Origin of the sequence: Syntrophus sp. (in: bacteria), from assembly GCF_040768185.1 — a bacterium.
Taxonomy (GTDB): Bacteria; Desulfobacterota; Syntrophia; order Syntrophales; family Syntrophaceae; genus Syntrophus; species Syntrophus buswellii.
In genome coordinates, this window is record NZ_JAXGNC010000002.1 from 171301 (window position 1) to 228971 (window position 57671).

Annotated in this window: 52 protein-coding genes and 1 tRNA gene (2 of these 53 only partly in view); 38 read left to right on the top strand and 15 right to left on the bottom strand. The window is 54.9% G+C overall.

Features of this window, described 5'->3' with window-relative positions:
• The 5 genes from miaA to AB3175_RS03765 all read left to right on the top strand — a co-directional run.
• Positions 1–32: the end of a tRNA (adenosine(37)-N6)-dimethylallyltransferase MiaA gene (gene miaA, locus AB3175_RS03745; RefSeq protein WP_367359606.1), read on the top strand. Its footprint begins 958 nt before the window's first position; the window shows 32 of its 990 coding nt (coding positions 959–990); the start codon falls outside the window, past its left edge; the stop codon is at positions 30–32.
• Positions 33–188: 156 nt separating this feature from the next.
• A complete protein-coding gene (locus tag AB3175_RS03750; protein ID WP_367359607.1) occupies positions 189–2852 on the top strand; it encodes a valine--tRNA ligase in 2664 nt (887 codons plus the stop codon).
• A gap of 9 nt (positions 2853–2861) precedes the next feature.
• Positions 2862–3713 (top strand): carboxylating nicotinate-nucleotide diphosphorylase, encoded by an 852-nt coding sequence (gene nadC / locus AB3175_RS03755; RefSeq protein ID WP_367359608.1) that lies wholly within the window; start codon positions 2862–2864, stop codon positions 3711–3713.
• Positions 3714–3716: 3 nt separating this feature from the next.
• Positions 3717–4541, top strand: coding sequence for a biotin--[acetyl-CoA-carboxylase] ligase (locus AB3175_RS03760; protein ID WP_367359609.1), 825 nt, complete (start codon positions 3717–3719; stop codon positions 4539–4541).
• 12 nt (positions 4542–4553) lie between these two features.
• On the top strand, positions 4554–5318 hold the full coding sequence (locus tag AB3175_RS03765) for a type III pantothenate kinase (RefSeq protein ID WP_367359610.1): 765 nt from the start codon (positions 4554–4556) through the stop codon (positions 5316–5318).
• Positions 5319–5568: 250 nt separating this feature from the next.
• Here the strand turns inward: AB3175_RS03765 and AB3175_RS03770 are convergent, their stop codons facing one another.
• Entirely contained in the window at positions 5569–5964 is a 396-nt protein-coding gene (locus tag AB3175_RS03770) for a lectin-like protein (protein WP_367359611.1), read from the bottom strand.
• A 507-nt stretch (positions 5965–6471) separates the two neighbouring features.
• On the opposite strand from AB3175_RS03770, the gene AB3175_RS03775 reads away from it, so the two are divergent.
• The 13 genes from AB3175_RS03775 to AB3175_RS03835 all read left to right on the top strand — a co-directional run bounded on the left by AB3175_RS03775 (position 6472) and on the right by AB3175_RS03835 (position 21600).
• On the top strand, positions 6472–6996 hold the full coding sequence (locus AB3175_RS03775; protein WP_367359612.1) for a Slp family lipoprotein: 525 nt from the start codon (positions 6472–6474) through the stop codon (positions 6994–6996).
• On the top strand, positions 6993–7508 hold the full coding sequence (locus AB3175_RS03780; RefSeq protein WP_367359613.1) for a Slp family lipoprotein: 516 nt from the start codon (positions 6993–6995) through the stop codon (positions 7506–7508). The genes AB3175_RS03775 and AB3175_RS03780 overlap by 4 nt, the downstream gene beginning before the upstream one ends.
• 394 nt (positions 7509–7902) lie before the next feature.
• Positions 7903–8127 carry a hypothetical protein gene (locus AB3175_RS03785; RefSeq protein WP_367359614.1) on the top strand — a complete coding sequence of 75 codons (225 nt, stop codon included), beginning with the start codon at positions 7903–7905 and terminating at the stop codon, positions 8125–8127.
• Positions 8128–8614: 487 nt separating this feature from the next.
• Complete coding sequence (locus AB3175_RS03790) at positions 8615–9304, top strand: flavodoxin family protein (protein WP_367359615.1); 690 nt, start codon at positions 8615–8617, stop codon at positions 9302–9304.
• A gap of 26 nt (positions 9305–9330) precedes the next feature.
• Positions 9331–10089 (top strand): SagB/ThcOx family dehydrogenase, encoded by a 759-nt coding sequence (locus AB3175_RS03795; RefSeq protein WP_367359616.1) that lies wholly within the window; start codon positions 9331–9333, stop codon positions 10087–10089.
• Between the two features lie 58 nt (positions 10090–10147).
• Positions 10148–11542, top strand: coding sequence for an aspartate ammonia-lyase (locus AB3175_RS03800; RefSeq protein ID WP_367359617.1), 1395 nt, complete (start codon positions 10148–10150; stop codon positions 11540–11542).
• 341 nt (positions 11543–11883) lie between these two features.
• Positions 11884–12135, top strand: a complete 252-nt coding sequence (locus AB3175_RS03805) for a TM1266 family iron-only hydrogenase system putative regulator (protein ID WP_367359618.1) — start codon at positions 11884–11886, stop codon at positions 12133–12135.
• A 19-nt stretch (positions 12136–12154) separates the two neighbouring features.
• Positions 12155–13549, top strand: coding sequence for a [FeFe] hydrogenase H-cluster radical SAM maturase HydG (gene hydG / locus AB3175_RS03810; protein WP_367359619.1), 1395 nt, complete (start codon positions 12155–12157; stop codon positions 13547–13549).
• Between the two features lie 40 nt (positions 13550–13589).
• On the top strand, positions 13590–14618 hold the full coding sequence (gene hydE / locus AB3175_RS03815) for a [FeFe] hydrogenase H-cluster radical SAM maturase HydE (RefSeq protein ID WP_367359620.1): 1029 nt from the start codon (positions 13590–13592) through the stop codon (positions 14616–14618).
• An 87-nt stretch (positions 14619–14705) separates the two neighbouring features.
• A complete protein-coding gene (locus tag AB3175_RS03820; protein WP_367359621.1) occupies positions 14706–15563 on the top strand; it encodes an IS630 family transposase in 858 nt (285 codons plus the stop codon).
• Positions 15564–15684: 121 nt separating this feature from the next.
• A complete protein-coding gene (locus AB3175_RS03825; protein WP_367359622.1) occupies positions 15685–17292 on the top strand; it encodes an IS1634 family transposase in 1608 nt (535 codons plus the stop codon).
• A gap of 169 nt (positions 17293–17461) precedes the next feature.
• Entirely contained in the window at positions 17462–20149 is a 2688-nt protein-coding gene (gene fdhF, locus AB3175_RS03830; protein WP_367359623.1) for a formate dehydrogenase subunit alpha, read from the top strand.
• A 215-nt stretch (positions 20150–20364) separates the two neighbouring features.
• Positions 20365–21600, top strand: coding sequence for an OFA family MFS transporter (locus AB3175_RS03835; RefSeq protein WP_367359624.1), 1236 nt, complete (start codon positions 20365–20367; stop codon positions 21598–21600).
• Positions 21601–21732: 132 nt separating this feature from the next.
• Here the strand turns inward: AB3175_RS03835 and AB3175_RS03840 are convergent, their stop codons facing one another.
• Positions 21733–22125, bottom strand: a complete 393-nt coding sequence (locus tag AB3175_RS03840; protein WP_367359625.1) for a pyridoxamine 5'-phosphate oxidase family protein — start codon at positions 22123–22125, stop codon at positions 21733–21735.
• Positions 22126–22444: 319 nt separating this feature from the next.
• Between AB3175_RS03840 and AB3175_RS03845 the strand changes: the two genes are divergently transcribed.
• Positions 22445–22960 (top strand): hypothetical protein, encoded by a 516-nt coding sequence (locus AB3175_RS03845; protein WP_367359626.1) that lies wholly within the window; start codon positions 22445–22447, stop codon positions 22958–22960.
• Here the strand turns inward: AB3175_RS03845 and AB3175_RS03850 are convergent.
• The 3 genes from AB3175_RS03850 to AB3175_RS03860 form a co-directional block, all read right to left on the bottom strand.
• Entirely contained in the window at positions 22957–23604 is a 648-nt protein-coding gene (locus tag AB3175_RS03850) for an MBL fold metallo-hydrolase (protein WP_367359627.1), read from the bottom strand. The two genes, AB3175_RS03845 and AB3175_RS03850, sit on opposite strands and share 4 nt — an antisense overlap.
• An 18-nt stretch (positions 23605–23622) precedes the next feature.
• Positions 23623–23775, bottom strand: coding sequence for a hypothetical protein (locus AB3175_RS03855; RefSeq protein ID WP_367359628.1), 153 nt, complete (start codon positions 23773–23775; stop codon positions 23623–23625).
• A gap of 354 nt (positions 23776–24129) precedes the next feature.
• Positions 24130–26241, bottom strand: coding sequence for an N-acetylmuramoyl-L-alanine amidase (locus AB3175_RS03860; protein ID WP_367359629.1), 2112 nt, complete (start codon positions 26239–26241; stop codon positions 24130–24132).
• 393 nt (positions 26242–26634) lie between these two features.
• Here AB3175_RS03860 and AB3175_RS03865 point away from each other — a divergent pair.
• Together AB3175_RS03865 and AB3175_RS03870 are read left to right on the top strand one after the other, a co-directional pair.
• Positions 26635–26711: transfer RNA gene (locus AB3175_RS03865), tRNA-Arg, on the top strand.
• Positions 26712–27092: 381 nt separating this feature from the next.
• Positions 27093–27434 carry a nitrous oxide-stimulated promoter family protein gene (locus AB3175_RS03870; protein ID WP_367359630.1) on the top strand — a complete coding sequence of 114 codons (342 nt, stop codon included), beginning with the start codon at positions 27093–27095 and terminating at the stop codon, positions 27432–27434.
• A gap of 230 nt (positions 27435–27664) precedes the next feature.
• Here the strand turns inward: AB3175_RS03870 and AB3175_RS03875 are convergent, their stop codons facing one another.
• Both AB3175_RS03875 and AB3175_RS03880 read right to left on the bottom strand, forming a co-directional pair.
• The gene (locus AB3175_RS03875) at positions 27665–28408 is read right to left on the bottom strand and encodes a glycoside hydrolase family 19 protein (RefSeq protein ID WP_367359631.1); all 744 of its coding nucleotides are present in this window, start codon (positions 28406–28408) and stop codon (positions 27665–27667) included.
• A 79-nt stretch (positions 28409–28487) separates the two neighbouring features.
• On the bottom strand, positions 28488–28877 hold the full coding sequence (locus tag AB3175_RS03880; protein ID WP_367359632.1) for a hypothetical protein: 390 nt from the start codon (positions 28875–28877) through the stop codon (positions 28488–28490).
• 429 nt (positions 28878–29306) lie between these two features.
• Between AB3175_RS03880 and AB3175_RS03885 the strand changes: the two genes are divergently transcribed.
• Positions 29307–30728 (top strand): aspartate aminotransferase family protein, encoded by a 1422-nt coding sequence (locus AB3175_RS03885; protein ID WP_367359633.1) that lies wholly within the window; start codon positions 29307–29309, stop codon positions 30726–30728.
• A gap of 321 nt (positions 30729–31049) precedes the next feature.
• Positions 31050–31355 (top strand): hypothetical protein, encoded by a 306-nt coding sequence (locus AB3175_RS03890; RefSeq protein WP_367359634.1) that lies wholly within the window; start codon positions 31050–31052, stop codon positions 31353–31355.
• 168 nt (positions 31356–31523) lie between these two features.
• Here the strand turns inward: AB3175_RS03890 and AB3175_RS03895 are convergent, their stop codons facing one another.
• Positions 31524–31763 (bottom strand): cytoplasmic protein, encoded by a 240-nt coding sequence (locus AB3175_RS03895; RefSeq protein WP_367359635.1) that lies wholly within the window; start codon positions 31761–31763, stop codon positions 31524–31526.
• Between the two features lie 221 nt (positions 31764–31984).
• On the opposite strand from AB3175_RS03895, the gene AB3175_RS03900 reads away from it, so the two are divergent.
• Positions 31985–33628, top strand: coding sequence for an adenosylcobalamin-dependent ribonucleoside-diphosphate reductase (locus AB3175_RS03900; RefSeq protein ID WP_367359636.1), 1644 nt, complete (start codon positions 31985–31987; stop codon positions 33626–33628).
• Here the strand turns inward: AB3175_RS03900 and AB3175_RS03905 are convergent.
• On the bottom strand, positions 33625–34923 hold the full coding sequence (locus AB3175_RS03905) for a hemolysin family protein (protein ID WP_367359637.1): 1299 nt from the start codon (positions 34921–34923) through the stop codon (positions 33625–33627). The two genes, AB3175_RS03900 and AB3175_RS03905, sit on opposite strands and share 4 nt — an antisense overlap.
• Before the next feature lie 457 nt (positions 34924–35380).
• On the opposite strand from AB3175_RS03905, the gene AB3175_RS03910 reads away from it, so the two are divergent.
• Both AB3175_RS03910 and rbr read left to right on the top strand, forming a co-directional pair.
• The gene (locus AB3175_RS03910) at positions 35381–35818 is read left to right on the top strand and encodes a Fur family transcriptional regulator (protein ID WP_367359638.1); all 438 of its coding nucleotides are present in this window, start codon (positions 35381–35383) and stop codon (positions 35816–35818) included.
• Positions 35819–35950: 132 nt separating this feature from the next.
• Positions 35951–36526 carry a rubrerythrin gene (gene rbr / locus AB3175_RS03915; RefSeq protein WP_367359639.1) on the top strand — a complete coding sequence of 192 codons (576 nt, stop codon included), beginning with the start codon at positions 35951–35953 and terminating at the stop codon, positions 36524–36526.
• Between the two features lie 208 nt (positions 36527–36734).
• On the opposite strand, the gene AB3175_RS03920 is transcribed toward rbr, so the two are convergent.
• The 3 genes from AB3175_RS03920 to AB3175_RS03930 form a co-directional block, all read right to left on the bottom strand.
• Positions 36735–37301 (bottom strand): cache domain-containing protein, encoded by a 567-nt coding sequence (locus tag AB3175_RS03920; protein WP_367359640.1) that lies wholly within the window; start codon positions 37299–37301, stop codon positions 36735–36737.
• Positions 37302–37320: 19 nt separating this feature from the next.
• Positions 37321–38025, bottom strand: a complete 705-nt coding sequence (locus AB3175_RS03925; RefSeq protein WP_367359641.1) for a hypothetical protein — start codon at positions 38023–38025, stop codon at positions 37321–37323.
• Between the two features lie 194 nt (positions 38026–38219).
• Complete coding sequence (locus AB3175_RS03930) at positions 38220–39140, bottom strand: C1 family peptidase (RefSeq protein WP_367359642.1); 921 nt, start codon at positions 39138–39140, stop codon at positions 38220–38222.
• Positions 39141–40592: 1452 nt separating this feature from the next.
• Here AB3175_RS03930 and AB3175_RS03935 point away from each other — a divergent pair.
• The 7 genes from AB3175_RS03935 to AB3175_RS03965 all read left to right on the top strand — a co-directional run bounded on the left by AB3175_RS03935 (position 40593) and on the right by AB3175_RS03965 (position 50613).
• Complete coding sequence (locus AB3175_RS03935; protein ID WP_367359643.1) at positions 40593–41729, top strand: transposase; 1137 nt, start codon at positions 40593–40595, stop codon at positions 41727–41729.
• The gene (locus tag AB3175_RS03940; protein ID WP_367359723.1) at positions 41675–42163 is read left to right on the top strand and encodes a hypothetical protein; all 489 of its coding nucleotides are present in this window, start codon (positions 41675–41677) and stop codon (positions 42161–42163) included. The genes AB3175_RS03935 and AB3175_RS03940 overlap by 55 nt, the downstream gene beginning before the upstream one ends.
• 229 nt (positions 42164–42392) lie before the next feature.
• Positions 42393–43754: a TolC family outer membrane protein gene (locus tag AB3175_RS03945; RefSeq protein WP_367359644.1), complete on the top strand. Its 1362-nt coding sequence runs from the start codon at positions 42393–42395 to the stop codon at positions 43752–43754.
• 16 nt (positions 43755–43770) lie between these two features.
• Complete coding sequence (locus AB3175_RS03950) at positions 43771–45525, top strand: type I secretion system permease/ATPase (protein WP_367359645.1); 1755 nt, start codon at positions 43771–43773, stop codon at positions 45523–45525.
• A complete protein-coding gene (locus tag AB3175_RS03955) occupies positions 45522–46880 on the top strand; it encodes an HlyD family type I secretion periplasmic adaptor subunit (protein WP_367359646.1) in 1359 nt (452 codons plus the stop codon). Before AB3175_RS03950 ends, AB3175_RS03955 begins: the two co-directional genes overlap by 4 nt.
• Before the next feature lie 371 nt (positions 46881–47251).
• Positions 47252–49861: a bifunctional acetate--CoA ligase family protein/GNAT family N-acetyltransferase gene (locus AB3175_RS03960; protein WP_367359647.1), complete on the top strand. Its 2610-nt coding sequence runs from the start codon at positions 47252–47254 to the stop codon at positions 49859–49861.
• Positions 49862–49908: 47 nt separating this feature from the next.
• Complete coding sequence (locus AB3175_RS03965) at positions 49909–50613, top strand: FKBP-type peptidyl-prolyl cis-trans isomerase (protein WP_367359648.1); 705 nt, start codon at positions 49909–49911, stop codon at positions 50611–50613.
• A 182-nt stretch (positions 50614–50795) separates the two neighbouring features.
• On the opposite strand, the gene AB3175_RS03970 is transcribed toward AB3175_RS03965, so the two are convergent.
• Positions 50796–52157, bottom strand: a complete 1362-nt coding sequence (locus AB3175_RS03970) for an MATE family efflux transporter (protein ID WP_367359649.1) — start codon at positions 52155–52157, stop codon at positions 50796–50798.
• Between the two features lie 6 nt (positions 52158–52163).
• On the opposite strand from AB3175_RS03970, the gene AB3175_RS03975 reads away from it, so the two are divergent.
• The 5 genes from AB3175_RS03975 (at position 52164) to queC (ending at position 55211) form a co-directional block, all read left to right on the top strand.
• The gene (locus AB3175_RS03975; RefSeq protein WP_367359650.1) at positions 52164–52379 is read left to right on the top strand and encodes a hypothetical protein; all 216 of its coding nucleotides are present in this window, start codon (positions 52164–52166) and stop codon (positions 52377–52379) included.
• A 130-nt stretch (positions 52380–52509) separates the two neighbouring features.
• Positions 52510–52890 carry a 6-carboxytetrahydropterin synthase QueD gene (gene queD, locus AB3175_RS03980; RefSeq protein WP_367359651.1) on the top strand — a complete coding sequence of 127 codons (381 nt, stop codon included), beginning with the start codon at positions 52510–52512 and terminating at the stop codon, positions 52888–52890.
• Between the two features lie 232 nt (positions 52891–53122).
• On the top strand, positions 53123–53677 hold the full coding sequence (locus AB3175_RS03985; RefSeq protein ID WP_367359724.1) for a metallophosphoesterase: 555 nt from the start codon (positions 53123–53125) through the stop codon (positions 53675–53677).
• A gap of 150 nt (positions 53678–53827) precedes the next feature.
• Positions 53828–54475: a radical SAM protein gene (locus AB3175_RS03990; protein WP_367359652.1), complete on the top strand. Its 648-nt coding sequence runs from the start codon at positions 53828–53830 to the stop codon at positions 54473–54475.
• A 37-nt stretch (positions 54476–54512) separates the two neighbouring features.
• The gene (gene queC / locus AB3175_RS03995; protein ID WP_367359653.1) at positions 54513–55211 is read left to right on the top strand and encodes a 7-cyano-7-deazaguanine synthase QueC; all 699 of its coding nucleotides are present in this window, start codon (positions 54513–54515) and stop codon (positions 55209–55211) included.
• A 9-nt stretch (positions 55212–55220) separates the two neighbouring features.
• Here the strand turns inward: queC and lpxK are convergent, their stop codons facing one another.
• Together lpxK and msbA are read right to left on the bottom strand one after the other, a co-directional pair.
• Positions 55221–56354, bottom strand: coding sequence for a tetraacyldisaccharide 4'-kinase (lpxK, locus tag AB3175_RS04000; RefSeq protein WP_367359654.1), 1134 nt, complete (start codon positions 56352–56354; stop codon positions 55221–55223).
• A gap of 22 nt (positions 56355–56376) precedes the next feature.
• Positions 56377–57671: the 3' portion of a lipid A export permease/ATP-binding protein MsbA gene (gene msbA / locus AB3175_RS04005; RefSeq protein WP_367359655.1), read on the bottom strand. Its footprint extends 454 nt past the window's final position; 1295 of the gene's 1749 nt are visible here — the last part of the coding sequence; its start codon lies off the right edge, out of view; the stop codon is at positions 56377–56379.

A 57671-nucleotide genomic window follows, 5' to 3' on the forward strand; every position in this document is an offset into this window, starting at 1 on the left:
GCGGGGGAACACTGCAAAATCCCTTGACTTAGACAAGGGATAAAGATAAGGATGCGCCTTGAAATAACAAGTTCTTGCATTCGAATAGAAATCTACTCGAAAGGGCGCAGGGCCGACTTCCCGAAGGTGGGACAAGGGAGCATCAGGGCGGCATACCTGCCGCCCTTGTCATTTTTGGAGCACCTGTCATGGACAAAGGGTCTTTAAGCAAAGCGTATGAACCTCGGGAAGTTGAGGAAAGATGGTACCAATACTGGCTGGATGCCGGCTTTTTTCATGCGGAGGACGAAGGGGAAAAACCTCCTTTCGCCATTGTGATCCCGCCGCCCAATGTGACGGGAATCCTCCACATGGGGCATGCCCTGAACAACACGCTTCAGGACATCATCGTCCGCTTCAAGCGCATGCAGGGTTTCAATACCCTCTGGATGCCGGGAATGGACCATGCAGGCATCGCCACCCAGAACGTCGTGGAACAGGAACTGGCCCGGGAGGGGTTGACACGCCATGATCTCGGCCGGGAGAAGTTCATCGAGCGGGTCTGGGAGTGGAAGGCCAAGTTCGGCGGGGTCATCATCAATCAGTTGAAGAGGCTGGGATGCTCCTGCGACTGGGAGCGTCAGCGGTTCACCATGGACGACGGGCTGTCCCGTGCCGTCCGGGAAGTTTTTGTCCGCCTCTACAATGAGGATTTGATCTATCAGGGGGATTACATCGTCAACTGGTGCCCCCGCTGCCACACCGCCATCTCCGATCTCGAAGTGGAGTACAAGGAGGAGGCCGGCTCCCTCTGGAACATCCGCTACCCCCTTGCCGACGGCAGCGGTGAGATCACCGTGGCGACCACCCGCCCGGAAACGATGCTGGGAGATACGGCGGTGGCGGTTCACCCCGACGATCCCCGTTACAAGGATCTCGTGGGCAGGAACGTGCTCCTTCCCCTGGTGAACCGCAGAATTCCCATCATTGCCGATGACTACGTGACCATGGATTTCGGTTCCGGGGCGGTAAAAATCACGCCGTCCTCCGACCCCGCCGACTTTGCCATGGCCGAACGGCATTCGCTGGAAATCATCAACATCATGGACGGAAACGCCGCCATCAACGAAAACGGCGGCCCCTACCAGGGTCAGGACCGCTACGAATGCCGGAAGAACGTCGTGGCCGATCTGGAGAAGCAGGGTTTTCTGATCAGCGTTGAGCCGTACATGCATAACGTGGGACAGTGCTACCGCTGCAAAACCGACATCGAACCCGCCGTTTCCAAACAGTGGTTCGTCAAGATCAAGCCCCTGGCCAAATCGGCCATCAGCGCCGTGGTGAAGGGGAAAACCCGCATTGTCCCGCCCATGTGGGAAGCGACCTATTACGAATGGATGAACAACATCCGGGATTGGTGCATCTCCCGGCAGATCTGGTGGGGACACCGCATCCCCGTCTGGTACTGCGATTCCTGCGGGAAGATGATCGTCTCCACGCAGGATCCCGATGCCTGCCCCGATTGCGGGAATGCCTCCCTCCGGCAGGAGGAAGATGTCCTGGATACGTGGTTCAGCTCCGCCCTCTGGCCCTTTTCCACCCTGGGCTGGCCGGACTCGACGCCCGCCCTGAAGACATTTTATCCCACCTCGCTCTTAATCACCGGGTTCGACATCCTCTTCTTCTGGGTGGCCCGGATGATGATGATGGGCAAATACATCATGCATGACGTTCCCTTCCGGGACGTTTATCTCCACGCCCTGGTGCGGGACGAAAAGGGGGAGAAGATGAGCAAGTCCAAGGGGAACAGCATCAACCCCCTGGACATGATCGACAAGTATGGAACCGATGCCTTCCGGTTCACCCTGGCCGCCTTTTCCGCCCAGGGACGGGACGTCCGGATGTCCGAGGAGCGCATCGAGGGCTATAAGTTCTTCGTGAACAAGATCTGGAACGCCGCCCGCTTCTCCCTGATGAATCTTGAAGATTATCCGGCTGAAGGAAGTGTTGTCGCCACAGCGGAAAAATCCCTGAAGGATCAATGGATTTTGAGCCGGCTTCAGAGGACTGCCGGCGAGGTTGTCCGCAGCATCAACGAATACCGTTTCAACGACGCCGCCGCCGCCGTTTACTCCTTCTTCTGGCATGAGCTCTGCGACTGGTATCTGGAGCTTGCCAAACCCGCCCTGTACGGCAGGGAAACACCGGAAAGGCGCCTGGCGGCCCAGGCCACCCTGAAAGAGGTTCTTCAGGACGGACTGAAGCTTCTCCATCCCTTCATGCCCTTCGTCACGGAAGAGATCTGGCAGAAGCTTTCCCATGACGGGACATCCATCATGGTCAGCACGTTCCCCGAGGCCGATGAAGGAAAAATCGACGATGAGGCGGAACGGCAGATGGGCCTGGTCATGGATGTGATCACCTCCATCCGCAACATCCGGGGCGAGATGGGAATTTCCCCTTCCCGGAAGCTCCGGACCGTTCTTTCCGCTCCTCAGGACGGGGAAAAGGCGCTGATGACGGCGGCGCAGGGCGACATCATCAATCTGGCCGCTCTGGCGGAGCTGGAAATCCAGGGAGACATGGAGGAACCCAGGGGCGTGGCCACCGGCGTGGTCGGCTCCATGCGCGTTTTTGTCCACCTGGAAGGCCTCATCAACATCGCCGAGGAAAAAGCCCGGCTGGAAAAGGAAATGGCAAAACTGGACAAGGACCTGGCACAGGTTTCCCGAAAACTCGCCAACCGTGATTTTCTGGCAAAGGCGGCTGAGGCCGTCATCCGGAAGGAAGAAGAAAAGCACAAGGCCCTGCGGGAAAAGCACGTCCTTTTGAAAGCGGCCTACAAGAAATTTCAGACCATGGAAGAACGTTAGGAGTTTCCCATGATGCTTTCCGTACCGAAATTCATGATGGAGACCCTGATCCGTGCCGCCCTGGCGGAAGACATCGGCTCAGGTGACGTGACCACGGCATCCGTACTGACCGGGCAGGAAAAGGGGCATGCGCGGGTGGTGGCCAAATCGGACCTGGTGGTTGCCGGCGGGGACATCTTTGGCGAGGTTTTTCTCCTGGTCGATGACCGGATCCAAAGAACATCCTGTCTGCCGGACGGTATGCAGGTCCAGCGGGGGCAGGTGGTTGCCGAAATTTCAGGCCCCCTGGCCGGCATTCTGATGGCGGAGCGGGTGGCCCTGAATTTCTTCCAGAGGATGTGCGGCATCGCCACGGCAACCCGGCAATATGTGGAAGCCGTTTCCGGGACGAAGGCAAAGATTCTGGACACCCGGAAAACCGTTCCGGGGCTGCGCATCCTGGACAAATACGCCGTGCGGATCGGCGGAGGAACCAACCACCGCTTCGGCCTCGGCAACTGCATCCTGATCAAGGAGAATCACATTGAGGCGGCGGGCGGCATCGGCGAGGCCGTATCCCGGACCCGGCAGGCGGCGTCCCACACCCTGAAAATCGAAGTGGAAGTGAAAAATTTTCAGGAATTGGACGAAGCCCTCGCCGCAGGGGCCGATATCATCATGCTGGACAACATGAGCGTTGCGGATATGCGGAAGGCTGTCCGAAAGGTCAACGGCAGGGTCCCCCTGGAGGCGTCGGGAAACGTCACGCTGGCAACGGTCCGGCAGATCGCCGAAACGGGTGTGGATTTCATCTCCTCCGGCGCCTTGACGCATTCGGTAAAGGCGGCGGACCTGTCGCTTCTGGTGAGCTCTCAGGGGTGAAGCATGACCGAAAAGACTCTACAAGTCCTGCCATCGGATCTCAATGAAACCGCTTTACGGGAAAGGCTTCAGGGAAGGCGGATCGGGCGGACCGTTCATGTGTATCCGGAGATTGATTCCACCAACAGCGCCGCCTTTTCGCTGGGACATTCCGGGGCGGAAGAAGGGACCGTCGTAATCGCCGATTCGCAGTCGCAGGGACGGGGGCGCCTCCGGAGACCCTGGCAGTCCCCTCCCGGCCGCAACCTGTACACCTCCATTCTCCTCAAACCCCCTATCGAACCCGCTGTCGCGCCTCAACTGACGCTCCTGGCCGGGGTGGCCGTCGCGGATCTCCTGTCGACGTACTGTCCGGGCTCCATTCGACTCAAATGGCCCAATGATGTTCAGATCGAGGGGAAAAAGGTCTGCGGCATCCTGACGGAGATGAGGACTTCCGGTCACGGGATTGACTATGTTGTGGTGGGCATCGGGATCAACGTCAACATCAGGAAGGACGATTTCGACGAGAGCTTCCGGAACCTGGCGACATCCCTCCGGGACGAAACGGGGGGTCGCATGCTCTCACGCCTGGATCTTGCCGTTGGCCTGTATGAGCATGTTGAAAGGCGCTATGCCCGCTATCTGGCCGAAGGCTTCGGCCCTCTGAGGGAAAGCTGGCTTCAGTATGCCCGCATTGTCGGGGAGCCCATCGAGGTGATCTTCCGGGACGAACTCCAGGCTGGAGAAGTGATCGGGCTGGAGGAAAGCGGTGCCCTGCTGCTCCGGGACGACGACGGCAGGGAAGTGCGCGTCCTTGCCGGCGATGCGACGGTTAAGAAAAAATGAAAAGGACGGCCTATGCTTTTAGTCATTGATGTGGGAAACACCAACACGGTTCTCGGCGTGTTCGACGGAGAGGAACTGGTCCATGACTGGAGGATCCGAACCGTTATCGAACACACGGTGGATGAGTACGGCATGCTCATGTACAACCTCTACAAATCCAGCAAGATCAGCTCGAAGGCGATTCAGCACATCATCATCTCCTGCGTTGTGCCGCCGATGCTTCATATCCTGGAACGGGTCTGCGAGAAGTATTTTCAGGTAGAGCCCCTGATCGTCGGCCCGGGGATCAAAACCGGAATGCCTATCTTCTACGACAATCCTCGGGAGGTTGGAGCAGACCGGATCGTCAACGCTGTAGCGGCCTATGAAAAATACCGACAGGAAGCCATCGTCGTCGATTTCGGAACGGCCACCACCTTTGACTATGTTTCCCAGAAGGGCGAGTACATGGGCGGATGCATCGCGCCGGGGATCGTCATCTCCAGTGAAGCCCTTTTCAAACGAGCCTCCAAGCTGCCCAGGGTCGATTTCAGTACGCCGAAATCCATCATCGCCAAGGATACGGTCAGCAGCATGCAGGCGGGGATCATCTTCGGCTACGCCGGCCTCGTGGACGGGATCGTGGCCCGCATGAGAGAGGAGATCCAGTCCAATCCCCTGGTGATTGCCACGGGCGGTCTGGCCAGGGTCGTTCAAAGCGAGGCGAAAAGCATCGGCATCGTGGATGAAATGCTCACCCTGGACGGGCTCCGCCTGATCTACATGAGAAACCGCTGATCAGCAAACGCCTTTTCTCAAGGTCGTCTATCAATACGGTTTCTGTAGAGGAAATGGCCTTCCAGTCGGGAGAGGCGCCTGCTCCGGTCGAATGTCGGTCGACATTCAAGAACCGGCCTGAGGAGCAAATACGGGGGACACGATGGCCTGGTGGTTCTGTGTTTGGAGACAGCCTCTTTTGCTGTCAGGCCATCCTGAAACGAGATGAGAGAGTCGGTCAAAACGGCCAAGCCCTCTCATCCCGAATGGTCTACGAATGACGGAACTTTCTCCTGAGAGCCGCAAGACCTGCCAGGCCGGGTGCAAACAGGAGAAGGGCGGAGGGCAGCGGGACGGGAGCCGTCTCTATGATGCCGCAATAGTTGACTTGACCCCCATTGAGGTCATTCCATTCCCCTTTGCCGTTCCAGTTCATAACGGCATAATCTTCACCACCGAAATCGTTGGGCTCCCCACCAGCCCAGTTCGTGTAGGTAACCGCTTCGCCTGAGATCCATTCCCATGTTCCCTCTGTAACTCGGTCGGTAAAACCGATCCAGAGATTGCTCGCGGCAAACTGTCCTTGCAGCCACGACTGCTCAGCCGCATCGTTGATGGATCCGAGATGGATCCGAATGATCCTCTTGCACTTGTTTCTGGATTCCACCTCCCCTCCGGCACCTGGTCTGAAAAATTCTTGGATCCTCTTGACCAAGGAACTTTTTCTCACCATCCTTTGACGGGAGGCCACTTCGGCTCTCTTTCACGGACGGGAAACAGCCTCCTTTTTTCCGTAACCCGTCTGGATTTCATGAAAATTACAGCTCTTTACACAAGGTGTCAATTGAGGAAATTCCTGATTTATGGCTCAGTTTATAGAGTTCCGTTCATAATGAATTTTACCTAGGCCGTGCTGGTTGAGCGCTGAGAACAAGAGACGGCAACAGCGAACGACTGGCAGAAAAGGCGAAGCAACGGGACATTGCCGCGGGCAGGACCATGTCATTGACGTGACAGACCGGTTCATGTCAGGAGTGAAAGTTCAGCCCGGTTTTGTTCATGGATGATGCAGTGGTGATTGATCTTTGCCCCTTAATCCTTTATAAAATAAGAACGCCTCGAGCAAAACGGGCATGCCGGATTTCTCTTCAAACGGCAGAAAACGGGGGTTGTCATGATTCTCCGAAGACGTTTCCGGATCTTCTTCTTGTTATCCCTGATCGTATTTCCGTTTTACATAACGGGTTGCACTTCCGTTATCTCCAAACCGGTTCGGGACCGCGTGAATCCCGGTATCACCTTCCAGGAGCTGAAGGGCAATCCGGAGCGGCACGCCGGCACGATGGTCCTGCTGGGCGGGGAGATTGTGGCAACGACGGTGAGAAAGGAGGCAAGCTGGATTGAGGTCGTCCAGAAACCTCTCGGCTGGGAGGATCAGCCCAGGACGACCGACCTCAGTCACGGCCGTTTTCTGGTCCTGTTCCAGGGGTTCCTGGACCCGGCGATCTATGCAAGGGGGCGGAAGATCACGGTTGCCGGTGAGGTTCAGGGTACAAAGGTTCTCCCCCTCGGCGAGATCGAATATACCTATCCTGTCATACTTCCGAAAGAACTTCATGTCTGGAAGCCGGTGGAGATCCATGACGGACCGAGGTTTGGCATCGGCATCGGCATTGGAGTGGGAGGCGTCATCCGATGAAAAGATCTTTGATCCTTGCCCTGTTCTCTCTTATCCTGGCAACGGCCTGTGCGCCTTTTCCCCAGAATCTGATGAGGGATGCACAACTCGCCGTATCCGTATCCGATGTCCAGAAGGAACCCGATCGCTACCGTGGGGAAGTGGTCATCTGGGGCGGCGTCGTTATCGACGCCTTGAACCGCCGGGATGAAACCGTCCTTAAGGTCATGCAGACGGATCTCGATTTTCAAAAGCGTCCCACCAATACCGCCAGATCACCTGGGCGATTTCTGGTGCGCTGCAAGGGTTTTCTCGACCCGTACATCTACAGCAAAGGGCGTGAAATAACGATTGCAGGCGTCATCATCGGGAAGGAAGAGCAGAACATTGGAGAGATTCTCTATGCCTATCCCGTCTTGGAAGCCCAGGAAATCCGCCTGTGGGAAGAGAGACAGGATCCCCAGTACTGGGGGCCGCCCTACGGGTGGGGCTATCCCTATCCATGGTGGCCGGGATATCCATACTGGTGGTGAGTATCGAAACCGGAGGTCGCCTGGAGACCGCCTCTTTGTCCTCCCCGTTGCAGGCAAATTTGTGTATGCCGGGTTGCCTTCATGATCGCACCCCCGGGATAGCCCGCCCTTCAAACCCAAGGCATCACAGCCGCATCATTCCTCAAGTTTTGCCCCGACCTGCCGAATAACTTAATATCAACCAAATCATTTTAAAGATGTCGTCCTTCGGGTTTCACGAATAGCGATTATCCCGCCGCCCCTGTTGAACAGCGTCATGGGTTTCAACAGGCCGCAGCGGGTTATATGCCATGCCGTCAAGGGATCATGCATCCTCATCCCTTGCCGGCGCTGAAGATGGAAGGATAACGGGCTAATCCCTTTAGGAAGAACAAATAACGGATGAGAGGAACCGATGATGAAAGTGATGGTAATGGCAGCCCCCCCCGCTGGAGATGAAAAAAGAAATCTGGATACAGACCGCTTAATACACAACGCCCTGAGTTCGCTCGGGGAGGGAATGGGGGAGGCATTGGACGGCCACGCCAGGGAAGATGTTCTTTTGGTTCTTGTGGATGGCGGCAGCGGGAAGCTCCAGGATATGGCCAACCGCATCAAGGAGAGTCTTGAAATCTCATGAACAAAGAAAAGGATTCTGCCGCACTGGTATGAACCAAGCTTCTTCAGGCCAAGCTTCCATAAGGAAGATTCCGGATTTACTGTGGCGATTGCCCCCTGAGACAGACCGGGCACGGCATGCGCGTCGTCAGTCCAGAAGGCGAGATGGATCAGATGGACCCCTGTCAGCCCCTCGATGAACGGGAACAGTTCACAGGGGCTTTGTTATGCCCGGAAAGGCTACGCTCAGGAATTACAGAATACCAGAAGGACGGCGTAACATTTTCCCCCGGAATCATGCAATTTAACCCATGGATAGAGCCGGACATTCGGGAACAATTGTTTGCTTCTTCGGGCATAATTTTCTAAATTGCAACAGGTGGTGCTTGAAAGAGCGGCGACAGGAACCGGCTGGACTTTCGCTCCGCAAAGGCGCACTGTTCCGGCCGTTTGCCTTGAAGCGGCTGATCGGAAACGCCAACAGAATAGAACATTGAGGAGGGAAGAGGATGAAGGTATTGGGCATCAACGCCAGCCCCCGCGGATCGAGAAGCCAGACGCTCCGGTTGGTCAAGGCTGTTCTCGATGGGGCGGAATCCAGGGGATTGGACGTGGAGCTGGTGGATCTTGGTCTGTTGGAGATCAATTACTGCAAGGGGTGTTTTGCCTGTTACAGAACGGGACGATGTCCCCAGAAGGATGACTTTCAGGACCTCTATGCAAAGATGCTGGGCGCTGACGGTTTGGTGATGGGCTCTCCGAACTATATCCGGTCGGTTACCGCCCAGATGAAGAGCCTGTTCGATCGGATGGCCGACACAATCCACTGCCAGCTGTTTTCCGGAAAATATGGCGCGGCCGTCGCAACATCCGGAGGGCTTGGCCAGGATCATCTTGTCCGTGAATATTTGAGTGACGTTCTGTTCTCCTTCGGATCGTTTGTTTCCGGTACCGCTGGAACATCCATGGCAGAGGGGCCGGAGGCTTTCGCGGATGCCGAGAAACGGTCCTTTCAGCTCGGGGAATCCCTGGCCGAGGATCTCAAGACAGGGAAAGGCTACCCGGATCAGCAACAGGCCCTGGCTGAGAGCGCAGCATACTTTCACGCCCTTGTCCAGATGCACAGGGACGAGTGGCTCCACGAGGCTGCCTACTGGGACAGGATCACCAGACAGCCGGGAGAAGGGCGACAAAAATGAGAAGCTGAACAGAAAGGGGAGGAATCATGGACAAGGACCTTTTCAAGGTATACCGATTATTTTTGAAGGACAGCATCCGCAAGGTTGTCGATTTTTCCCAGACCGACCAGAATAGAGGCATCAAACCGCCCCCCTTGGAAAAGCCCTTTGCAGAGGATGCCGTACGAGTCGACCTTCCGCGAAACGTGCAATTCGGGAAGATCGGACAGATCGATCTGGCGGCGGCGATCGGAAACCGGGAAAGCCGCAGGGCCTATCGCCGATCTCCTCTTTCCCTCGATGAGATGTCCTTCCTGCTCTGGGCAACCCAGGGGGTCAAGGAGAAACTCGATCCCGGCCACGCCCTGAGAACCGTACCTTCCGCAGGATGCCGCCACGCCCTGGAAACCTACCTGGTCATTCTCAATGTCTCGGGAATGGAACAGGGCGTTTATCGTTATCTTCCCCTGGAGCATCAGCTCCTCCTTGAATTTACCGAAAAGAACCTGGAGCGGAAAATCGTTCGTGCCGCCCTGGATCAGCCCTATCCGGGCGAGGCTGCCGTCACCTTTGTCTGGACGGCCGTTCCCTATCGGATGGAATGGCGCTACGGACTCGCCGCCCACAAGGTCATTGCTCTTGACGCCGGTCATGTCTGCCAGAATCTCTATCTTGCCTGTGAAGCCATCGGCGCAGGAGCCTGTGCGATCGGCGCCTACGACCAGAGTCGAATGGACAAGCTGCTCCGGGTGGACGGCGAAGAAGAATTTGCGATCTATCTGGCTTCCGTGGGCAGGAGAAATTGATCCGATGATGAAAACAAAGGGGCATTGCATCGAATTTTTCTAAAGAGGCATGAATTTTATGACAGGAATGAGGACGGAAGAAGACCTACTGGGAACACTCGAACTTCCCGCGAACTGCTACTGGGGCATCCACACCCAAAGAGCGCTGAGCAATTTCCCGATCAGCGGAACCCCGGTAAATCCGGCGCTCATCAAGGCACTGGCCCTGGTGAAAAAAGCCTGTTGCCAGGCCAATGCCGGACTGCGTTATCTGCCGACGGACAAGGCGGAGGCCATCCTTGCCGCCTGTGACGACATTGCCGCGGGAAAACCCTCGGATGCTTTTCCCGTTGACGCCCTGCAGGGCGGGGCGGGCACCTCGACCAACATGAACCTCAACGAAGTCATCGCCAACCTGGCCATAGAAAAACTCGGCGGGAAGAAGGGGGATTACCGGCTCGTTCATCCCCTGGATCACGTCAATCTCCATCAGTCCACCAACGACACCTATCCAACGGCCATCCGCATCGCCGGAATCCAGGGTCTGCGGCGTCTGAGTTCGTCCGTTGCCCGCCTTCAGGGAGCCTTTCAGGACAGGGAGAGGGCCTTCGGTGAAATCGTCACGATCAGCCGCACGGAACTGCAGGAGGCCGTTCCCGTCACATTGGGCGCGGAGTTCTCCGCCTTTGCTGAAGCCCTTTCTCGGGACCGCTGGCGCACTTACAAGTGCGAGGAAAGGCTCCGTGTCGTCAATATCGGCGGAACGGCCGTGGGCACGGGGCTGACCGCCCCGCGGGATTACATCTTTCTCGTCATCGAAAAGCTCCGCGAGGTGACGGGGCTGGGGCTGGCCCGCGGCGAGAATCTCATGGGGGAGACGGCCCATGCAGACACCTTCGTGGAGGTTTCCGGCATCCTCAAGGCCCATGCGGCCAACCTGATCAAAATCGCCAACGATCTGAGACTGCTCAACTTCACCGGGGAGATTTCCCTCCCGCCCCTGCAGGCCGGCTCCTCGGTCATGCCCGGAAAAGTCAATCCTGTCCTGATGGAAGCCGCCATGCAGGCGGGCATCAAGGTCATGGCCAACGATGTGATCATTGCCGAGACGGTAAGCCGGGGAACCTGGCAGATCAACGAGTTCCTGCCGCTTCTTTCCCACGCCCTGCTTGAGTCCCTGCATCTTCTGGACAGCATCGACGAGCTGCTGGCGGGCCACATCCTTCGGATTGTCCCCGACAGGGACCGCTGTCAATTCCACCTCGACCGCAGCCCCATGATCCTCACCGCCCTGCTTCCTTTTCTCGGTTATGAACGGGCAACAGAGCTGATTGCGACGTTTCACCGGGAAAAGCATGCCAATGTGCGAGCCTTCCTGGAAGTGAAACTCGGCAGGGAACTGGTCGAAAAACTCCTGTCGCCCTATGCGTTGACCGCGCTGGGCTACCGTAAGGAAACATCCCCCCCGCGTTGAGACCCGTTCCTGGACTTGTGGATGTTGTTTCACCGCCATCCCGGTCAGCCCCCCGGGAAAATGCCGACCAAAAATAGGTTGACAGGATTTTGCCGTTATAGGATAAGAAAAAATCTTTTTTGCTTCCTGTAATACGGCTCTCTCTTTTGATACCTGAGGGGAAGGATGACGTTCTAACCTCGAGGGGGATGAAATATCTTTAGGAAATGCATCTGGAACCTCCCGATTTCGGAAAGACGGATTTGCAGGAAGCAGGGGGATGAGGATACGATCCGGCATTTGCGACTAGAGAGGTTTGATTCCCTGCGGGACTCAAACCTCTTTTTTTATGGAAAAATTCCATGAACAGAAGAATCGGCACCATCAGCATCATCATTACTCAGCGGTCCGCACAGGCCGCTTCGGTCAACAGGATTCTGTCTGAATACGGCGACATTATCATCGGGCGGATGGGCCTTCCCTACCCCCCTTCCGGACTACACATCCTGTCGCTCATTGTTCATGGCACCACGGACGAGATCGGAGCCATGACGGGAAAGCTGGGGACCCTGACAGGCGTCAAGGTCAAATCGGCGCTTCAGAAAACCTCATAACATCGAAAGGAATGATTTCATGAAAGATTTCATAAGAGATGGGGAAATTGAGGATCTGCTGGTAAAATCGGAATCCCCCGATCACAAGCACGTTCTTGACATCATTGAAAAATCAAAAGAATTAAAGGGGCTGACGGTGGAAGAGACGGCGGTCCTTCTGCAGACCGAGGACCCGGAGCTGCTCCAGGCGATTTTCGAAGCGGCCAGGGAAATCAAGCAAGGCATATACGGCAATCGTCTCGTTCTGTTCGCACCCCTGTATATCGCCAACTACTGTTCAAACAACTGCCTGTACTGCGGCTTCCGTAGAGACAACCAGGATCTCAACCGGGTCGCCCTCACCATGGATCAGATCGCGGAAGAAGTCCGGGCAATCGAGAGAGAGGGACATAAACGCCTTCTGATGCTCTGCGGGGAACATCCCAGCCGCTCCAGCCTTGATTATTTTATCGAGGCCATTGAGACGGCCTATGCCACCCGCACCGACGAGGGTGGCGAAATCCGGCGCATCAACGTGGAGATCGCCCCCATGAGCGCACCCGACTTCAGGCGCTTGAAGGCGGCCAGCATCGGCACCTATGTCCTCTTTCAGGAGACCTATCATCACGAAACCTACAAGACCATGCATCCCAGCGGCCCCAAGGCTGATTTCGCCTGGCGGCTCACGGCGATGCACCGGGCGCAGGAAGGGGGGATCGATGACGTCGGGATAGGTGCCCTTTTCGGATTGTACGATTACCGCTACGAAGTCCTGGGGCTTCTCATTCATGCCCGGACCCTGGAGGCGGACTGCGGCGTCGGCCCCCACACCATTTCCATTCCCAGGCTGGAGCCTGCTTTTAATGCCCCGGCCGCCATTTCCCCACCCTGCCCGGTCAGCGATGATGAGTTTAAAAAGCTCGTGGCCATTATCCGAATGGCGGTTCCTTATACCGGCATGATCCTGAGCACGCGGGAATCGCCTGAAATCCGGACGGCCGTCTTTGAGCTGGGAATTTCTCAGATCAGTGCGGGCTCGAGAACAAATCCCGGAGGCTACACGAAGGATTCCAGCGAAAATTTCCGCGCCGCGCAGTTCAATCTCGGAGACACGAGAACGGCGGACGAGGTCATCCATGACATCGCGATCAGGGGGCATATCCCGAGCTTCTGTACGGCCTGTTACCGCCTCGGACGGACGGGCCGGGATTTCATGGACCTGGCCAAACCCGGCCTGATTCAGCACTTCTGCCGCAGCAACGCCATGATGACCTTCAAGGAATATCTCATGGATTATGCCTCTCCCAGGACCCTGGAGGTGGGAGAGCGCCTGCTGGCCCAGCTTCTGGCGGAGACCGAAAAGCCGGAAACGCGGCGGATTCTTGAGGAGCGTCTCGAAAGAATCGAACAGGGCGAACGGGATCTCTTCATATGAACGGCCTCTCCCTTCGCGGCGGCTCGGGCATAAGAAACCGATGACGTTGACTTCAAAGACGGAAGAATGCCTGGAACGGCTTCAGGAAGCGGGCCCGCCCCGGCGTGAGGATCTCATCGCCCTTCTTTCCCTGCGGGATGAGAAAGCCCTGCAGCCGCTTTTTTTTGCGGCCGATGCCCGAAGAAAAGAAACCGTCGGGGATGTCGTTCATCTTCGCGGCATCGTCGAGTTTTCGAATTATTGTGAGCGGAACTGCCTGTACTGCGGCCTGCGGCAGGCAAACCGGCAGTTGAAGCGCTACCGGATGACCGATCGGGAAATCCTGGAAGCGGCTTTTGCCGTCAAGAGGGCGAACATCGGGACGCTGGTTCTGCAATCCGGAGAAGATCCCTTTTACGACGCGGAAAAGCTCTGCCGCCTGATCGAATCCATCAAAAGGGAGACCGGTCTGGTCATCACCCTTTCCCTTGGGGAACGGCCGCGGGAGGAATACCAGGCATTCCGGCAAGCCGGAGCCGACCGCTATCTGCTCAAACACGAAACGGCTTCGCCGTCCCTGTACCATCGCCTTCGCCCCGGTTCCCGGCTCGAAAACAGGCTGACGTGCCTGGGGTGGCTCAAAGACCTGGGCTTTGAAACGGGTTCGGGAAATATGGTGGGGCTGCCCGGTCAGGATGCCGCCGTTCTGGCTGACGACATTTCCCTGATCGACTCCTTGAATGCGGATATGGCAGGGATCGGCCCTTTCCTCCCTCATCCGCAGACCCCCCTGTCCTCCTGTCCCCCCGGGGAGGTTCTGCCGGTTCTGACCATCCTGGCGCTTGTCCGGCTGACCCGTCCGGTCATCCATCTTCCCGCCACCACCGCCATGTCCGTCCTTCATCCCGAAGGGCGTTTGAAGGCCCTTGCCTCCGGCGCCAACGTGTTCATGCCGGATTTTACCCCGCCGGCATACCGCCGCCTCTATGATCTCTATCCCGGCCGATCGGCCGATTCTGGAGACCCCTTATCCATCCTGAATCTCCTGGAAAAAGAATTGAACCGTTACGGCCGCACGATTCTTCCATAAATACAATAAACTCTGAAGAGATAGAGAATATCATTGCGTCGGCAAATAAATATATAAATTAAATGTGTTCCGCGCTATCCTACAAATATGGAAAAGACAGACGCACGCAAGCATAGCCCAGAGACCCAACATCAGATACGGAAACAGATTATTCGACTTCGTAAGCAGGGTTTTTCCAACCGAGCAATAGCTGAGGGTGTGGGCATCAGTGAAAGTCATGCCAGCACGATATGGCAGCGCTACAAGAAGGAAGGCGGTAAGGCAATCCAGCTTGGAAGACGCGGTCGCCGCACAGGAGGGCAACGGACACTTTCCTCGGATCAAGAAAGGGAAATTCAAAAGGCATTGATTGACAAGATGCCGGACCAGATGAAAATGCCCTTTGCCCTGTGGACGCGAGATGCCGTGAGATTGTTGATCAAGCGGCTCTATAAAGTCGATATGCCTATCCGGACTGTTGGAGAATATCTTCATCGCTGGGGGTTTACCCCACAGAAACCGGTCAAACGCGCCTACGAGCAGAATACTGAGGCGGTGAAGAAGTGGCTGGATGAGGATTATCCGATCATAGCCACGCGAGCGAAGCAACAGAAGGCAGAAATTCACTGGGGTGATGAGACGGGTGTTCAGACAGGTGCCAATCGTGTCCGGGGTTTTGCACCCAAAGGAGAAAAACCGGTCATCAGGATGGTGGCTAAAAAGAGCCGTGTCAGCATGATATCGTCCATCACCAATGGTGGCAAGGTTCGTTTCATGATGTACCAAAATGCCATGAATGCCGAGCTTTTGATCAAGTTCATGACTCGTCTGATCAAAGGTTCCGGCCGGAAGGTCTTTCTCATTCTGGGTAATCTTCGTGTTCATCATGGCAAAATTGTCAAGCAATGGCTGGAGGAACATAAGGAACAGGCAGAGGTTTTCTATCTTCCTTCCTATTCACCCTGAGTTCCCGAGAAAGTGTAACGAGCAATAGAGTAAGTCTTCGATAGGACGGAGAGAAGAGCGATTTCTTCTTGCATTGCACATCGTTACAATGCATATAATTGTAACGAGAGGGGGATCGCATATGCCGGCTATCGTCTATCAGACCAACAAAAAGACAGGGGTCACCTACGCATACGAATCGATTTCCTACTGGGACAAGGATAAACGACAGTCTCGGGCGAAGCGCAAATGCATCGGGAGACTGGATCCCCAAACGCAAGAAGTCGTTCCAACCAGAAAAAAAGCACAAGACATCGCCGGAGAAAAAATCAAGCGAGGGCCAGTGCCGATAACAAGGACCGCGCGGAGTTTTTATGGCGCCACCCATCTTTTTGACCGCATCGGAGAGGACACGGGTGTGACGGAAGATCTGAAGACATGCTTTCCCGAGAGTTATCGACAGATCCTGTCCATTGCCTATTACCTGATACTTGAGGATAGAAATCCTCTGAGTCGATTTTCCCGATGGGCCGCAATCCATCGCCATCCTCATGGCGCGGTTATCTCCTCACCGCGGAGCAGCGAACTCTTCGCATCCATTACCGAGGAAGCCCGGCAACGATTTTTCCGGCTTCAGGGAAAACGGCGCGTAGAGAGAGAATATCTGGCCTATGACAGTACGTCCGTCTCCAGTTATTCCGAGTGTCTCAGACAGGTGCGTTACGGGAACAGCAAGAATCACGAACTCCTGGAACAGATCAACCTGGCTGTGCTTTTCGGTCAAGAATCCCGTTTGCCTTTCTATTACCGGAAACTGGCGGGAAACATTCCCGATGTGAAAACCCTGAGAAAAGTTCTGGCCGACATGAACACCCTGGGGTATGAGAAGATCAACGTGGTCATGGATCGGGGCTTTTTCAGTGCCGCCAGCATCAACGACCTGTATCGGCATCATATCACGTTTCTGATTGCCGCCAGGTTATCGCTGAAGCTTGTGCAGACCCATTTGGAATCCGTTCGGGATCAGATGCGCAACTGGACGCATTATGATCAGGACTATCAGCTTTACGCCTATTCCTTGCCGATTACATGGAGCTATGTCCAGGATCGACCCTATCGAGGGGACACGCTCAACGCGGATCGCCGGATGTACCTTCATCTCTATTATTCCCCTGATCGGGCTTTGGAAGATGAAAAAGCCTTCAATAGTCGGTTGGCCAATTTGCAGGCGGAGTTGGAAAGCGATCAGCGCCATCCTGATCACGAGAAGCAGTACGCCCAATATTTTGAGATGAAAACCACGCCGGTTCGAGGCATGAAAATCATTGCCAAGGAAGAAACCATTGCGGAGGCGAAACGCAACTACGGTTATTTCGCTCTGTTGAGCAACGAAATCAAAGACCCTATTGAGGCCCTTTCGACATACAGGAACAAGGACCTTGTGGAAAAGGCCTTCGAGAATCTGAAAGAACGGCTGAACCTCCGCCGCCTGTCTGTTTCCTCAGAACAAAGCTTGGACGGCAAGCTGTTTGTGCAGTTCATCGCCCTCATCTTTCTATCCTACATCAGCCGTAAAATGCAGGAAAACAAACTCTTCAAGGACTATACCCTACAGGAAGTTTTAGATGAACTCGACAGGATCGAGTGCTTTGAAGTGCCGGGGAAGAAACTACAGCTTGGTGAAACAACGAAACACCAAATGGATCTCTACGCAAAACTGGGCGCCACACCTCCCCCCTCGTTACAATGATCCGGGAATTCAGGAAGCATATGTAAACTTGTGCGAAAGTCGAGTTATTCATCTCCACGCACCGGACATGTAATGATAAATTACAAATAATCTGTCTTGACAAGATCTCCATATTCAATCATATTCCGTGTTGTTTTATTTAGCATAAAAATCAGCATCAGGAGGCTTCATGAAAATTATTATCGACGGAAAGGAAATCGAGTTCAGCCCCGGACAGACGATATACCAGGTAGCCAAGTCTGCCGGTATCCATATCCCCGTATTGTGCCACCAGGAACAGGTTAAACCCGTTGGCGCCTGCCGCGTGTGCGTGGTCGAGATTGAGGGGGCGCGCTCCTTGATGGCCGCCTGTGCGATGCCCGCCGGCGACGGGATGGTTGTGTCCACGAATACCGAGCGGGTGCGGAACGCCCGCAGGATCATCGTGGAGATGCTCATGACCCAGGGCCACCACAACTGCATCACCTGCGAATCGAGCGGTGACTGTGTTCTGCAGGATCTGGCCTATGAACTCGGCCTCGACGCTCCGCGCTTCGATGGGCCTGCGACCCTCCTTCCCGGTGAAACGGGCAATGAAATGATCGTGCGCGACATGAACAAGTGCGTCCTCTGCGGCCTTTGCGTGCGGGCCTGCAACGAGATCCAGGTCAATCTGGTCCTCGATTATATCGGCAGAGGATCGAACTCCAAGGTCGGGCCTCCCTTCGGCCAGCGTTATGAAGAATCGAACTGCGTCTTTTGCGGGGAATGCCTGCGTGTTTGCCCTGTTGGAGCCCTGTACGAAAAGCAGGGGCGTTTCCAGGGCCGAACCAGGGACCTGGAAAAGGTCCGGACCACCTGCAGCTACTGCGGGGTCGGCTGCCAGATGGATGTCCGCGTCAAGAATGGCAAAATCGTCAAGGTAACCACGGACCGTGAAGGGATGCCCGCGCCGAATTTCGGCAGCCTGTGCATCAAGGGACGGTTCGGTTACGATTATGTTCACCATCCCGAACGTTTGACCAAGCCCTTGATTCGAAGGGATGGAGAGCTGAAGGAGGCCTCCTGGGACGAGGCCGCAGGTTTTGTGGGTGAAAAGCTGGCTTCGATCAAACAAGCTCACGGGGCCGATGCCATCGCGGGGCTGTCATCGGCGCGCTGCACCAACGAAGAGAATTACCTGTTCCAGAAGCTCCTTCGCGCGGTGGTCGGCACCAACAATGTGGACCATTGTGCCCGTCTCTGACACAGCTCCACAGTGGCCGGTCTGGCCGCTTCCTTCGGTTCCGGAGCCATGACCAACTCGATCACCGACCTGGGCCAAAGCGACTGCTTTCTGATCACGGGGTCAAATACCACAGAGAATCATCCTGTCATTGCAACAGTCGTCAAACGCGCCATAACCCAGCGGGGCGCCAAGCTCATTCTGGCCGATCCGCGCAACATCGAACTGGCTAAGTTCGCCACAGTGCACCTGCGCCAGAAACCGGGGACGGACATCGCCTGGATCAACGGCCTGATAAACATCATCATCGATGAAGATCTCCTGGACAGTAAATTCGTTTCCGAGCGCACCGAGAATTTTGAGGCCGTCAAGGAGGCTGTGAAAAAATATACACCCGAGTATGTCGAAAGCATTACATCAATACCAGGAGAGGATCTCATCGAAGCCGCCCGGCTCTATGCAAAGGCAGGGGCCGCTTCCATCCTTTACGCTATGGGCATCACACAGCATATCACCGGCACGGATGCGGTGAAATCCCTGGCCAACCTGGCCATGATCACAGGCAATATCGGGAAACCCGGCACAGGAGTCAATCCCCTTCGGGGCCAGAACAATGTTCAGGGAGCCTGCGACATGGGCTGCCTGCCCGGCAATTTCACCGCGTATCTGCAGGTGGCCAACGAGGAACATCGCAGGAAATTCGAGGATGCATGGGGAGTGGAACTGAATCCCAATCCGGGGCTCACCATTCCCAGGATCATCGAGGGGGCAGGAGCAGGAACCATCAAGGCTCTCCTGGTCATGGGCGAAAATCCCATGATGTCCGACCCTGATCTGTCCCATGTCGAACATTGCCTGTCGAAGCTGGATCTGCTGGTTGTGCAGGATATCTTCCTCAACGAAACTGCTTTACTGGCTGATGTCGTTCTGCCTTCATGCACATGGGCCGAAAAGGAAGGCACGTTCACCAATACCGAGCGCCGGGTCCAGATGGTTCGCAAGGCCGTAAGCGCTCCGGGTGAGGCCAGGAATGACTGGGAAATCCTGAAGCTCCTGGCGAACAAAATGGGGGCTGGCTGGAAATACGCAACAGCAAAAGATGTCATGGACGAGATCAACAATGTGACCGCCTCGTACAAGGGCATTACCTACGAGCGCATTGGCAAGACCGGCATTCAGTGGCCCTGTCCCACCCTCGATCACCCCGGCACGCCCATTCTGCACGGAATCACCTTCACGAGAGGAAAGGGCCTCTTCTCGGTCACCGAATACGTTCCGGCCGCCGAGCAGACGGATGAGCAGTTCCCCTTCGTACTGACGACGGGCCGCATCCTGTACCAATACCACACCGCCACCATGAGCCGCCGCTCTCTGGGGCTTGTCTCCCGGACACCGGAGGCCTTTGTGGAAATACACCCCTCTGACGCGAAAGAGCTGGGAATCAAGCCGGGTGACGAGATCGAAGTGTCCTCGCGACGAGGTTCGATTACGCTCAAAGCTGACGTCGGAAAGCGCGTTGAGAAAGGTGTGGTCTTTATTCCCTTCCACTACAGCGAAGCCGCTGTCAACCGGCTGACCATCGCAGCCCTCGACCCGGTGGCCGATATACCGGAGTACAAGGTCTGCGCCGTTAAGCTTAGGAAATGCGCTTAATCAAAAGTTCATCTCCCCCGTTAAGGTATTCAGGAGTAAGACGAGCATAATCGTTTATCTCCTGAATACCTTTCGTTTTTCCTTAAGACGCTCCTTTGGAGACACGCTTGTCATCTGAGGAGATTTTTTTCCTTGAATTTATTTTCAATTGCCTATAAAGGGGGGAGCGTATTTTAGAGTGGGGATTTTATATTGATTCAAGGAGGTATTCATAGGTGAGTAACGAAAATTTAGAGAGCAAGCGTTGGATCATTGCCGGAGCTGCCATCGTCATGCAGCTGTGTCTGGGTACTGTCTATGCCTGGTCAGTTTTCAAAAAACCTCTCATGACCGTTCACGGATGGAGTGAGCCGAGCACCCAGGCCACCATGATGATTCTGATGGCCATGATCGGCATCTCCGCTGCGTTCGGCGGCATGCTGGTGGACAAGAAGGGGCCGAAGTTCGTCGCTACGATCGGCGGTATCCTTTTCGGCCTTGGAACCCTGATAGCCGGCTACGCCGACCAGGTAGGGAGCCTGCCGCTGCTGTGGCTCGGCTTTGGTGTCATAGCCGGCCTGGGTAACGGGTTCGGCTATGTGACCCCGATCGCCACCCTCATCCGCTGGTTTCCTGACAAGCGCGGCCTGGTCACGGGGCTGGCCGTCATGGGCTTCGGCGCCGGCGCGTTTTTCATGGGTAAAATCGCCCCCGGCATGATCCTCTCCATGGGAATGGCTAAAACATTCTACATCTGGGGCGTTATCTTCCTGATTGCCGTAACAGGCGCCGCTCAGTTCTACAAGAACCCGCCCGCAGGATGGCTGCCCAAGGGATTTTCTCCTTCAGCCGGAGGTGGTGTTTCCGCGGCCGATTCCTTCACCTTTAACCAGGCCCTTAAAACTCCCCAGTGGTATTTGCTTTGGGGAATGCTGTTCCTGAACGTCTCCGCCGGACTGGGACTGATTTCCCAGTTGTCCCCCCTGGCGCAGGATGTCATTAAAAAGGCGACGCCGGGGATCACCCCCGAAGCGCTGGCCGTGGCCGGTGGTTCCATTGTCGCGATTTCAGCTATTTTCAACGGCCTGGGCCGTCTCTTCTGGGCCTGGACCTCCGATCTGATCGGGAGGAAAGGGGTTTTCATGACCATGTTCGCCACCCAGGCTGCCCTTTACATTTACCTGCCTCAGATTGCCAATGTGACGATGTATACCATTGCCGCCTGCTACCTTCTCGCCTGTTACGGCGGCGGATTTGCAACCATGCCCGCCTTTGCCGCGGATTCCTTCGGACCCGCCAATATCGGCAGAATCTATGGCATGATGCTGACGGCGTGGGGTTGCGCCGGTGTTGCCGGACCGCTCGTTTTCTCAAGCCCGGCGATCAAGCCTGTTGCACTTTATGTGGCCGCGGGTCTTTTGATTGCCGGTTTTGTTCTGGCACTGATCTACAAGAAGCCTGAAAAGGCCTAAGGAAACCCTTCATCAGGGAAATATCTTATATCTTAAAAGAAGGGCGCCGTTGAAAGAGATGATAAACGGCGCCCTTCTTTGCGTCATCTTCCCGTCCACTTATTCTGGGTCATGCTGCGTTTTCCCCGGCCTTCATGGTTCCTCGTTAACACCCACAAGGGGAAGCTCCTTTTCAAGGGAGAAATAGACGAGGAACCTCTTGCGAGCGTTATTGCCCTCAGAATCCTGGCGATATTTCCGTCTTGACAGGGATTCAATCTTGTCCGGATCGGATTCTTCTTTTGTCTTAAGGAGATACAGCCGCTTCCCTTTCCAGGTCTGACCGGCCTCAATAAACAGATAGACGGCATGCGGATTGGATTGAAGATTCTGATGCGTCAGGCGGTCGGCAGTTATAAAGGCAATCTGTCCATCCTCCAGAATGTGGGGTCTGCTGTATATCGCAGCATCGACTTTCCCGGCTGAGTCCGCCGTAGCCAGGATTCCCGTTCCCTCCGTCTGATCGAAATAAGCTTTCAGATCCATGATGTTCCATCCTTTCTGGTCTGTGTACAACTGTTGGTTTTTATGGCCTTAGCCCTCTTTCGCCGCATCCGTCACAACGCGGTCCATCCCCGGTGGTGCTGATTCAACCTCTGTTCGAGTGAATCTCCTCTATCAAGAATAATAATATTAATCATTTTTCCAAAAAAATAAATTCCAGGTCTTTAAAAAAATGACGACAATTTATCAAATTTTTTAGCGTGCTGTCTTGCTCGGAAATGAAAACGGAAGAAAACAAAACTCTTGACAGTCGCCATCGACATGCCGTAGCAAAAGATCAGAAATCGGAGAGGGTCTGGAAATGGCTGAGATTAAAAGTACGCTGGATCTGATCATGGAAAGGACGAAAGGACTGACCATGACGGAGGAGGAAAAAAAGGCCCTGCATTCCCGTGAACTCGGAGGCAAAGTCAAGGGATGGGTGCAGAAATGCATCGATGGGACCCTGGATCTTGCGCGTCTCAAGGAGGAAATACAACAGGAAAAAGCCAAAGAGCCTGAGCTGCGGCCTGCCCTCCTGAAGGAGCTTCTTGACAGGGTCGATCCAGACGGCAACAGTGAACGGGTTTTCCAGATGATGGAAAGCATTCTGCATCGTGACACCGCCCCCCTGCGGGAGCTGATCGGTGGATACCGAACCGAACTCAGTGAAAAAGAGCGGGAGCTGGCGGCAAAGGCAATAAGCGATCTGTCGCAACAGGGCATTTCCGGTTCAGCGGTGGTTCCGAACCTTGATCGGGATCCCCTGTGGATAAAGGTTCGGGAGCAGTTAAAGGACCGTTCCATTCAGAAAATCCGGTCGGCGGTAGCGCGTTAAAGATAGCTGAACCAGAAGGATTCAATCCTTTCGAAATTTCTCCGGACCGCTTCCCGGCCGACAACAACGTTTCCATGCCCCGGGAGAAGGACCTCAACGTCCAATTGGCTGATTCGTATGAGACTCTCCTTCATCAGTTTTCCGTCTCCACCGGGAAGGTCGGTGGTGCCGATTCCATCTTCAAAGGCCACATCCCCGCAGAAGAGGGCTTTCTTTTCCGGCCAGTAAAGGCACAGCGAACCGGGTGAATGCCCCGGCGTAACAAGAACCTGAAGCCGCACCCGGCCGATGTCCAATTCCCCCGCCTGCAGCAGGATGTCCGGCTCCGGCATTGGGAAGGAAAGGCTGGCCAGCTTGGTGAAATACAGAAAATCTTCCTGGCCCATCATGGACAGAGTCGGCTTTCGGAACATCGTCATGGCATCGAGATGATCGGGATGTGCATGAGTGGCGAGAACGACATCAATCTGCCCGGTTGAGAGGTTTAAAGCTGAAAGGCCCCGCCGCACCTCACCGAAGAGATGGCCGTATCCCGGGTCAATAAGGATCGTTTTATCTCCGAGAATTAAAAAAGTATTGCTGTTGTTCTCCCTGTTGCTTTCCCAAAGGAAGGCATAGAGATCAGCCTGGATTTTTGTCAGCATCGACCGTTTTTTCCTTCATTAAAATGTGATTTCCAGCTTCACTTCCGGCTCAAAGATCTCACCGAGAGATTGAAGTCTCCTCCTTGAAGACATATCCGAAAAACCCGAAGTCAAAGCCTCCAGCATTTCCAGGCGGTTTTTTTCCTCCGCCCTTCCGCTGATGTCGCGCATGGGACCGGTATTCTCCAGGGGAGAGAGGGAGAGAGAAAAAAAGCTCCAGCTGTTGATGTCACTAGATTGCCGTTCTTTTCCGCTTGGCTCCCCTTCCTGAGGGGATAACGGCGGAAACATGCCGGAATCCGGAATATCCATGGGCGGAAAAGGAGGGGGTACCCGATCATTTTCCTGGATGGGAGAGCTCAGCAACAGATCGCCCCTGATATGGAAAGGGCTCCTGGGGGAAAAAACCCCTGTGCACAGCAGTTCCAAGCGGGCAGATACAACAGGAAGAAAATCGCCACGAGCGGGAAAACCGTCCCGATCCATTTCCGGTGCGTCTTCATCTGCGTCCTTCTTTTCCGTATCCTAGAAAAAGGAGGATTCTCTGGGCAATTTAAGGGACTGATTGGCGTACAACGGATCGTTCAATTTCATCTTATTCAAAGACAGAAGGACGTTGAGCGGTGTTTTATGCTTGCGGGCGATTGTATCCAGGGTATCTCCCCGCTTCACCCTGTAGGTGATGTGGCCGGTTGCCTTCCTCCGGGTGCTGGTTGCCTCCGCTGCCGGGACGGTTCGCTCCTCCTGGGATTCAGCAACCACCGCGGTTTCGGGAATCTTGATTGTCGTTCCTGCCAGAAGAGCATCGCCGATCTTCATGCTGTTGAGCCTGCAAAGTTCCCCCACCGTCGTACGGTGTTCCCGGGCGATGGAGCCCAGGCTGTCTCCCCGCCGGACCTCGTATGACGATGTTGAAGATGCGCCTCGAAGGGAGTCCCGGTTTTTTGCGATTTTCACGGCCCTGTCCGCGGACCCGCCATCGGGAACGCCATCGCCATGGCCATCGTCTTTCACCTTTATCCTGTTCCCGGCATACAGGGGATCCTTCCAGGTTCGTCCGTTCAGCTTCAGCAGGTTGTCCGGCGTTGTTCGGTAACGTCGGGCAATGGTAGCCAGAGTTTCACCTCTCTTGATCTTATGGAAGACGCTCCCCTGCCCTTCCGGTTCTGAAATCTGTGATAAACTGGATTTTTTTATCTCCCTTTTCCCTGTCTCCTCCGAGGTCTCAGAGGTTACTGATTGTGCAATCTTCAGTCGCTTTCCTGCAAGCAATGGATCTGAAATCCCCATCGAGTTCAATCGCGCCAATTCGGAAAGGGACATCTCGTAGCGGAGGGCGATCTTCAGCAGGGTTTCCCCCCTCTTCACTCTATGGAACTGAACGGAAGAAGAACTTGGTCCCTTCGCCTTACCGGAAGAGGGTCTCGGAGCCGATGAGGCGGCGACTGCCACTCCCTTTTTCCCAGCTCCGGCACCCTGCTCATGACGGACCAGAACGGCGGGTGACGCCGGTGGCGTCAAGGGAAGTGACGGTTCAAATTCCAGGATCGCGTTTCCCACAGTTTCCGCTATCCTTGATTGAAAAACCGGATCTTTCAGCCACTCTTCCTCCTCCATGTTGGAAATGTAAGCCGTTTCCACAAGAACCGAAGGTATTTCGGGAAGCTTCAATACCCGCAGCTGGGCTTCCTGCACGGCCTTGAATTTCACATGACCCACCCTCTCAAGGTGATTCAACACCAACGTTCCAAAGTTTTTTGACATGTTCCGGGTATTGGTCTGACACATATTCAGGATGATGGGATCAGAAGCTTCATGGGAATCGCCATTGGGGGAACCACCGACCATGTCGGCAAGGTTTTCCTTGTTTGCCAGAATCCTGGCCGCCGCGCTGCTTGCCCCGTCCACGGAAAGGCAGTAGACGGAACTGCCCCGCGCGTCCCTGTTAGCAGCGGCATCAGCGTGAATGCTGATAAACATCGCTGCGCCATATTCCCGTGCGATCTTCAGCCGTTTTTTAAAAGGGACATAGTAGTCGCCGTCACGGGTCAAGAAGGCGCGATAACCCGGTTGCTGGTTTAAATGGGTCCTGAGTTTCCTGCTGATCTCCAGAACGACATCCTTCTCATAGGTTCCCCCCTGGCCGATGGCCCCCGGATCATCCCCGCCATGTCCCGGATCGATCACGATAATTCGATCTCTTTGCTGCTGCCTGGCCTCAGCTCTCTCCTCCAGCTCCTTTTTTTCGACATCCGGAAATTCGATGTCGATAACGATCCGGTACGGTTTGTCTTTAACCCTCTTTAAATTAAAAACCCTTGTTTTTACTTTTTTATCGAGGAAAAAATCCACTTTATGCCGATATTTGCCGACGGATTCGTGCTGTATTTTTTCAATGCCCTTTTTATTCAAAAGAATGGAATTCGGTATGGATTCCTGTACCTCGCAGTTGCGGAAATAAAGAGACAGAACCTGTCCCTTTTTCACCATCTGATAACGTGTTCTTTCGCAGGTATCAATGACTATCCGGGTATGGTCGGGCGCCACCCAGTGGCGGATATTGAGGATGGCATTGGCGGCCAGGACATCAGGGGGGAGGAGGCAGCACAGGCTCATCATCAGCCAGATAGCGGCCATCAGTCTACCTGATGTGCGGACAAAACGATGTGGATCTGTCATCATCCCTCCAAGCAAGCCCACAATCTGCTCATGTTGTGGTACGGAACAGGAATTTTAGATGATACTTACGTGATATTCAACTCTGTTATTTCTGGTAATTTCTTATATATTCAAAATTAACGCCACATCAAACAAAACAATTAGCAGAATTCATCCATGATTTCAACCCATTCCCCTGAAAAAAAACTTTAAAATTTGACTTTTACCCCATGAAGCTGAATGGAGGTCGTCTTTCGTGGAACCGCCTGAAAAATATGGCCTTGACAGATTCAGGGAAAAATGCCAGAAGAGTGCCTCCTATTTTGTCTGTCTTTACCATAAGATGGATCCTACAAATTTGCGAAGTCACAGGGGCGATTAGCTCAGTAGGATAGAGCGTTGGTCTCCGGAACCAAAGGCCGCGCGTTCGAATCGCGCATCGCCCACCATAAAATAAAGGGGTTGTGCAAAATGCTCAACCCCCTTTATTTTTTCTCTGCTACCCGATTGCTGCCCAAAACGAAAAATCTCCCAAATTTAACCCTTCGAGAAAGCAAATATTTTCTTGCGGATTAGCATCCCCTATTAGGATATGTCCAACATCTCCCATGCATCTCCTCGACATCAAGGTACGCGGGCAAGACGCTACCGTCGGCCGGACCATGGTGTCTTCCATTCGGAAAAGTAGATTACGGATTGGTCCCTCGGAAATGGAAAGATATGATATCGCATTTCACCATGACCGTGCTATTATCCGTTGCTTTCAGGAAAGATCCGAATCATAATTTTTAAAGGATTTAGAATCACAGCATCCCCGAAGGGTGAAGAGGATGGAGCGGGAGCTGAAAACAGTCGGCATCATGATTGACATGTACTGCCGGCATTCCCATGGGTTGGATCAACGCTGCGGGGACTGTGAGGAACTATTTGAATATGCCGCACAGAGATATCTCAGATGCCCCTTCGGCAAGGACAAACCGGTGTGTGCGAAATGCAGGATCCACTGCTATCACCCGCAAATGAGGGATAAAATCAGGGCTGTCATGAAATTTTCGGGACCGAGGATGATCTTCTTCCATCCGATCCTTGCAGTGAGGCACCTGATAGCAACCCGGCAAGAGCCGCCGGGTTCAACAGGAACGAAAAAATCAGCTCCCCCGCACAATACCTGATTTGCAAGAGAGCGAACTTGGATTGACCGTCCCCCTTCCCTTTCATCTTCTCACGATTGAGATGCATCAAGGCTCGCACAGGCATTTTTCAATACTGGCACGTTGTGCGGCGGCCATCAACGGCATTCTCTTCCACAACAGCGTTCTCATACCGGATTTGGGAGCAAATACCCCATCAACCAGGAAATGCACGAACCTGTCACACCTGTTTTACCTGGAGAGCCCCGTTCTTAAAGGGCGTTCAGAAAGTCCTCAGCCGACCGGGCGATCTCACGGGCGTGATCCGTTCCATTAATGCAGCGTCTGGCGTTAACAAAATCCGTCTTGTTCTTGTTGATGTAATCCGTGATTTTACGGCCTGTAAACGTCCCTGTCTTGAAACCATGAACCAGAACGAAGAGCGCGATATCAGCGTCCATTGCCCGGTCCGGATTGCTGACCAGGTCCACCCCTAAAATCTGTGAATATTTCTTGTAGTTGTTGTCCCAGGTCAATTGGACATATCCACGGCCATAATAAGGGTAATACCGGAAGTTATTTTTCCTCCATTCTTCGCTTTTCCAATAGGCTTCCCGAACCGGCTTGAAGGTGTGGTTCGTTTCCCATTCCACGGTCGCCAGGACATAGGCGATCTGAGCATTGGATCCGATATCCTGCTTTCTGCATTCCCTCCTTATCGCATCGATGGTTCCTTCCCTGGTACTGAAGTCGTTGTCCTGAGCCTCCCCGGCATCCTCAACCCGTTTCTGAAGCGCAGCGATAAAGTCAGGGTTGATCAGGACCGGGTCCTCCTCATAGACATCCGCCTTGAACTCGGACCAGGCGCTGCGGGTTTTCGGGCCCACCAAGCCGTCAATGTCACCGACCGGATAGCCCAGCTGGTTCAAAGCCGTCTGCAGCTCTTTGATCTGCTCCTCTGTCAGTTTATTGATGTCCGTCTTCCTGGTAATCGCCACAAGTTCCTTGAGTTTCATAGCATCACCCCCCCTTTTTGGCTGGACAAAAACATCAAATGTTTCTCACCATTACAACTTCATTGACAGGGCTCCCGTTTCATTTGCCCTTGAAGGGTGCAGGATTCCGGCATGGCATCATCCGGTTCTCGGCAGCGATTTTTTTGACCTTGAACACTTTGCCATCGGATCGGACAAATCTCCCCGATATAAATTGATGATCGTCGAATTCAAAACGATCCTGCAACACGTCTTTTCCCTCTGAAACGAAAATGTATTTCCCATCCTCCGTTTCTCTCTCGAAGAAGAAGACCATGAAACCTGTTCCCCTTGCCCACCGCACTTCAAAGGCCATCTTGATCGGTTTTACTGTACACGAGGTGCTCCCGACCTGGTATTTTCCCTCAAACTCGCTTTCCTGTTCAGCAGATGCGTAACACGCGATGAAGAGGATCAAGCCGGCAGCAAGAAATACTTTGATCGCACGCATATCTGCGTCCTCCTCGGATGAAGATATCCTGGATTCCCGATGGATAACAGGCGCAAAGATTTCGTTCAACGAATCCAGCATCCATGCTTCTTTTTTTCCCATGACGCCCGGGGCAGGCACAAGAACCGGCCGAAACAATCAGCCGGTCATATCATTTTTTACGATCTGATCATCGCACAATCGTGGATTAAGATCAATGGCCGTTGACAAAGGAGAAATCACAATCGTCAGGGATAGCGCCCGCAACCGGCTCCTGCGGATGTAGTCGCATGCGGGGGCTCATTTCGTCCACAAAGAATTTGGCTTTTGAATATCGCCGATATTGATTAAACTGGCGATGACTGATAATGAATTTTCTGTGCCCCGTATCTCGCCTCGACGCCTCGGCCAGGGACGAATATGGGAGCAAACCCCGGAAAGGAACGACTCATGAACAAGGACACATTTCGGAAAGAGTTGCACAGATTTGCGGATTGGATAGCGGACTACTACGAAAATGTGGAGGGATATCCCGTTAAATCAAACGTTCAGCCGGGCGAAATACTTTCAGAACTGAACAGGGGAAACTGCTTCGAACACGTGGGAATGGACACCCTCCTTGCAGATTTTGAGCGCATTCTTCTCCCGGGCATTACACACTGGCAAAGCCCGAATTTTTATGCCTATTTTCCTGCGAATACCAGCCCCCCGTCCATCCTGGCGGAGATGCTCACCGCCGCCCTCGCCCAACAGTGCATGATATGGGAAACATCCCCCGCAGCAGCGGAACTCGAGGAGTATGTCATGATGCAGCTCAGGGACATGATCGGACTTCCGGAAACGTTCACCGGCGTGATTCAGGACAGCGCTTCAACGGCCACCCTGACGGCGCTGCTCATGGCCAGGGAAAGGGCAACGGGCTACGGCATCAATGACAGGGGATTTGCCGGCGAGCGATTCCGGCTCTATTGCTCTGAAGAGGCTCATTCGTCCGTCGAAAAGGGCGTCAAAATCGCGGGTTTCGGAAAAGACAACCTGGTAAAGGTACCTGTGGACGGCAATTTCGCCATGCTTCCCGATGAATTGGAAATCAGGATACACAATGACGTGCAGGCCGGCTTCGTTCCCCTGGCCGTCGTATCGGCAATGGGAACGACGGGATCGACGGCATTCGACCCGATCCGCGCGATCGGGAAAGTTGCCTCGAAGTACGGGCTCTTTCATCACGTAGACGGCGCCATGGCAGGCACCGCCCTGATTCTCCCCGAAATGCGCCATCTCGCCGATGGTGTGGAGCTGGTCGATTCCTTTGTTTTCAATCCCCACAAGTGGATGTTCACCAATTTCGACTGCTCCGCCTTTTACGTGAAAGATCCTGACGAGCTGATCCGAACGTTTTCGATCACCCCCGAGTACCTGAAAACGAAGCGGGATGAGGAAGTGAACAACTACCGCGATTGGGGGATTCCTCTCGGCAGGAGATTCCGGGCCTTGAAGCTGTGGTTTGTCATCCGCGGTTACGGCAGGGAAGGATTGCAGGCCATGATTCGGGAGCATCTGAGGCTGGCTGGGCTTTTTGCCGAAAAGCTGAACAGCAGGAAGGATTTTCAGCTGCTTGCTCCCGTTGCGATCAACACGGTCTGCTTTCGCTATGTTCCGCTCAATTACGGAGGTGACCTCAACGAATTGAACGCCAGGCTGCTTGAACGATTGAACAGCTCCGGAAAGCTCTATCTGACCCACACGAAACTCAGGGATCAGTACACCCTGCGCCTCGTCGTGGGCCAAACCAATACGGCGGAGAGGCATATTAACGAAGCCTTCGACTTTATCGTGCGGCAGGCCGAAGAGCTATGCGGCAAGGAGTCCTGACGGCCGTCCAGTCTCCAGGGACGACGCGGGAGTAATCATTCCTGCTTGAAAAATCGGTCAGCGGCGCGGTTCTTTCACTGCGGGCGGTTGTCGGGGCTGTAGATGCCGGCATCGATGACGGTCTTGACCCTCATGATTTATTCCTTGACTTTGAGCAGAGATATACCGATAAATTAAGGAAATCAAACAGTGCGATAGGTCAACATCTGGAAGCTGGAGCTTTTATCCGGGCAGGGTCGAGGTGAGGGACAGGCAATTCATCATCTCCAACAGTCACTTCACGATGTGGAAATCTTATTCCTAAAGAAAGGATGGATCAGAATGAGCGATGTCATAGGTGTTGCGTGGTTCAAGGATGAGCGTACATACCGTGAGGCCCTTGATGTCTTTACCGACCCCGGGAATATGCCCGCACGTTATGAAGACTGGAGAACCCTCGTCCGAAAGCAGTGTGAATTGATTAAAAGCGGCGGAAATGTTGCGATTCGCGCAGACATCGATCCGCAAACCATTGTCCAGTGGTGCAATGCCCATGGATTCAAGGCCGATTCCCAGGGCAGAACGGCCTTCGCCAACCATGTCGCCCTTGAATATCAGAAGACCGGGCAGGGAATCATCATCGAATAATCCCTGGAGATCCTCCCGCTCATCCTCCGCCGGGCCGGATGGCCGGTGGTAATGTATTGGAGCCTGGCCCCCGGAACGGATCTCTATGTCCAACGCTTAACGCCGGCTCGACGCCGGCCGGACGCTTTTGCAGCAAGTGCATCACCTCGGGCCGCTGACGTCGGGAAATCAATAGCGGATAAACCACTCATCCAGATGAGCGGCATAGATGAGGATAAAAATGCTGCCCTGCCGCGTTTTGACCTTGTAATAATCCATAACGGGCCTCTCCGGCTCTCTTCCCCCCTCGTACCAGCGATCCAGAATTTCCATGATCTCCCACCGGCTTTTCCGGAACTCAAAGGAAAGGGGATATTCATTGACCTTGTAACCGCTGCGGCATGTCACTTGAATTCGTTCGTATTCCATATCTTCCTTTTTTCAAGCTCTGTACCGGCTTCGGAGATCTTCGGGGACAGGAGCCCCGGAAACAGTCGGAACGCCTTCTCCGTATTCCATTGACAGGACAGGCTGGTTCTTTTTATACTTCTTCCGAAAATTCCTGATGCCGGGATAAGGACCAAAGGCGGCCCACAGGTCTTGATGGGCGTTTCTCCAAGAATCATCCCATGCGGGAAGGGAAAGGATCCGTGCAACTCGACGATAATGCGCTGCTGGTACTGAAGGAACGGTACCTCCTTAAGGATGAGGACGGAACTCTTCTGGAGACGCCGGACGGGCTCTTCCGCCGGGTCGCCGCAGCCGTATCCCGGTCCGAGGACGACACCCCGGACGGATGCCGGGAGAAAATGAACGAGGCCTTCTATTCCATGATGGCCAACCTGGAATTTCTTCCGAATTCTCCGACGCTTATGAATGCAGGCCGCCCTTACGGTCAGCTTGCCGCCTGCTTTGTCCTTCCCGTTGAAGACTCCCTGGATTCCATTTTCGAGTCCGTGAAGCTCACCGCCAAAATACATCAAACAGGAGGCGGAACAGGATTTTCCTTCTCGCGCCTGCGGCCGAAAAACGATGTCGTCCGCTCGAACCTCGGAGTCGCCAGCGGCCCGGTGTCTTTTATCCGCGTCTTCAACTGTGCAACCGAGGCGATCAAGCAGGGCGGCACCCGGCGCGGTGCGAACATGGGCATTCTGCGGATCGACCACCCCGACATCGAGGAATTTGTAACCGTCAAGAGGGATCTTGCAGAACTCACCAATTTCAATCTCTCCGTGGCGCTCACCGACAATTTCATGCAGTGCTTCAATGAGGACGGCCTTTTTCCCCTTCAAAATCCGCGGACGAAAAAAGTTGCGAGGACAATCAGGGCCAGGGAACTGCTGAGGCTGATCGCCGAATCGGCATGGGCGTCCGGCGAACCTGGGGCGATCTTCCTTGACGCCATCAACCGGGCCAACCCGACCCCCCATCTGGGAGAAATCGAGGCCACCAACCCCTGCGCCGAACAGCCGCTGCTTCCCTACGAATCCTGCTGCCTCGGATCCATCAACCTTTCCCGGCTGGTCAGGGAGAGAGACATCAACTGGGAACGGCTTTCAGAGCTGACCCACCTGGGGGTCCGCTTCCTCGATGATGTCATCGACGCCGGGACTTATCCTTCAAACGAAATACGAGGGATGACCCTGGGAAACCGCAAGATCGGCCTCGGCGTCATGGGTTTTGCCCACCTTCTCATCCGGCTGGGCATTCCCTACGACTCTCCCGACGCCGTACAGACGGCGGAAAAACTTATGCGGTTCATCCAGAAGGAATCCAAAATCGCCTCCGGCCGGCTGGCGGAAAGGCGCGGCCCTTTCCCCAATTACAAGGGAAGCGTCTGGGACGGAAAAAACCTCTTACAGCGAAACGCGACGACCACAACCATCGCTCCCACCGGCACCTTGAGCCTGCTTGCGGGAACGTCCGGCGGCATCGAACCCATTTTCGACATCCATTACAGGAGAATTTTGCTTGGCGGGATCGAGATCGAAGTGGAAGATCCGCTCTGGAGGGAAGTCAAGAGCCGCCCCCATGGGAAGGATATGCGGAGGCGGCTTTTCCGCGGGGCTTACTCAATTGCCCCCAGCGGACATCTGAACATTCAGAGGGCTTTCCAGATTTCCGTCGACAATGCCGTTTCCAAAACCGTCAATCTCCCGGAAACGGCCACGGTCGAAGACGTTCTTCAAATCTATGTGAAGGCCCACCGGATGGGGCTCAAGGGAATCACCGTATTCCGGAACAAGAGCCGCGATTACCAGATTCTTTCCTGCGGAACCCATCAGATCTGTTAGTCCTCCATGCGCGTTACGAGGATTTTGTCGACCCGGCGGCCATCCATATCGACCACTTCGCATCTCAATCCCCGCCATTCGAAATGCTGCCCTTCAACGGGAACCGTTCCGATTTTCGACATGACGAACCCGCCCACCGTGTTCATCCCCATCTGATCCTCTTCGTCCATCTCTCCCACTTCCATATAGTCCATGAACTCATCCAGGGGCAGGCTCCCGGCGATGAGCCATGAGCCGTCTTCCCGCTCCACGATTTCCTTCTCGCCAGCCGGCGCGTCTTCGATATCCTCGAAAACGGATCCCAGGATATCGTCGAAGGTGACCAGACCGAGAATCTCCCCGTACTCATCCACCACGAAGGCGATGTGCAGTCCCGTTTTCTTGAAGAGTTCCATGACCTTGACGGCCGGCGTCGTCTCGGAGACATAAAGGGGTTTCCGGCATATCTCCTTCAGGTTAATGGGTCTTCCCTCCATGGTGAGGGCCAGGAGTTCCTTCGCCCGCATCACCCCCAAAACATTGTCCAGGGAATCCTGCACGATGGGATAGAAGGAATATTTGTGCTCGGCGATTTTGCGCTTTGTTTCCTCAAGGCTTTCATTCAGATCGAGCCAGACGATGTCGGTTCTGTGGGTCATCAGATAGGCCACCTTCCGGTCGGCCAGGCGAAAGACGCGTTCGATCGTCTCCTGTTCGAACTCCTGGAAGGTCCCCGCCTGTGTCCCCTGGTCAAGAAGAAGCTTGATCTCCTCTTCCGTTATGGTCGGCTCCGTGGAGGGTTCGACGTGAAAAAGACGCAGGATCAGATTGGTCGAACCGCTCAGCAGAAGCACAAGGGGATGGGTTACCTGGGAAAGGCGCTTGATCGGTCCGGCAACGAGGCGAGCCACCCGTTCCGGGTTGTTGAGAGCAAGCCGCTTCGGGACCAGTTCACCGAGAATCACCGACAAATAGGTAATCGCAACGACAACGATCAAGAAGGATATCGTCTTGCCGTATGGGGCGAGCTGGGGGAAAACGGATAAGTACCCCGTAAGCACCTTGGCGACCGTCGCGCCACCGTAGGCACCTGCCAGAATGCCGACAAAGGTGATTCCGATCTGGATGGTGGAAAGGAAGCTGTCCGGAGATTCGGAAAGCTCCAGAGCGATGCGTGACTTCTGATCCCCTTCTTTCGCCAGCCTCTCCAGTCGGGCCTTCCTGGCCGAGACAAGGGCAAGCTCAGACAAGGAGAGCCCTCCATTCAAGAGAACAAGAAAAAAGATCAGCAATATCTCAAACCACACTGAATTCATGCAAGATTACCTGGGAGAAGATTCGCGGCCTTCCACTTATACAATTGTGATGCCTGAATGTGCAAACAATTTATTTCAGGGTGCATCGAGATCCGGGTGCTTGAAAAACGGGTTGATCCATCTTCCGCTTGTCCTGTAAGCCTATGGGTACAAATCGGGAGTGCAGGTGTGAGAAGCGTAGGCCCTATCCTCTGTTGTCCATCTTTGTTCGTCGGGCATCAAGCGCAAACAATCCGGCCGGCCCGTAACATTCAAGCGGGAGAATAAACCGTCACCCTATTTAGTCGATTCTTCATGATAAATCAAATTATTTTCCTGTAACTGATTGATTCTTATCAGCATAATGGATGGATGACAAAAATCTGATCACGGTCTGGCAAAAAACTCTCTTGACGGCCGGCCCGGTTTTCGATATACATGATAAATATTCTAAAGTAATAATGGTTATAACTTAAAAATGAAAGATGCCAAACTCACAGGTCTGAAGCTGACCCCGCAGCGATTGGCCATTCTGGAATACCTGAGTGGAAACAGGGAGCATCCCTCCGCCGCGGATATCTATGCCGCCGTATCGGAGAAATTTCCCACCATGTCTTTCGCCACGGTCTACAACACGCTGAAGGCCCTCAGAGACAGGGATCATGTTCTCGAACTGGCCATCGACGGAGGCAAAAGGCGATACGATCCGGAAACGATCCGTCATCACCACCTGATTTGCACGGAATGTCGAAAGATTGTTGACATCTATGTGGAGTTTGATCTGAGCGTCCCGGAGGCCGAACGGGACGGCTTTGATATCGCAGGCAATCATGTCGATTTCTACGGCGTCTGCCGGAACTGCAGGGAAAGCGGATCCGAGCAGAAGGCGGCATCGCGCAAAGGGAGAAAAACCTAGAGGGGAGCCCGCAGAAAATCCCTTTCTCCAAGGGACGGCACGTCCGGAAGAAACGAAACAATCAGGAGCCTGCTCCGGGTGCAGCGCCCGGGGTTTCATATCCATTCAATCTCAAGCAAGGAGGAAACATTTATGGCATCGTTGAAAGGCACAAAAACCGAACAGAATCTGCTCAAATCTTTTGCAGGAGAATCGCAGGCGAGAAACCGCTACAACTATTTCGCCTCTCAAGCCAAAAAGGAAGGTTACGAACAGATTTCCTTCATCTTTTCCGACACGGCCGACAATGAGAAGGAGCATGCGAAACGGTTCTTCAAGTTTCTGGAAGGAGGAATGGTGGAAATCACCGCTTCCTTCCCCGCCGGAGTCATCGGTTCCACGGCGGAGAACCTGGCTGCGGCTGCGGATGGAGAACATGAAGAGTGGTCGGACCTCTATCCCGAATTCGCCCGGATCGCTGATGAAGAGGGATTTCCGGAAATTGCAGGAGTATGGAGGGAAATCGCGGAGGCGGAAACCGGCCACGAAATCCGCTACCGGAAGCTCCTGGCCAATGTTCGGGAAGGAAAGGTCTTCAAAAAAGATGCGCCCGTGAAGTGGCGGTGCAGAAATTGCGGCTATATCAGCGAAGGCGTTGAGGCCCCCGAAAAATGCCCGGCCTGTGACCATGAGCAGGCCTATCAGGAACTGTTCGTCGAGAACTATTGAGCCTGCTCCCCTGAAAGGACGTTCAGCTTCGATGCGGAAGAGGCGCCTCGCCCTGCGCCGCAACAACGCCTCTTCCGGGATGGACATAAAAAAACGGGGGCTTATCCTGATCCGGGCAAGCCCCCGTTTCCTGTTAACGTCCCGGGGGTTCCCCCAAGGGGTCTATGCGAAACAACCGCAGATGAATAACCCGGTCATAAAAGACCTTTTATTGGAAAATTCCACAGACGACATAGGCATCCATGCCGTCCACTTTCTGGACCCATGACTTCTTTACCTGCACCTTTTTGGTGGCAGGATTCATCCAGTTGTATTCCGCCCAGCCGCCTCCCTGGGTTTTTGCGATTTCAATCTGCTCTTTCACAAAGAGCTTACCGGTGACGGAGTCCTTCGATTCCAGAAGACTCTTGCCCGCCAGCCCGGGATTTGCGCCATGCATCAGGACGACGCCGTTAAAATCGACAAACGTAATGTAAAGCTCGCCTTTTGTAAATTGGCCGTTTGGGTTGCCAAACTCCGCCGCCGCCTTTTCTTTTCCGTTGTCCTTCGCAAAGGCTGCGGCACTCTGGGCCAATACTTTCGCCTCATCGAGTGTCGCCGCATTGGCAATGAACGCTGCTGCAAAGATGAAAATTCCGACCAAGACCAGACTACGAACCAACTTTCCCATAGTAACCTCCATCCTTTTGAATTTAGCGCTTATGCGCAACGGCATTTTGATTGTTAAAAAGTTGAAAGTCAAGACAAAAGAAACGAAATATTCCCCTGACGTCATGGATCACATCATTTCTCAATCATCGGCCAACGATCGTTTCCATCGTCCTTCGAACATCCTGTGGCATGCCCCAGGAGTAATCGGTCAGGATTTTCCGGTACACCTCCTTCCACTTCGGGCTCTCCCTGTTCATCAGGGCCTCCCGGTTGTTAAGAAGAAGCTGACGGATTTCCGACACATTATGATAATCAGACCAGATGTTCTCAGCCGATGAAAATGCCTGAATGGCGGACTCAACATCCCGGGATATCAGGCGCTGAAACCCCAGGATTTCCCACTCTTTGGCCATTCCCGGGCTTTTTGCGCTCACATCGGGCCGGTTCGGGAGTTCCAAAGGTTTCCCCGGTTCGATGCGGCCCGTCTGAGGGATGGTCCGCTGAATCTGTTGGATGTCTTTTTTAACGGCTGTCTGCGTCTTATCAATCCGGCTCAATGCACCCCTGGCGATGTCGGAAACCCTGGCGGGATCAGATGAAGAAGCGAGTATTTCCTCAAGGGATGCCTTCTGGTTGAGGAGTTCCTGCTGCAGCGAATCCTGCAGGACGTTGACTTTATCGCTTACTTGGTCACCCACTTCAAGGACCCCTCCAATCTTGAAGGTCCGGCTTTGGAGCATTTCTTTAAAATCATTCCCCAGCCAGAGAACCCCGGCGATGATCAAAACTGGCCATACGAGAGCCTTGATCGCTTCAAGAATAAACTCGGGTCGGCTTTTTTCCGTCATTTCCGCCTCCATCCCGCTCTTTTATTTGTCGATGGAAAGATCCCGCCTGGCCAGTTTAACGACCAGCATCCCGGAAGCGGTTTACCGCCGCGCGGACCAGCCCGGCTTCGAAGAAGCACAGGCGGAGCAAAGAGAAAAAAGACCGCTTTTCGGGCAACTCTCTTTTCACAAAGTCCTCCCCATCCACCGTCTTTCTACGGCTTGAATGCCCCGGTCTCCACCCACTCATTTTTGATCAGAGACCACCAGTCATCAGCCAGACCCCTGGTAACATACTCATAGGGCAGCCATCCATAGCCCTCGTCGCCCCATCCCTTCCCCCAGGAATTTCGGATCAGGAGTGCGCCGGTTGTTTCAATTCCATTTTTATTGGCATTTTTGATTTTCATGCTGTCATCATAGCCAACGGCAACGACGGCGTGACCGCCCTCCAGATTCTCCCCGCGGGTCGGGTAGGGAATCCGGCCGCCATTGTCGTCCGCCTGGGAAATGGACGTGTAGACCGTAAAACCGAACATGGACGGAAGGCCGGCGGCCAGTTTGGTTTTAATCCGGTGGAGCAGAACCTCTTCCGTTGTTCCGAGAGGATCGAGGCGATAGTATCGAATCGCCTGATAATTCGCGGCGAATCCGTAGCAGAAGGCCGGCGGCTCGACATCGAAATCCTTGGTCCTGTATGGCCAGTACTCTTCAGGCGGGACGCCGAAAAGCGCCAGGGCCCCCATGGTTGAGCGCAGGTAGGCACCCGTGTCGCCCGTTTCCTTCATGAGGTTGCGGGTGACCTTGTACAGGAAGAGCCGCGAAGCATCGATGTGCTTGCCGAAGGCCCTTTTTTCAAAATACTCGACGATGGCAACCCCTGCATTGGCGGTGCAGGAACCGAGGTCCTCCTGGTCCTCTACGGGAGAGCACCACTCGCGAAGATCTTTCTTTGCCGGCAGTTTAGCCTTGGAAGATCTGCTCAACCCCATTTTCGTGAACATGGCCTTGAGGGAATCCTTCTGCCCCTGGGCTTTCTGCTTTGGCGTCACCTCGTCGTGCTCCTCCGTGTAATCCCGGAAATCGGGATAATCCGGCCGCCATCCCATTCCTCTTTTAACGTTCGCATCCGCCATATCTGTTACCTCCTTTTTTTGTTTTTTCTGCAACGATTGAGAATTCTGTTCATTGGCAGTCATGAAATCGATTCATCCGGTTAACGAGCACCCTGGTATTGCGCAGAAGCACAGGGACATGGAAATCCCTTTTTTCTCTGCCGCCCGGAACGCCCTTTTCAATGCCGGCATCGCTTCCAGTGTTGAGGTAAGACGGCTCTCATGAAATCCGGGCCTTGAACGCTTGCGGAGAGCACCGCAGAGGGGGCACAAAGAACGGGACGAAACGTTAAAAAGGCAGGTCTCTGGATTCCGGGCTATGGAAGACTTCAGAATCCGCCTCTATATCCTGCATACCGTGAGGTTCTCATGATCTGGACACATCCAAACGAGGACTGCTTCTGCGACGGATCCATCAAGCCGAAAGGAGGTGCGGGATTAAAAGATCGGCGGCACCCTGGCTTTGCTGGAACTTTGTTAAAGTATAAAATAGTTGTTCTCCATGTCAACAGAAAATGGCGTCTTTATTGAAGGATACGGTTCGAAGTGCGCCAGCATCACCCCGGATGCATCCCGGGGATCACGATAAGGGATGACAGAATGGCCGGCAGGGACATGCCATGCCGGCCATTCTGTTGGGAAATCAGGGGGCTTGAGCTGTTCTTTCCTTTTACAGGCGCTCCCGGGGCCTCTCGTCTTCCTCAGCAGGATAAGATGCCGCCTGAAATCAAGAAAATTACGACAAGGACACTTTCTTTATGATGTCCTGAGCGGGTTTCCAGCCGGGTTGGAATCGACAGCACCTCATCAGTCTACTGGTTAAAGCTTGACATAAAGGACGATTTCGGCAATAGATTCTACCGTTGAAGGCAAAGTGCCTATTCCTCGTTTTGAGCAAGGCAACTTTTTATTGCCCTGATGTGGCAGGGCGCGGTTTCATTCGATAGACAAACCCTCAAAATAGGTCCGTTTTTGTTATTTCGCAGCGTGCTGGCGGCGAATACCTTCTCAGCCACAAGATGGTTCGCCCTTTCTGCGGACAATACATGAAGCGTTCGTATCTTTTTTGGGGCCTTTCAAAATAAAAGGTAACTGTTCAGCACAATTTTTTTGTGATCTTTGAAAAAAGTTCTTGACACGGTTTTTGGAAAGATTTTCAAAAAATCGGTGCGATCTTCTGCCCCCTTTACAATGTCGCCATAATGATGTCATGCGCCTCTTGATTTGCCTGCAAAGCATTCTCTAACACCGGTCCGTGATAAAAATTATTCCGTGGCCTACAGGGCATCCTGGAAGGTCAAATCGGCTCTGGAAAATCTGTGTTATTGTGGCCTATCACAAAAACACGGATGGCTGCATGACCGTTGAGAACATCAATGTAGAAAATGCGGTGCAACGGGTCAACGATCTCATTGCACAAGAAAAAATCTGTCTCCGGCACTCAAGGCGAGTCTTGAGGTCCTGCTGCTTCTCGTGACCATTTTAACCAACCGCTTGGGACTCACCAGCAAGAACAGCAGCAAGCCGCCGTCATCCGATCCCAATCGGAAAAAGGCGCCGAAAGAACCGGGAGCACGCAAACCGGGTGGACAGAATGGACATATCGGCACCACGCTGAAGCCCTTTCCCGAGCCTGATCTGGTCAAGGAAATCCGGGTTGACAGAGAAACCTTGCCACCAGGAAACTATCAATCAACTGGATACGAACGCCGCCGGATTGTCGATCTCGACATCAGCCTCTTTGCCACCGAATGGCGGGCCGAAATTCTGGAAGATGAGAACGGCAAGCGTTTTGTTGCACCGTTTCCAGAGGATGTTGCCAGGCCGGTGCAATACGGTATCGGCGTCAAAGCCCATGCGGTCTATATGTCCCAGTACCAGTTGATCCCGTACAACCGCATAGAGGATCACTTTCAGGACCAGATGGGAATACCGGTCAGTGCCGGGTCGATCCACAATTTCAACAAGGATGCCTCTGAACGGCTTGAGTTCTTTGAATCGTGGGGCAAAAGCCGGCTTGCGGAATCGGCATTGGTTCACAGCGATGAAACCGGCATCCATATTGATATTGATGGCGTCAGGCGTTGGTTGCATAGTGTCTCGAACGACAGCTTTACCTGCTTTTATCCCCATGCCAAACGAGGGTGCGAAGCGATGGACGAGATGGGGATATTGCCGAAGTTTCAAAGGACCCTCTGCCACGACCATTGGAAACCCTACTTCCACTATGGCGGTTTGCATGCGCTCTGCAACGCTCGTCACCTCCGCGAGCTTGAAAGAGCGGTAGAACAGGGTAATCAGCAATGGGCGGCGCAGATGATTGTCCTCCTGAAGGCAATGAACAAGGCCACCCATGAAGCAGGGGGACGCCTTGAGGAAACAGAGTCGGAACAGTTCAGAAAGCGCTACCGTGACCTGCTGCGAGAAGCCGAGTTGGAATGTCCAGCACCAGACGAAACAGCGAAAAAGAAAAAAGGCAAAACAGCAAGGTCAAAAGCAAGAAATCTTCTGGAACGCCTCGACTCCGAGAGGTTCGGCGTCAAGGCGCCTATCTTATCGGGAGCGTCAACAATGGAACGGCAGGACCCGGAAGCGCTATCGACCTCATGATTCATTTTCAGGGCGATGAAGAACAGCTCAGTCGCCTGAACTCCCGGCTTGAAGGCTGGAGCATCGCGCTGGCGGAGATCAATTATCTGAAAACGGGCTATGCCTCTGAAGGACTCCTGGACGCGCATATCATTACGGATGACGATATCGCCAGGAAAACATCCTACGCGGTGAGAATAAACGCCGTCACGGATCCGGCGGCTCCCCTGGCCGTTGCCGGGAAAAAGCGCAGCCGCTGCCCCCCCCGGGCAAGACAGGAAGTCCGTTTTTTCGCGCCGACCCTGCAGGTTGCCGCAACCGTCCATAGGCTCGCATCCCTGTCGACCCCGGGATTTTCCGAAACGGGAGACATCGCCCCTTTCAGGGCTGACCGCAAAAGGCATTACAACAGGTGTGTCGGACCCATTCACAAGCCCAACCCTTCAGAGCAGTAAAGGGCGGCCTGTTGAAAGGGACTCCACAGCCTGTTCGGAATGCGGCCCCGGTATGCCCGAGCCCTTCGAGGACGGGTAAAAACTCCCGCTTCAAGGATCATGACCTGGATTTTGCAAAGGGAATGACCCATATCTCCGGCCCGAAAAACAACATCCGCAGGAATTCAACAAAAAGAGCAAGGCTGCAGGGTTGAGCCGGGAGGGATTATTGACAGAGGATACCGGAACGATGCCAGTCGACGAGAATGGAAATGGGAAAAAGAGGTGCCGCCGCCTTTCTGTTTCCCTTTTTCTGCTTCTCCTTGCCCTTCAGAGCGCCTTGGCCACACCTCTTGCCGCCATGGATTTGATGGAAGCCTACATCCGCGCCAGGCAGCATGATCCGCTCTTCGGGTCCTACGTCCACGAGCATGAAGCGTCCAGGACGTTGCCGGCGCAGGGCCGCTCATTCCTTCTTCCCCAGATTCAGGCATACGGCTCCGAATCCAGATACTATTACGACAGCGCCCCCTCTTACTATCGGGATTTTGACAGCGAATCCCTGGGCGTGTCCCTCAAACAGCCGATTTTCAATGTTTCCCGGTTTTATGAATACCGGCAGCACAAGGTCCGCAAGAATATGGGTGACGCGAGATTTGTCTCGGCGGAGCAGGACTTGATCCTCCGGCTTGCTGAAGCCTATTTCAACGCCCTGGCTGCGGAAAATCTGCTGGACCTCATTAATGCCGAAAAGAGGGCCGTTCTGGAACAGCGCGAACAGGCCAAGCGGATGTTCCAGGCCGGTGTGTCCACGATCACCGATGTCCATGATGCTGATGCCCGCTACGACTCGGTTCTTGCAAAGGAAATCGAGGCCAGAAGCAATTGTGACGTTAAACGGCTGGCTCTCCAAAGACTCGTGGGGGATGACGTGACCGGATTGAATCCGCTCAGGGACGATGCCCCCCTGGGACTTCCCGATCCCGAGCGCCTTGAAACCTGGATCGAAAAAGCAAGGGAAAACCATCCCCTGCTGAAATCCTATGCATACCGGATTTCCTACCAGGAGGCGGAACTCAGGAAGAACGAAGGTCAACATTGGCCAAGTCTCGACTTTGTGGGAGGCTACAATAAGACCAACACGAACAACAATCTGCAGACAAACCGCATATCGTACGGCAGCGTAGGCATTCAGCTCAATCTTCCTGTCTTCAGCGGGGGGTATACAGTGGCCAAGGTCAAGGAATCCAGGGCGATCCTGGAGAAGGCCAGGATGGAGTACGAAAATGCCCTGGCCGATATTACCCAGAAGCTCAGCGAAGCCTTTCTCGCCGTTCGGGACAGCGTGTCGCGGATCGATGCGCTGCAGACGGCGCGCAAATCGGCCTTGACCTCCCTGAAATCCAACAAAATGTCCCTGCTGGCCGGCATGCGGACAACGATCGATGTCCTGAACGCCGAGCAGGACCTCCAGGATGTCCTGATTCGACTGCTGCAGGCGCGATACGACTGCCTGCTGAACAGTGTGAGATTGAAAGCTTACTCGGGGACCATTTCAGAGAGGGATGTTCATGAAATCAACGGATGGCTGCAAACGGCGGCTGCGCAATAAGCGAACGAGGTGACCTATGCCCAACATTTTCCGGCGACCATTGCCGACGGCAGAGGGCAAAAAAAACGAACTGCGCACTATTTTATGGTCCTTTAAAAATACGTTCGCGGCGGTCGGCCTCTTCAGCTTTGTTGTCAACCTACTGCTCCTGGTGCCGGCAATCTACATGCTGCAGATCTATGACCGCGTCCTGACAAGCCGCAACCAGGATACCCTGGTCATGCTCACCATCATCATGGTCCTGATGTATATCGGCATTGGCTTTCTGGAGTGGATTCGCTCCCAGGTCCTCATTCGGCTGGGAAACAGCATGGATCAGCGCTTAAGCGGCAAGGTCTTCCAGGCGGCCTTCGAAAAGTCCCTGCGCTTCGGGTCCGCCAACGCCACCCAGTATTTTCATGACCTGACAGGCGTCCGCCAGTTCCTCACCGGCAATGGCCTTTTCGCCTTTTTTGACTTCCCCTGGACCCCTATTTTTATCCTCGTCATCTTTTTCATGCATCCATGGCTCGGGATTTTTTCCGTCTTCAGCGCCCTGTTTCTTCTCACCATGGCGGCGCTTACCGAGCTTGTCAGCAGAAAGCCCCTTGCCGAGGCGAACCGGCTTTACAACAGCGCCAACTCCTATGCGGGGGCGAACCTGAGAAATGCGGAAGCAATCGAGGCCATGGGGATGCTGAGTCGCGTCAGGGGGTACTGGCACCGGAAGCATGAAAGTTTTCTGAAACTCCAGGCGGCAGCCAGCGACAGGGCCAGCATCGTTTCCGCAATCACAAAGGCCTCCCGACTGACCTTTCAGTCCAGCATTCTTGGCTTAGGCGCCTACCTGGCGGTAAAGGACACCATTACCCCCGGAATGATGATTGCCGCGTCCATCCTCCTTGGAAGGGCCCTGCAGCCCGTTGAAATGGCCATCGGCACGTGGAAGCAGTTTCTTGCCACCAGGACATCTTACCTGAGACTGGGAGAAATCCTGGCCGTCCTGTCCGAACATGAGGAAGAAATGTCTCTGCCGGCCCCCACCGGGGTGTTGACGGTCAGAAACCTCGTTGCCGGCCCCCCGGGAACCAGCAGACAGATTTTAAAAGGCGTCAGCTTTGCAGCCAATCCTGGTGATGCTGTGGCGGTGATCGGGCCCAGCGCTTCAGGAAAAACAACCCTGGCGAGAATGATCGTGGGCATCTGGCCCCCTTTTTCCGGAGAGGTGAGACTGGATGGCGCGGCCATCTCAAAGTGGAACAAGAAGGAGCTGGGGCCGTACATCGGATATCTTCCCCAGGATATTGAACTCCTTGACGGCACGGTGGCCCAGAACATCGCCCGTTTTGGAGAGATCGACTCCGAGAAGGTGGTCAAGGCGGCAAAAGCGACGGGTATACACGAGATGGTGCTGCAGTTTCCGGACGGCTATGACACCCCTGTCGGAGAGGGCGGGCTGTTTCTCTCGGGGGGGCAGAAGCAGCGGATCGCCCTGGCCCGGGCAATCTACGACGACCCGGTGCTGTTTGTCCTGGATGAGCCGAATTCCAACCTCGACGAGGCGGGAGAGCTGGCCCTTCTCAAGACCATGGTCCAATTAAAAGCGGCAAAAAAAACGGTATTCGTCATCACGCACCGCACCTCCATCCTTCGCGTCGTCGACAAGGTTCTGCTGCTGGTCAACGGGGTCAGCCAGGCCTATGGCCCGAGAGACGAAGTCCTCGCCCGCCTGAAAAAGGTGCCGACCCGGCAGCCGCCGCAGGTCCTGCAGGCAGGACAGGGAAAAGGATGAAGGGACTTTCAAGGGGCATTATGAACGGCAGCGAAAAACAGGCTTTGAACGCCGGGGAAAAGACACCCCTGAAAACAAACACAAGGCCGATCATCCTGATCGCCCTTGCGGGTTTGATCTTCGGATTGGGGACGTTTCTGGCATGGGCTTCCCTTGCCCCCCTGGATGAGGGCGTGGTGGCTCACGGCGAAGTTGCCGTCGTTTCCAATAAAAAAACAATCCAGCATCAATATGGGGGAACGATTTCAGAAATCCTTGTCAGGGAAGGAGACCGGGTCAGGAAGGAACAGGTGCTCATCCGGCTCAACAATGCGCAGCCAAAAGCGAATCTGGCCGAGATTCGAGGCGAATACTACCAGGCGCTCGCCCTGGAAGCCAGACTGCTGGCGGAAAGGAGCAGAGCGGGAGCCATCGCGTATCCCGAGGAAATCACCGCCATGAGCCATCTGCCTGAAATCGCGGATCTGGTCAGAACGCAGCAGCAGCTCTTCAATGCCAGGCGGGGCACCCTGCACACCGAACTCAACATCCTCAAGGAAAACATCGAGGGCATGAAGGAATACATTCGCAGGCTTGAAGAACTTCAGATGTCCCGGACCAGACAGATGGAACTCCTGAGCACGGAGATGAACTCGTTGAGGGACCTGGCGGATCAGGGCTACTACCCCCGGAGCAAAATTCTGGAAACGGAAAGACTGCTGGCCGAGCTCAGCGGAAAACGGAGCGAAGATCTCGGAAATATCGCCAGGGCGAAAAAGGCCATGAGCGAGTACAAGCTCACCATCGTGCGCCGCGAACAGGAATTCACCCAGGATGTGGAGACCCAGCTCAGCGAGGTTCAGAAAAAGCTGGCGGCCCTGAGGGACCAGTACGCAGCGACACAGGACGTTCTTGAGAAAACGGAGATCAGGGCGCCGGAAGAGGGAACGGTCGTGGGCCTTTCCGTGCACACGGCGGGTGGGGTGATCATGCCGGGGAATCCGGTCATGAGCATCGTTCCGGCAAACGAGGAGCTCATCGTGGAGGCAAAGGTGATGCCCACGGACAGAGACCGGGTGCGGGAAACGCTCAAAGTCGACCTGATGTTCACTTCCTTTGACGCTAAAAAGACCCCCGTCATCGACGGAGAGGTCATCCTGGTTTCCGCAGACCGGTTTACCGATGAGGCCACGAGGATCCCCTATTACCTGTGCCGGATCCGGCTTACGAAGCAGGGGATGCAAAAGCTGGGGACCCGGGATCTTCAGCCCGGAATGCCCGTGCAGGTCGTCATAAAGACAGGGGAAAGGACCCTGATGAACTACCTCGTAAAGCCCCTTTTTGACCGGATTTCCGTCTCCTTAAAGGAGCGGTGATTTCGCCCCGGTGCTCGCCGCACGCCTGGCAGCGAGAAAGGCGCCGGGGGAAAAACCTTTTTTTTAAGGCCCCCATCCGACAACCGGATTTCAGGGACCCGGCCTTGCCCGCTCCGAGCTCCGTTCTCAACTTTTATTCCTGAAATATCTGAAACCTGCCTCAAACAGAAGCCTCTTAGGCTTGGGGAAAAAACCACCCGGCCACTTTTAAACCCCCTGTGGATTTGCAATAAAAATCATGATACGAAATGTTCCGCAAAGGGTCCTGACCCTTTTCAGCAGGCGATACGGCAGGTTCATCGACGCTGGATTGCCGAAAGCGGGACGGGGCTGAAAGCGCAATTTCATCAATAACGAAGAAGACCGTGTTCATGGCCAGTTTAAGAGAGATATTGAATCCCGAATCGGTGGCGCTCATTGGAGCGACAGAGCGGGAGAACTCGATAGGCAGAGTGGTCCTGGCGAACCTTTCCCGGACAGCGAATCGCCCGCTTTATTTTGTGAATCCCAGCAGACAGACCGTTCTCGGAGCACGGTGCTTCCCGTCGATCAGCGATGTGCCCTCCCGTGTCACCCTGGCCGTTATCGTAACCCCGGCAGCCACGGTCCCGGGCATTATCGAAGCGTGTGGAAAGGCAGGGGTTTCAGTCGCCATCATCCTTTCCTCAAATTTCAATGGAGAGGAGCAGAAGAAACTGGTGGAGAACATTCTCACCGCACGCAGGGAGTCCGGCATGAGAACGATCGGACCCAATTCCCTTGGGGTGATCCTTCCCCACAACGGCCTCAATGCCACTTTTCTCAAGACGAACCCCAAACCCGGAAACATCGCACTCATCGCACCCGTTCTCGGCGATGCGATCCTCGACTGGGGGGATACAATGGGAATAGGCTTCAGCATGTTCGCCTCTCTCGGCTCCCGGATAGACGTCGGGTCCGGGGATCTCATCGATTTTCTGACTTACCACTACACGACAAGAAGTCTCATGATCTACATGGAAACCGTGGGGGACGCGAAACGATTCATAAGCGCCGCCCGCGGCTTTGCGCTGAGCAAACCCATCGTCGTGCTCAAACCGGGCCGCTCAAAGGCCGGGGCATCCTTCGTCGAGATGCGGGCGGGAAGATCGGCGGGAAACGATTCCGTCTATGACGCCGTGTTCCGGAGAATCGGCATCGTTAGGGTGGCTGAAGTGATGGATCTCTTCAATATGGCAAAGGTCCTCGATTCGCCATGCCTGCCAAGAGGCTCCCGGCTCGCCGTCATCACCAACGCCGGGGATGTCGGAATCATGGCCACGGATACCCTGGCCGGGCTGGGAGGAGAGCTGGCCTGCATCTCCAGCGGAGACACCGGCCGTGAAGATGTTCTCCTGCCGGAACAATGGTGCCGGGATGATCCTGTCGACATGGGAGGCGCGGCCGATGCCAGACGCTATAGGAACACCCTGGATCTCTGCCTAAGCGATGACGGAGTGGACGGCATCATGGTGATCTATACGCCGCGGGTTTTTGCCGGGGCCATGGACCTGGCCCAGGCCATTATCCAAACCGCCAGGAAGACCCGGAAGCCGATCATCGTCACCTGGGTGGGAGGCGCACGCGCCGCCGAAGGCCGCCGTATCCTTCTGCACAACAATGTGCCTGCCTATGCCACGCCGGAAGAAGCGGTAAAGACCTACCTTTACATGTACCGTTATCACAGGAATCTTGAACTCATCTATGAGACGCCGGCCGAGGGAACCCAGACAGGGGCCCCTCTTCTGAATTATCTCAAGACGGTTGTCCGGAAGGCCATCCGAGACGGAAAACGGACCCTCTCCCGCCGGCAGGCCTTCGACCTTATCAGGAACTATCAAATTCGCACCCTCAGGACAGCCATTGTGTCGGACATCGACCAGCTGCGCCGGGAAATCCCGGGCATGGGCATCCCTCTGTCCCTCAGGATCCAGCCCCTCACCGGGGAGAAAGAGGAACAGGCGATCTTCCTGACCACCACCGGGCACGTTGACGACGCCTGCCGGCAGGCGGGACAGCGGTTGCGCGATGGAGGCGTGGAAGTCATCCTCCAGAATCCGCCGGCACCGGCGGCCTTGAGGCTGAAGCTCGAATCGAGAAGAGACCCCGAGTTCCGCACCATCCTGATCATCAGCCCCGGCGCCGGCGGCCCCGACGATGAACGCATCGGCCTGCCGCCTCTCAACCGGACCCTGGCCCGGCGCCTGCTTGAAGGTGCGGGAATCTATCCTGTTTTAAAAATTGCCGATGAGGGTCGGCAGATTCTTTCCCGGCTTGAGGATACCCTCCTGGGATTTTCCAACCTGGTTGTTGATTTTGCCGAGATCGAGCGCCTGGAGCTTGTCCTGTGGATTGAACAATCCGAGGTGCTGGCAGGGGATGTGACGGTCGCCCTTGCCCCTGTCTCCGAGGAAGCCGCGCCCTATTCGCACCTCGTGATTACCCCTTATCCGTTGCACTACATAACGACGTGGAATCTTCTCGACGGGACGGAAGTTCTCCTGAGGCCTGTCCGTCCGGAGGACAAGCTCATGTCCCAAGAGATGCTTGATTCCCTCTCGGAGGAGACGTTGCGCAACCGATATTTCGGCGTCCGGGAAATAACCGACGATCTTGTTGTACGGTCCTGCAACATGGACTATGACCGGGAGATAGCCATCCTGGCTGAAATCAGGAGGAACGGGAAAAAGTGCATGATCGGGGGAAGCCGTCTCATCCACCATCCCGACACCGGGATCGGCGAGTTTGCCATCCTGGTTCACGATCATTACCACGGCATGGGCCTGGGGGCAAAACTGATCGACATTCTCATCGGAATAGCCCGGGATAAGCATCTCCACAAGATCGAGGGGCTTGTGTTGACCGAAAACGGAAAGATGCTTGGCCTGTGCCGGAAACTGGGGTTTCAGGTCAAGCCTGAACCCGAGGGCGTATCAAAAGTCATCCTGTCCCTTGATACCTGAACATCAGCGGAAAGGGCGGCCTTAACCTGCACAGACAAGGAGGAGCAATGAAAAGAGAATCCGTAGCGTTTGGACTCGCCGTTCTCATGATCACGGCACTGCCCGGCTTTTCGGAGGGCAAGATCATCTTAAAAACTCAAAGGGATAAGGTAAGCTATGCCATCGGTTACGGCATAGGAAGTGACTTTAAGGAAAAATCCATCGGCATCAATCCGAATGTCCTTTTGAAGGGAATTACAGACGCCCTTTCAGGATCCACAAGGTCCTTGACACAAGCCGAAATGGATCAGATCATGATGAGCTTTTCGCAGGACCTCCAGGCAAGGCAAAGGGAATCCTTTGAAAAGGCAAGGGCCGTCAACAGAAAGGAAGGCTCGGAATTTCTCGAAAAGAACAAGCTCAAGGAGGGCGTAAAAGTCACCCCGAGCGGCCTGCAGTACAGGGTGGTCAAGGAGGGCACAGGAGACAACCCGAAACCGGGCGATACGGTAACCGTCCATTACAGGGGCACGCTCATCGACGGGACGGAATTTGACAGCTCCTACAAGCGCAATCAGCCAGCCACGTTTTCTCTTGCAGGAGTCATCCGGGGATGGACTGAAGGCCTGCAGCTCATGAAGGCAGGGGGAACATATGAACTCGTCATCCCTTCCGATCTTGCTTACGGCGAGAGAGGCGCAGGCCATCTCATCGGACCGGATGCCGTTCTGATTTTCACCGTAGATCTCATTTCCATTGAAAAGGAAGGATGACAGAGGGCCTTTCATTGCTGATGCAGGGAGACCTGCACCCGATAACAGCCGCCAGGTGGAATCGGGGAATTTTTTAAACGGATATTCCGTCGAGGTCTTCCTTCATGGATTCCGGGCCATTATCGAGCCTTCGGCCCTCGCGGCGGACGGCGAGCATCGGACTTCCGGGGAGGCAAGTGCGCCTATGTCTTCTCATGGATCAGGGAATCAAACATTCGATACTGGCGTTTCGCCCAGTAGAGGATGAACAGGAATGCGATGGCGTTGGCAAGCGGCTGGGCCATCCAGACGCCGTTGATGCCGAACCAGGAAGGTAGGAGCCACAGAAAGGGGATTAAAAAAAGGATTTCGCGACCGACCAGCAGAACCATGGCGGCTTTTCCCTGTCCGAGACCGATGAACATGTTGATCCACATCAGGCTGGGAGCGGCTGTGATCAGTATCAGAAAATTGATGCGCAGGGCTGTTGCCGTGAGCCTTCGCAGCTCCATGTCATCGGAGAAGAGCGTCGCAATGGCCGGAGCAAAGGCCTCCACGATCAGAAAACAGACCATGGCAATCGCAAAGGAAATTTTTACGGCGATCGCCACCGCCTCCATCAGTCTAACAGGAAGATTCGCCCCTTCACTGAAGGCAACCATCGGCATCAGGCCATGACCGATGCCGTAAAGCGGAATCATGACCAGGCCACTCATTCGGGAGACAATGCCCAGAGTGGCCACGGCAAGGTTGCTGTATCCGCCAAGGACATGATTGTGAAGAAGCATTCCAAGGCTGAGCACGAGATTGATGATCATGGAGGGAAATCCCGTCGAGTAGATGGACAGAATAATCCGGTAATCCGGACGGAGATAATGCCATTTCAGCTGATATTTGGAGCTTTTCTGCCGCAAGAAATAAAAGGCAAGCGCTGCACCCGATATCTGGGAAATCACCGCGGCCATGGCGGCTCCCTCAATTCCCAGCCGGGGGAAGGGACCCCAGCCGAAGATGAGCATAGGATCCAGGATACCGCTGACGGCCGAGGTCATAAGAGCGCAATACATCACGAGATGAGGCCTGCCTTCCGCCCGGAAGAGATTGCTGGCCATCATGATCAGAAACAGAAACGGCACGCCGGGCAGCAGTGTCAGGAGATACCGGCGGGACAGGGGCAGAATTTCCGTTGTGGCGCCGAAATATGTCAAAATGAGATCCGGCCCGGCCATCCCCAGGCTGATGAACAGCGCTCCGAGCACAGCCGAAAGAAAAAAAACCTGGCCGGCTGTCTGTCGGGCCTTCCGGTTTTCCTCCGCACCGAACATCCTGGCGGCGTATGAGCCTGCACCCAATCCCGTTCCCACGCCGACTCCGCCTAAAATCACCTGTATGGGAAGGCTTATGGTTAAGGCCGCAAGGGCATTCGAGCTGAGCCTGGCAAGCCAGAAGGCGTCTATGAGGTAATAGACGTTTACGACCAGCACGGTGGCGATGGACGGCCAGCTCATTTGCAGCAGAAGAGGCAGGATGGGACCCTCCGCCATATTCAGACTTTTATTGTTCATAACGATGTGATTTACAGTAAAATTCTGTTTAAGGCAAACGATCGGTGCCTGTTCGGAGCTGCGGACGGACCTGCCGAACCCGTCGTCGCCCCGGCAAAAGCGCATCGGATCAGCCGGGATGAACCGGCCCTGAAGCTTACGCTCCGCGGCCGCACAGACTGGCTCAGCACCGAGGTGCTTCGAGCTGCCGGCGCCCTTGGGAAATCCTTTCAGCAGGTATGAACGTACATGAAAAAAGATAGACAACTTTGGCAAAAAATGAAGTAATATGATGGCTCGTTCCGTTTGGGACATCCGAAAAAATGTTAAATTTCCGCGAAAAAGACGTGGATCCGTACAGCAGGGAGCCTTTATGCCAGGAATTTTTGAAATCAGCGTTGAAGAGCAGTTTTCCGCCGCCCACGCGCTGCGGGATTACCCGGGAAACTGCGAGCACCTCCATGGACACAACTGGGCCGTCCGGGTCACCGTCGAGTGCCGGGAGCTCAATGAGATCGGAATCGGCATTGATTTTCGAGAGGTGAAGCAGACGGTTCGAGAGGCGCTCCACCGACTGGACCACATCAACCTGAACGAACTGCCGCCTTTCCAGAAGGCCAACCCCTCGTCGGAAAACATCGCCCGCCACCTCTATTTGGAGCTGAGCGGGAAGCTCAACAGGGATACGATACGGGTTTCGCGGGTCAGAGTTTCCGAAACACCGACCAGCAGCGCCACCTATCGGGAGGACTGAAGCGGGTCACACATTTTCTCTTTGCGGATCGGACGGCGACAGAAGAGGATCAGACTGAGAAGATCCTTCGATGATGGGAAGCAGGGAAATGTTTTTCGAGCGTATCGATGATCGGAATCCCGTAAATCACCGTATCCGGCCGGAAATCCATCCGCGAAAACGCTTTTTGAAGAGGGTTGCCCACGGAAAGCCTTCAACCTCTCAGGCAACAACTCAGCCTGCTCCCAATTCCATGGCGATATGGACTGCAACCTTGAAATGTTCCGGGAATAACCAGGAGGACACGGTGCGGATCCTCTTCACGAGCGATTTACATGGGATGATTTGGTTGTACGATTCGCTTGTAGACCTCTCCGAGCAGTGCAGGCCCGATCTGATCATTCTGGGGGGAGATCTGCTGCCCAGGCTGGACAAACATGGAAATTTGCTCGATGCTCAAAGGCACTTTGCCATCACTGTTTTCCCCTCGTATTGTTTGAAAATGCACGACATCAATCCGGATGTCGACATCGGGGTGATCCTGGGGAACGACGACTGTCAGATGGTGACGAGGGAATCGGAGGACCTTCACCGGACAGGATTGATCCGGCTCGTCGATAACAGCGCCTGGAAGACCAGGCACTCATGGCAGGTCATCGGGACGAGCCTGGTTCCGGAAACCCCGTTTCACCTGAAGGACTTCGAAAGACGCGACTGCGAAGCGGATCCTGTGCGCTATCCTTCGGTACAGGCCATGTATTCCTCAGATCAGGGTATCGGCATCCTTTCCAGTTCGGCGTGGTTTTAATCCCGTGCATCCATTGAAACCGAACGGATGAAACCGAACTGACAAGACTGCCCACGGCAGTCGCTTATGACCGGACGGTGTTTGTTTCGCATTCGCCTCCGTATTCAACGCCATTGGACCTGGCCGTGAACGGAATCCATGAGGAGTGACGTGTCCTTAAAGGTCAACGAAATCTTTTACAGCATTCAGGGGGAATCGTCCTTTATCGGCATTCCCTGCGTCCTGGTGCGGCTCACCGGCTGCAATCTCCGCTGCTCCTATTGCGATACCCGCTACGCCTACGAGGGAGGGACCTTGTGGGAACTTTCCGACCTGCTTGGCCGGATCGCATCTCACCGATGCCGTCTGGTGGAAATCACCGGAGGGGAGCCGCTGCTCCAGGCGGAAACCCCGGCCTTGATCCGGAGCCTTCTGGAGGGAGGATATGCGGTTCTCCTGGAGACCAATGGATCTCTGCCCATCCGGGGGATTGACCGGCGCTGTGTGCGCATCGTCGATATCAAATGCCCTTCAAGCGGAGAAAGCCACAGGAACGATTTCAGCATCCTCGACGATCTGACGGAACGGGACGAAATCAAGTTTGTCCTGGGCGAGAGAGGGGATTATGAATTTGCCCGGGACATCCTTCTTTCCAGGAACCTGGCGGCGAAAACGCGGAATCCACCGCTCCTGTCCCCCGTCACGGAGCGCCTGGATCCGAAACGGCTGGCTCGGTGGATCCTCGAAGATCATCTTTCGGTCCGCCTCCAGCTCCAGCTCCACAAAATCCTCTGGGGGAAGGATGCCCGGGGCGTTTGAAAAAAAAAGATAAAGGAAAAAAGACGAGGACACGCCAATGAATTCAGATCGAAGGGCCGTCATCCTTCTCAGTGGAGGGCTGGATTCCACCACGACCATGGCCATCGCCAAGGCGGAAGGCTATGAGCTTTACGCCCTCACGTTCCAGTACGGGCAGCGCCATGCCATCGAGCTGGAGGCGGCGCGGCGCATCGCCAATGCCCTGGGCGCAAAGGAACATCTCATTGTTCCCCTTGATTTAAGCATTATTGGAGGATCGGCCCTCACCGGTCACCTTGAGGTCCCGAAAAGGGATTCCCCCGAGGAAGGGGAAGGGGTGGAAATTCCCGTAACGTACGTCCCCGCCAGAAACACCATCTTTCTGTCCTATGCCCTCGCATGGGCGGAGGTCCTGCAGACCGGTGAGATCTTTATCGGGGTGAACGCCGTGGATTACAGCGGCTATCCCGACTGCCGCCCCGAATACATCGCGGCCTTCGAGACCATGGCCAATCTCGCCACCAAGGCATGCACGGAGGGCGGGATGCGCCTGAAAATCCGCGCTCCGCTGATCCTGCTCTCCAAAGCGGACATCATTCGAAAAGGAATGGCCCTGGGCGTGGACTATGGAATGACGCACACCTGCTACGACCCTCTTCCCGATGGAAGGGCCTGCGGCCGATGCGACAGCTGCCACCTGCGCCGGAAGGGATTCCGGGAGGCCGGTTACGAAGATCCGGCATTTTCCGAAAAGTAGCACAGGATCTCAGGCCTCTGCCTTGCCTTTCGTGAGGACCCCGAGGATCAGGCGTTCAAAATCCTCCAGGGGATCGACGGTCATCTCGATGCGCAGTGCAAAGCAGGGAATGGCAGGCAAATCGAGGGACATCACTTTCATCTGATCCTTCTCCGTGGTCACGATCATGTCCCCGCGGACGTCCTTGGCCGCCTGCGCAACAGCGGCGATATCGCTGGAGGAATAGCGATGATGGTCCGGGAAGGCAAGGAACGCGGCAATATCGGCCCCCAGGGATTCCAGGGTACCGCGGAAGCGCTCCGGAGCAGCGATGCCGGCGAAGGCGCAGATCCTCCTTCCCTTCAGATCACGAAGTTCCCTGCTCCGGCCCTTGTTCAGGGAAACCAGGGAAGAGGGCCGATGGGTCCCTCGAAAGGCCGGAAGAGAACGCTTAAAAATCCGCTCTGTATCGTTGCAGCCATCTGGTTCGCTCCGGGTATCCCCCGGGGTTCCCCTTCGCTCCCCTGTCCGGACGAGGAGATCAGCCCGCTTCATGGCCCGGTCCGGTGGTTCGCGCAACGGTCCCCGCGGCAGAAGATAACCGTTTCCCCAGGGACGGTCGATATCCAGCAATACGATATTGAGGTCCCGGAACAGACGGCGATGCTGGAATCCGTCATCGAGGATCAGAACATCGGCACCCAGGCGCGCTATGGCCGCCTTTCCCGTCAGGCGACGGTCCGGACCGGTCAGAACGGGAACGCCCGGGCAGCTTCGGGCGATCAGCACCGGCTCATCGCCTCCCGCATGGGGCCCCAGCAGGACGGAAACCCCATCGCTGACGATATTGACCGGCGCCGCCCCCGTACTGCCGTAACCCCGGCTCAGCACCGCCGGACGATAGCCGTTTCCCCGGAGCATCCGGGCCAGCAAAACCACCATGGGCGTCTTTCCCGTACCGCCCGCCGTTACGTTCCCGACGCTGATCACCCTGCAGGGCAGCTTTGCCGATCTCAGAAGCTCCCGGTCATAAAGACCGTTCCGCAGGGAAACCCCGACCCGGTAAACATGGGAGAAGATCTCAAGCAGCAGGGCAAAGGGACTCCCGCCTTTGCGAGTCCCCGGCTCCTCCCAGAGCTGGCGGCAACGTTCACGAATCTTCACGGGAATATCCTGTAGCCGGGGGCTACTTCAGGTCCATTTCCTCCCCCGCTTTGTTCTCTTTGAATTGCAGCTGGTGCAGTTTGCAATACTCACCCTGCCTGGCCAGCAGCGTATCGTGAGAGCCCTCTTCCACGATTTCCCCCCTGACCAGCACGACAATCCGGTCGGCCGTGCGGATCGTGGAAAGGCGGTGGGCGATCACCAGGGTCGTCCTCCCCTTCATCAGGCGCTCCAAGGCATCCTGAACCTCCATCTCGGCCTCGGTATCAAGCGAGGATGTGGCCTCATCGAGGATCAGGATCGGGGCATTTTTCAGCAGCGCCCTGGCAATGGAGATTCGCTGCCGCTCGCCGCCGGACAGCCGGGTCCCCTGTTCTCCGATCACCGTATCGTATTGTTCGGGAAGGTTCTGGATGAACTCATGGGCATTGGCCGCCCTGGCCGCCTCGATGATCTCCTTCTCCGAGCAGTCGCGGCTTCCATAGGAAATGTTGTTCCGGACCGTATCGTTGAACAGGATGGTCTGCTGGGTCACGATCCCGATCTGGCGGCGCAGCGACAGCAGGGTCACATCCCGGATGTCGTGGCCGTCAATGAGGATCTGCCCGTCGGATACGTCGTAAAATCTGGGGATCAGATTGACCAGCGTCGTCTTGCCTCCGCCGCTCATTCCGACAAAGGCGATCACTTCACCGGCACGGATGGTCAAATTGATATTTCTGAGCACCGGGGTTGCGTTGTAGGAAAAGGAAACATTTCGGATTTCGATCTTTTCGACGATGCGGGGAAGGTCCACGGCATGCTCTCTGTCAAGAATGTCGGGAACGAGATCCAGAATGTGAAAGACCCTCTGGGCGCCGGCTATCCCCTTTTGAATGGTGTTGTTGACGTTTGTCAATCTTTTGACCGGTTCATACAGCATGATCAGCGCCGTCAGAAAGGAAAAAAAGGTTCCCGGGGTGGAGGAGCCGTGAATAACCTGGTAGCCTCCGTAAAAAATGATCGCGGCGATGCCGATCCCTCCCAGGAACTCCATGAACGGGCTGGAAATCGCGTTGATGGAAACGGACTTCAAAGCCAGGCGCATCAGCTTCTCGTTTTCCCTGGCGAAGCGCATGTTCTCATAGGCCTCCATGCAGAAGGCCTTGACGATGCGCGTGCCGGAAATGGTCTCCTGGAGCAGCGTGGTAAGGCCGGCCATGGTGACCTGGGTTTTCGTCGCATTCCGTCTCATCTTCTCTCCGAACTTGGCAATGGGATAGATGGTCAGGGGAAAGACGAACATGGCGATGATGGCCAGCTGCCAGTCCCGGTAGA

Coding starts and splice junctions, on each gene's coding strand:
- AB3175_RS03750 (WP_367359607.1), top strand. CDS start 189: ATGGACAAAGGGTCTTTAAGCAAAGCGTATGAACCTCGGGAAGTTGAG.
- nadC (WP_367359608.1), top strand. CDS start 2,862: ATGATGCTTTCCGTACCGAAATTCATGATGGAGACCCTGATCCGTGCC.
- AB3175_RS03760 (WP_367359609.1), top strand. CDS start 3,717: ATGACCGAAAAGACTCTACAAGTCCTGCCATCGGATCTCAATGAAACC.
- AB3175_RS03765 (WP_367359610.1), top strand. CDS start 4,554: ATGCTTTTAGTCATTGATGTGGGAAACACCAACACGGTTCTCGGCGTG.
- AB3175_RS03775 (WP_367359612.1), top strand. CDS start 6,472: ATGATTCTCCGAAGACGTTTCCGGATCTTCTTCTTGTTATCCCTGATC.
- AB3175_RS03780 (WP_367359613.1), top strand. CDS start 6,993: ATGAAAAGATCTTTGATCCTTGCCCTGTTCTCTCTTATCCTGGCAACG.
- AB3175_RS03785 (WP_367359614.1), top strand. CDS start 7,903: ATGATGAAAGTGATGGTAATGGCAGCCCCCCCCGCTGGAGATGAAAAA.
- AB3175_RS03790 (WP_367359615.1), top strand. CDS start 8,615: ATGAAGGTATTGGGCATCAACGCCAGCCCCCGCGGATCGAGAAGCCAG.
- AB3175_RS03795 (WP_367359616.1), top strand. CDS start 9,331: ATGGACAAGGACCTTTTCAAGGTATACCGATTATTTTTGAAGGACAGC.
- AB3175_RS03800 (WP_367359617.1), top strand. CDS start 10,148: ATGACAGGAATGAGGACGGAAGAAGACCTACTGGGAACACTCGAACTT.
- AB3175_RS03805 (WP_367359618.1), top strand. CDS start 11,884: ATGAACAGAAGAATCGGCACCATCAGCATCATCATTACTCAGCGGTCC.
- hydG (WP_367359619.1), top strand. CDS start 12,155: ATGAAAGATTTCATAAGAGATGGGGAAATTGAGGATCTGCTGGTAAAA.
- hydE (WP_367359620.1), top strand. CDS start 13,590: ATGACGTTGACTTCAAAGACGGAAGAATGCCTGGAACGGCTTCAGGAA.
- AB3175_RS03820 (WP_367359621.1), top strand. CDS start 14,706: ATGGAAAAGACAGACGCACGCAAGCATAGCCCAGAGACCCAACATCAG.
- AB3175_RS03825 (WP_367359622.1), top strand. CDS start 15,685: ATGCCGGCTATCGTCTATCAGACCAACAAAAAGACAGGGGTCACCTAC.
- AB3175_RS03840 (WP_367359625.1), bottom strand. CDS start 22,125: ATGGATCTGAAAGCTTATTTCGATCAGACGGAGGGAACGGGAATCCTG.
- AB3175_RS03845 (WP_367359626.1), top strand. CDS start 22,445: ATGGCTGAGATTAAAAGTACGCTGGATCTGATCATGGAAAGGACGAAA.
- AB3175_RS03850 (WP_367359627.1), bottom strand. CDS start 23,604: ATGCTGACAAAAATCCAGGCTGATCTCTATGCCTTCCTTTGGGAAAGC.
- AB3175_RS03855 (WP_367359628.1), bottom strand. CDS start 23,775: ATGCGCGACATCAGCGGAAGGGCGGAGGAAAAAAACCGCCTGGAAATG.
- AB3175_RS03860 (WP_367359629.1), bottom strand. CDS start 26,241: ATGGCCGCTATCTGGCTGATGATGAGCCTGTGCTGCCTCCTCCCCCCT.
- AB3175_RS03870 (WP_367359630.1), top strand. CDS start 27,093: ATGGAGCGGGAGCTGAAAACAGTCGGCATCATGATTGACATGTACTGC.
- AB3175_RS03875 (WP_367359631.1), bottom strand. CDS start 28,408: ATGAAACTCAAGGAACTTGTGGCGATTACCAGGAAGACGGACATCAAT.
- AB3175_RS03880 (WP_367359632.1), bottom strand. CDS start 28,877: ATGCGTGCGATCAAAGTATTTCTTGCTGCCGGCTTGATCCTCTTCATC.
- AB3175_RS03885 (WP_367359633.1), top strand. CDS start 29,307: ATGAACAAGGACACATTTCGGAAAGAGTTGCACAGATTTGCGGATTGG.
- AB3175_RS03890 (WP_367359634.1), top strand. CDS start 31,050: ATGAGCGATGTCATAGGTGTTGCGTGGTTCAAGGATGAGCGTACATAC.
- AB3175_RS03895 (WP_367359635.1), bottom strand. CDS start 31,763: ATGGAATACGAACGAATTCAAGTGACATGCCGCAGCGGTTACAAGGTC.
- AB3175_RS03905 (WP_367359637.1), bottom strand. CDS start 34,923: ATGAATTCAGTGTGGTTTGAGATATTGCTGATCTTTTTTCTTGTTCTC.
- AB3175_RS03910 (WP_367359638.1), top strand. CDS start 35,381: ATGAAAGATGCCAAACTCACAGGTCTGAAGCTGACCCCGCAGCGATTG.
- rbr (WP_367359639.1), top strand. CDS start 35,951: ATGGCATCGTTGAAAGGCACAAAAACCGAACAGAATCTGCTCAAATCT.
- AB3175_RS03920 (WP_367359640.1), bottom strand. CDS start 37,301: ATGACGTCAGGGGAATATTTCGTTTCTTTTGTCTTGACTTTCAACTTT.
- AB3175_RS03925 (WP_367359641.1), bottom strand. CDS start 38,025: ATGACGGAAAAAAGCCGACCCGAGTTTATTCTTGAAGCGATCAAGGCT.
- AB3175_RS03930 (WP_367359642.1), bottom strand. CDS start 39,140: ATGGCGGATGCGAACGTTAAAAGAGGAATGGGATGGCGGCCGGATTAT.
- AB3175_RS03945 (WP_367359644.1), top strand. CDS start 42,393: ATGCCAGTCGACGAGAATGGAAATGGGAAAAAGAGGTGCCGCCGCCTT.
- AB3175_RS03950 (WP_367359645.1), top strand. CDS start 43,771: ATGCCCAACATTTTCCGGCGACCATTGCCGACGGCAGAGGGCAAAAAA.
- AB3175_RS03955 (WP_367359646.1), top strand. CDS start 45,522: ATGAAGGGACTTTCAAGGGGCATTATGAACGGCAGCGAAAAACAGGCT.
- AB3175_RS03960 (WP_367359647.1), top strand. CDS start 47,252: ATGGCCAGTTTAAGAGAGATATTGAATCCCGAATCGGTGGCGCTCATT.
- AB3175_RS03965 (WP_367359648.1), top strand. CDS start 49,909: ATGAAAAGAGAATCCGTAGCGTTTGGACTCGCCGTTCTCATGATCACG.
- AB3175_RS03970 (WP_367359649.1), bottom strand. CDS start 52,157: ATGAACAATAAAAGTCTGAATATGGCGGAGGGTCCCATCCTGCCTCTT.
- queD (WP_367359651.1), top strand. CDS start 52,510: ATGCCAGGAATTTTTGAAATCAGCGTTGAAGAGCAGTTTTCCGCCGCC.
- AB3175_RS03985 (WP_367359724.1), top strand. CDS start 53,123: ATGGCGATATGGACTGCAACCTTGAAATGTTCCGGGAATAACCAGGAG.
- queC (WP_367359653.1), top strand. CDS start 54,513: ATGAATTCAGATCGAAGGGCCGTCATCCTTCTCAGTGGAGGGCTGGAT.